Annotated in this window: 40 protein-coding genes and 1 pseudogene; 11 read left to right on the plus strand and 30 right to left on the minus strand. The window is 69.7% G+C overall.

Annotated features, from left to right (window positions below):
- A pseudogene (locus tag AOZ53_RS34735) lies at positions 1–264 on the minus strand (integrase); the annotation flags it as partial.
- A 100-nt stretch (positions 265–364) separates the two neighbouring features.
- Between AOZ53_RS34735 and AOZ53_RS16645 the strand changes: the two are divergent.
- Positions 365–1393: a LysR family transcriptional regulator gene (locus tag AOZ53_RS16645; RefSeq protein WP_054430361.1), complete on the plus strand. Its 1029-nt coding sequence runs from the start codon at positions 365–367 to the stop codon at positions 1391–1393.
- Here AOZ53_RS16645 and AOZ53_RS16650 read toward each other — a convergent pair.
- The 3 genes from AOZ53_RS16650 to AOZ53_RS16660 form a co-directional block, all read right to left on the minus strand.
- Positions 1282–2382, minus strand: a complete 1101-nt coding sequence (locus tag AOZ53_RS16650; RefSeq protein ID WP_054430362.1) for an NAD/NADP octopine/nopaline dehydrogenase family protein — start codon at positions 2380–2382, stop codon at positions 1282–1284. The two genes, AOZ53_RS16645 and AOZ53_RS16650, sit on opposite strands and share 112 nt — an antisense overlap.
- 1 nt (position 2383) lies before the next feature.
- Positions 2384–3382, minus strand: coding sequence for a Bug family tripartite tricarboxylate transporter substrate binding protein (locus AOZ53_RS16655; RefSeq protein ID WP_054430363.1), 999 nt, complete (start codon positions 3380–3382; stop codon positions 2384–2386).
- A 107-nt stretch (positions 3383–3489) separates the two neighbouring features.
- Positions 3490–4422 (minus strand): 2-hydroxyacid dehydrogenase, encoded by a 933-nt coding sequence (locus AOZ53_RS16660; RefSeq protein WP_054430364.1) that lies wholly within the window; start codon positions 4420–4422, stop codon positions 3490–3492.
- A 129-nt stretch (positions 4423–4551) separates the two neighbouring features.
- On the opposite strand from AOZ53_RS16660, the gene AOZ53_RS16665 reads away from it, so the two are divergent.
- Together AOZ53_RS16665 and AOZ53_RS16670 are read left to right on the plus strand one after the other, a co-directional pair.
- Complete coding sequence (locus AOZ53_RS16665) at positions 4552–5454, plus strand: LysR family transcriptional regulator (RefSeq protein WP_054430365.1); 903 nt, start codon at positions 4552–4554, stop codon at positions 5452–5454.
- 146 nt (positions 5455–5600) lie between these two features.
- Positions 5601–6251, plus strand: a complete 651-nt coding sequence (locus tag AOZ53_RS16670; RefSeq protein ID WP_156333409.1) for a TetR/AcrR family transcriptional regulator — start codon at positions 5601–5603, stop codon at positions 6249–6251.
- On the opposite strand, the gene AOZ53_RS16675 is transcribed toward AOZ53_RS16670, so the two are convergent.
- From AOZ53_RS16675 to AOZ53_RS16700, 6 genes are read right to left on the minus strand one after another with little or no spacing between them, the layout of a single operon-like run.
- Positions 6226–7605: an MmgE/PrpD family protein gene (locus tag AOZ53_RS16675; RefSeq protein ID WP_054430367.1), complete on the minus strand. Its 1380-nt coding sequence runs from the start codon at positions 7603–7605 to the stop codon at positions 6226–6228. The two genes, AOZ53_RS16670 and AOZ53_RS16675, sit on opposite strands and share 26 nt — an antisense overlap.
- Positions 7606–7619: 14 nt before the next feature.
- On the minus strand, positions 7620–8702 hold the full coding sequence (locus AOZ53_RS16680; protein WP_054474293.1) for a hypothetical protein: 1083 nt from the start codon (positions 8700–8702) through the stop codon (positions 7620–7622).
- Positions 8699–9502, minus strand: coding sequence for an ABC transporter ATP-binding protein (locus AOZ53_RS16685; RefSeq protein ID WP_054430369.1), 804 nt, complete (start codon positions 9500–9502; stop codon positions 8699–8701). The genes AOZ53_RS16680 and AOZ53_RS16685 overlap by 4 nt, the downstream gene beginning before the upstream one ends.
- Positions 9499–10587: a FecCD family ABC transporter permease gene (locus tag AOZ53_RS16690; protein ID WP_054474294.1), complete on the minus strand. Its 1089-nt coding sequence runs from the start codon at positions 10585–10587 to the stop codon at positions 9499–9501. The genes AOZ53_RS16685 and AOZ53_RS16690 overlap by 4 nt, the downstream gene beginning before the upstream one ends.
- A complete protein-coding gene (locus tag AOZ53_RS16695; protein ID WP_231690625.1) occupies positions 10584–11732 on the minus strand; it encodes an ABC transporter substrate-binding protein in 1149 nt (382 codons plus the stop codon). Before AOZ53_RS16695 ends, AOZ53_RS16690 begins: the two co-directional genes overlap by 4 nt.
- 10 nt (positions 11733–11742) lie before the next feature.
- Entirely contained in the window at positions 11743–14013 is a 2271-nt protein-coding gene (locus AOZ53_RS16700) for a TonB-dependent siderophore receptor (RefSeq protein ID WP_082385663.1), read from the minus strand.
- A gap of 294 nt (positions 14014–14307) precedes the next feature.
- On the opposite strand from AOZ53_RS16700, the gene AOZ53_RS16705 reads away from it, so the two are divergent.
- From AOZ53_RS16705 to AOZ53_RS16730, 6 genes are all read left to right on the plus strand, one after another.
- Entirely contained in the window at positions 14308–15363 is a 1056-nt protein-coding gene (locus AOZ53_RS16705; RefSeq protein WP_054488556.1) for a DNA-binding protein, read from the plus strand.
- 73 nt (positions 15364–15436) lie between these two features.
- Entirely contained in the window at positions 15437–16543 is a 1107-nt protein-coding gene (gene ydiK / locus AOZ53_RS16710) for an AI-2E family transporter YdiK (protein ID WP_082385656.1), read from the plus strand.
- 156 nt (positions 16544–16699) lie between these two features.
- Positions 16700–17878 (plus strand): cystathionine beta-lyase, encoded by a 1179-nt coding sequence (locus AOZ53_RS16715; RefSeq protein ID WP_082385657.1) that lies wholly within the window; start codon positions 16700–16702, stop codon positions 17876–17878.
- Between the two features lie 245 nt (positions 17879–18123).
- On the plus strand, positions 18124–18849 hold the full coding sequence (locus AOZ53_RS16720; RefSeq protein ID WP_054488558.1) for an RNA pseudouridine synthase: 726 nt from the start codon (positions 18124–18126) through the stop codon (positions 18847–18849).
- A gap of 401 nt (positions 18850–19250) precedes the next feature.
- A complete protein-coding gene (locus tag AOZ53_RS16725) occupies positions 19251–20204 on the plus strand; it encodes a S66 peptidase family protein (protein WP_054430659.1) in 954 nt (317 codons plus the stop codon).
- A 16-nt stretch (positions 20205–20220) separates the two neighbouring features.
- Positions 20221–21369 carry a zinc-binding metallopeptidase family protein gene (locus AOZ53_RS16730; RefSeq protein WP_054488560.1) on the plus strand — a complete coding sequence of 383 codons (1149 nt, stop codon included), beginning with the start codon at positions 20221–20223 and terminating at the stop codon, positions 21367–21369.
- Between the two features lie 30 nt (positions 21370–21399).
- On the opposite strand, the gene AOZ53_RS16735 is transcribed toward AOZ53_RS16730, so the two are convergent.
- The 12 genes from AOZ53_RS16735 to AOZ53_RS16790 form a co-directional block, all read right to left on the minus strand.
- On the minus strand, positions 21400–22263 hold the full coding sequence (locus AOZ53_RS16735; RefSeq protein WP_082385658.1) for an SAM-dependent methyltransferase: 864 nt from the start codon (positions 22261–22263) through the stop codon (positions 21400–21402).
- A 40-nt stretch (positions 22264–22303) separates the two neighbouring features.
- The gene (locus tag AOZ53_RS16740; protein WP_054488562.1) at positions 22304–23611 is read right to left on the minus strand and encodes an APC family permease; all 1308 of its coding nucleotides are present in this window, start codon (positions 23609–23611) and stop codon (positions 22304–22306) included.
- 284 nt (positions 23612–23895) lie between these two features.
- Positions 23896–24540 (minus strand): helix-turn-helix domain-containing protein, encoded by a 645-nt coding sequence (locus AOZ53_RS16745; protein WP_054430376.1) that lies wholly within the window; start codon positions 24538–24540, stop codon positions 23896–23898.
- Positions 24541–24634: 94 nt separating this feature from the next.
- Positions 24635–26089, minus strand: a complete 1455-nt coding sequence (locus tag AOZ53_RS16750) for an N-acyl-D-amino-acid deacylase family protein (protein WP_054488564.1) — start codon at positions 26087–26089, stop codon at positions 24635–24637.
- A gap of 27 nt (positions 26090–26116) precedes the next feature.
- A complete protein-coding gene (locus AOZ53_RS16755; RefSeq protein ID WP_054488565.1) occupies positions 26117–27109 on the minus strand; it encodes an ABC transporter ATP-binding protein in 993 nt (330 codons plus the stop codon).
- On the minus strand, positions 27106–28119 hold the full coding sequence (locus tag AOZ53_RS16760; protein WP_054430379.1) for an ABC transporter ATP-binding protein: 1014 nt from the start codon (positions 28117–28119) through the stop codon (positions 27106–27108). The genes AOZ53_RS16755 and AOZ53_RS16760 overlap by 4 nt, the downstream gene beginning before the upstream one ends.
- A gap of 8 nt (positions 28120–28127) precedes the next feature.
- Positions 28128–29003, minus strand: a complete 876-nt coding sequence (locus tag AOZ53_RS16765; RefSeq protein ID WP_054430380.1) for an ABC transporter permease — start codon at positions 29001–29003, stop codon at positions 28128–28130.
- A gap of 13 nt (positions 29004–29016) precedes the next feature.
- On the minus strand, positions 29017–29952 hold the full coding sequence (locus AOZ53_RS16770; protein WP_156333410.1) for an ABC transporter permease: 936 nt from the start codon (positions 29950–29952) through the stop codon (positions 29017–29019).
- Positions 29953–30058: 106 nt separating this feature from the next.
- Positions 30059–31636, minus strand: coding sequence for an ABC transporter substrate-binding protein (locus AOZ53_RS16775; RefSeq protein ID WP_180188910.1), 1578 nt, complete (start codon positions 31634–31636; stop codon positions 30059–30061).
- A 49-nt stretch (positions 31637–31685) separates the two neighbouring features.
- The gene (locus tag AOZ53_RS16780) at positions 31686–33131 is read right to left on the minus strand and encodes a M81 family metallopeptidase (protein WP_054430381.1); all 1446 of its coding nucleotides are present in this window, start codon (positions 33129–33131) and stop codon (positions 31686–31688) included.
- A gap of 39 nt (positions 33132–33170) precedes the next feature.
- Positions 33171–33548, minus strand: coding sequence for a RidA family protein (locus AOZ53_RS16785; protein WP_054430382.1), 378 nt, complete (start codon positions 33546–33548; stop codon positions 33171–33173).
- A 14-nt stretch (positions 33549–33562) separates the two neighbouring features.
- Positions 33563–34705 carry an NAD(P)/FAD-dependent oxidoreductase gene (locus AOZ53_RS16790; RefSeq protein ID WP_054430383.1) on the minus strand — a complete coding sequence of 381 codons (1143 nt, stop codon included), beginning with the start codon at positions 34703–34705 and terminating at the stop codon, positions 33563–33565.
- A 119-nt stretch (positions 34706–34824) separates the two neighbouring features.
- Here AOZ53_RS16790 and AOZ53_RS16795 point away from each other — a divergent pair, with 119 nt between their 5' ends.
- Positions 34825–35172: a hypothetical protein gene (locus AOZ53_RS16795; protein ID WP_054430385.1), complete on the plus strand. Its 348-nt coding sequence runs from the start codon at positions 34825–34827 to the stop codon at positions 35170–35172.
- A 128-nt stretch (positions 35173–35300) separates the two neighbouring features.
- On the opposite strand, the gene AOZ53_RS16800 is transcribed toward AOZ53_RS16795, so the two are convergent.
- From AOZ53_RS16800 to AOZ53_RS16810, 3 genes are all read right to left on the minus strand, one after another.
- Positions 35301–35774: a DUF2269 family protein gene (locus AOZ53_RS16800; protein WP_054488567.1), complete on the minus strand. Its 474-nt coding sequence runs from the start codon at positions 35772–35774 to the stop codon at positions 35301–35303.
- Positions 35771–37027 (minus strand): SDR family oxidoreductase, encoded by a 1257-nt coding sequence (locus AOZ53_RS16805; RefSeq protein ID WP_054488569.1) that lies wholly within the window; start codon positions 37025–37027, stop codon positions 35771–35773. Before AOZ53_RS16805 ends, AOZ53_RS16800 begins: the two co-directional genes overlap by 4 nt.
- 109 nt (positions 37028–37136) lie before the next feature.
- A complete protein-coding gene (locus AOZ53_RS16810) occupies positions 37137–37667 on the minus strand; it encodes a GbsR/MarR family transcriptional regulator (protein WP_054430399.1) in 531 nt (176 codons plus the stop codon).
- 78 nt (positions 37668–37745) lie between these two features.
- Between AOZ53_RS16810 and AOZ53_RS16815 the strand changes: the two genes are divergently transcribed.
- Positions 37746–38204, plus strand: coding sequence for a DUF6389 family protein (locus AOZ53_RS16815; RefSeq protein WP_054488571.1), 459 nt, complete (start codon positions 37746–37748; stop codon positions 38202–38204).
- A gap of 3 nt (positions 38205–38207) precedes the next feature.
- On the opposite strand, the gene AOZ53_RS16820 is transcribed toward AOZ53_RS16815, so the two are convergent.
- The 5 genes from AOZ53_RS16820 to AOZ53_RS16840 form a co-directional block, all read right to left on the minus strand.
- On the minus strand, positions 38208–38831 hold the full coding sequence (locus AOZ53_RS16820) for a glutathione S-transferase family protein (protein ID WP_054430401.1): 624 nt from the start codon (positions 38829–38831) through the stop codon (positions 38208–38210).
- Positions 38832–38940: 109 nt separating this feature from the next.
- Positions 38941–39912 carry a LysR family transcriptional regulator gene (locus AOZ53_RS16825; RefSeq protein ID WP_054488573.1) on the minus strand — a complete coding sequence of 324 codons (972 nt, stop codon included), beginning with the start codon at positions 39910–39912 and terminating at the stop codon, positions 38941–38943.
- A 67-nt stretch (positions 39913–39979) separates the two neighbouring features.
- On the minus strand, positions 39980–40999 hold the full coding sequence (locus AOZ53_RS16830) for a histone deacetylase family protein (RefSeq protein ID WP_054460618.1): 1020 nt from the start codon (positions 40997–40999) through the stop codon (positions 39980–39982).
- Positions 40996–42321 carry an MFS transporter gene (locus AOZ53_RS16835; protein WP_054430403.1) on the minus strand — a complete coding sequence of 442 codons (1326 nt, stop codon included), beginning with the start codon at positions 42319–42321 and terminating at the stop codon, positions 40996–40998. Before AOZ53_RS16835 ends, AOZ53_RS16830 begins: the two co-directional genes overlap by 4 nt.
- Positions 42322–42482: 161 nt before the next feature.
- Positions 42483–43442: a hypothetical protein gene (locus tag AOZ53_RS16840; RefSeq protein ID WP_054488575.1), complete on the minus strand. Its 960-nt coding sequence runs from the start codon at positions 43440–43442 to the stop codon at positions 42483–42485.
- Positions 43443–43555 lie beyond the last annotated feature (113 nt).

Here is a 43555-nt window from a genome sequence, read left to right on the forward strand (position 1 = left end):
TTCCGAGGTCAGCCCGTCGGCGCCGGTGCGCTGGGCGTGGTCCACCACGAACTGGATCACCGCCGCCTCGGACAGGGGCAGGGCCAGCGGCTGGCCATAGCGCAGGCCGAACCAGGCCGACCAGTAGCGGATCGCGGCGCGATAGCTGGCGGCCGTATTGGGCGAACTGCCTTCGCGCAGCAGGTCGCGCATGGCGGCGTCGGCCTGGCGGTCGAGCGCGCGGGGGTCCAGCAGGGGCAGCGGGGCCGGGGAGGAGGGCAGCATGCGGGGCGGGAAATGACCGGGATCGGCGAGCCTGGCGTGGCAACGCCCGTGGATACTATCATTCCGCTACGTCGCTACCCGCCCCGAAGGTGCTGCCCGGATGCATGATTCCACCTACCGCATGATCGCCGCGCTGCGGATGCGCCAGTTCGAATTGCTGACGGTGCTGGCGGACACCGGCAGCATGCGCGCCGCGGGCGAGAAGCTCTGCGTGAGCACCGCCGCGGTCAGCAAGGGCCTGGGAGAAATCGAGACGCTGCTGGGCATCACCGTGTTCGAGCGCCATGGCCGCGGCGTGAGCCTGACGCGCGACGGCGACATCCTGGTGCACCGCGCCCGCCTGCTGCTGTCCGAGGTGGCCAATCTGGCCGATGACCTGCGCGACCGCAAGCTGGGACACGATGCGGTCCTGCGCATCGGCGCGCCGCCCTTCATCGCCTGGTCGCTGCTGCCCGACGTGCTGCGCGGCATGGCGGGCGACGCGGGATTGCCGCCGGTGCAGATCGTCGAAGGCCGCCTGGACGACACGCAGCGCAAGCTAGAAAGCGGCGAGATCGACGTCCTGCTGACCATGAACACCTCGTCCGAGCTGGGCGGGTTGTGCCAGGAGGGGCTGATGATCCGGCCGGTGGGCCGGGAACAGTGGATCGTGGTGTGCGCCGGCGATCACCCGCTGGCCCTGGCGCCGCGCGCGGCGCCGTGGACCTGGCGCGAGCTGAAACAGCAGGCCTGGGTATTGCCGGCCCGGCCGACGCAGGCCCGGCTGATGATCGAGCAGTTGCTGCTGGACCACAACCTGCCGCCCATCGCGCCCGCCATCGAGTCCATGAACGCCATCACCAATCTCAAGCTGGTCGAACGCCGGCTGGGCCTGAGCCTGCTGGCCCGGCGCACGGTGGAGGAGCGCCTGGCCCGCGGCAGCCTGGTGGCGCTACCGGTCGAGGCGCTGCCGGAGCCGATCCCGATCGTGATGGTGTACCGGACGCCGTGGCACCAGGACGACATCATCGAGCGCTTTCACGATGCCGCGCACGCGCTCCTGCAGGCCGCCACCAGCGCCTCGGCCGACATGCCGTCGGGCAGCAGCGCGGCCAGCAGGTCATTGCGGTCGCGGAACGATTCGGCGTAGACCGCCTCCAGCAGGGTGATGCAGGCGGACAGCAGCGGGCAATCGATGCCCAAGAGGCGCGCCAGCCGTTCCTGGAACACCAGGCCGAACGGCACGTCCTCCAGCACGTAGCGATGCGCCAGCCGGGCCGGGCCGAGCGGGCCGGCGCCGCGGGCGTCGATGGCCCGCGCGATGTCCTCCAACGGGCCCAGCGGCACGTGGTACGAGCGCGAGTAATGCTGCGCCAGGGTCGGCAGCGTGAATCCCAGCGCCCCGGCCAGCGCCAGCCGTTCCCCATCCAGCGCCTGCGCCATGTTGGCGACCACGCCGGTGAAGTGGCCGAACAGCGGCCAGGCCTCGCCGCGGTCCATCCGGGTGAGGTTGGGGATCACCTCCGCCGCATGCGCGATCGGGTTGATGTTGGCCAGGGTGCTGGCCAGCAGGTTGTCGACCGGCGTGAACCGGTCGCCGAACAGGGTCCGGCAATCGGCCAGCGCGTCGCCGCCGCCCTCGGACGGGGCCAGCCAGGCCATGCCGATCTGGCCGCGCGGCGCGTTCAGGTGCAGGCGGCCGTCAGGCAGGAAGTGGGCGGTGGTGAGGGTCGTGCTCCAGCCGACCGCGGTGACGTCGGCGCCATGCGCCGCCGCCGTCCGCCGCAGCCACAGAGGCAGCAGCGACAGGGCGCCGCTGACGATCAGGGTCTGGCCGTCGCGCCAGTAGGGCGCCGCGTCTTGCAGGACCTGCCGGTACTGGGACGCGGGCAGGCAGATGAAGACATGGCTGTAGTCCGACAGGTCGGCCAGCCGCGCCAGCCGTTCCACCGCCACGGCGCCCTCCAGCGCGCCGACGCAGTCGAAGCGCGCCCGGCCGGGCTCGGCATGCGGCCGCAGGCGCCGCCCGGTGGGCGACCACATCGCCACCGGCAGGCCGCTGGCCCGCAGATAGGCCGCCGTGGCGCAGCCGATGCCGCCGGCCCCGACGATCGCGATACGGAAATCGTTGCGCGGCATGTCATTTCACCGAGATGTGGCGGTCGCTGATGATCTTGCCCCAGCGCTGGTTTTCACGCGTGGTGTAGTCGCGCAGCTCGGCCGGACTGGTGCCCATCACGATCACGCCCTGGTGGATCAGCTTCTGCCGCAGGTCGGCGTCGCCGAGCGCCTTGACCAGGGCGCCGTGGAGCCGGTCGATCACCGGGGCGGGAGTGCGCGCCGGCACGAACAGGGCGAAGGCGGTGGCGATCTCGAAGTCCTTGACGCCGGATTCGGCCACGGTCGGCGCCTCGGGCAGCAATGGCGAGCGCTGATCGCTGGAGACGGCCAGGGGCAGCAGCCGGCCCGACTTCAGGAACGGCAGCGAGACGCCCAGGTCCAGGAAGGCCATGTCGACTTCGCCGCTCATCACCGCCGTGGCGGCCGGCCCGCCGCCCTGGTAGGGAATGTGGGTCATCTCGATGCCGGTCAGGGCCATCAGCTGTTCGGCCGCCAGGTGGCTGGTGGACCCCTGGCCGCCCGAGGCGAAGGTCAGCCGGCCCGGCTTTTCGCGCGCCAGCGCCAGCAGTTGCGCCAGGGTCTTGACCTTCAGCGCGGGGTTGACGGTCAGCACCAGCGGGCTGGCGCCCAGCAGCGACACCGGCGCCAGGTCTCGTTCATGCTGGTACGGCAACTGCTTGTACAGGTGCGGGCCGATCACGAAGGTGCTGTTGGTGGCCAGCAGGGTGGTGTAGCCGTCCGGCGCCGCGCGCACCGCCTGGGCGTGGCCGATCGAGCCGTTGGCGCCCGATTTGTTCTCGATCACGATGGGCTGGCCCAGCTCCTTGGCCAGGACGGTGCCCAGCTGGCGCGCCAGCAGATCCACCGCGCCGCCCGGCGGCCACGGCACGATCAGGTTGACGGGCCGTTGCGGGTAGGCGCCCGCGGCCGTGGCGGACTGGGCGCCGGCGTTGCCGCCCCATAGCAGGCAGAACGGAAGCAGCAAGGTTGCCAGGCGGATACTGCGCGGGAGGATCATGGCCATCTCCAGGGATTGACGGCCACAGTGTAGGAAGGCGGCGCGGGGCCGGCCATCGACAAATGGTCAACGCGCCTTAACGGGACGTTGAGCGTGCGGCGACGACGCTATACCGGGGTGACCGGCCCCCGTCCGAAGAACACGCCCTCCAGATTCAGCATGAAGATCCCGAACTGGGCGTCGATCGCCTCCGGCGACCAGCCGCCCACGTGCGGGGTCAGCAGCAGGCGGTCCTGCGCGATCAGTGCCGGGGGCGGGGCGGGTTCGCTTTCATAGACATCCAGCGCCGCCCCGGCGATGCCGCCGGACGCCAGCGCGGCGGCCAGGGCCTGCGTATCCACGATGCTGCCCCGGCCGACATTGACCAGATAGCCGCCCGGGCCGAGCTCCCGCAGCACGGCCGCATTGACCATGTGCCGCGTCGCCGCGCCGCCGGGCATGGCGCAGACCAGCACGTCGCACCAGTGCGCCAGCGCCAGCGCGTCATCGAAGTACTGATAGTCGAATTCCCGCCGCGCGCGGCGGTTGTGGTAGCCGACCGCCATCCTGAAAGCCTGGGCGCGGCCGGCGATGCGTTCGCCCACCGAGCCCAGGCCCAGGATGCCGAGGCGCTTGCCCGAGACGTTGGTGGGCAGGGCGATGGCCGTGCGCCAGACGCCTGCGCGGCACAGCCGGTCCAGGGTGCGGAAATCGCGCATCGCCGCGATTACCATGCCCATGGCGTGGTCCGCGACGCATTCGTCGTTGGCGCCGCGCCCGTTGGTCACCCAGATGCCGCGGGCCTGGGCCGCCGCCACATCGATGTTCTCGTAGCCGGCGCCCATGCTGGCGACCAGCCTGAGGCGGGGCAGCCGGTCCATTTCATCGGCGCGCAGCCCCAGCAGGCCGATGGTCAGCACCGCCTCGAATTCGGCGCCGCGGGTCTGCACGACGCGGGCCCGCTCTTCGGGCGTCAGCGCGAAGGTGGGTTGATGGCGCTGCCGCAGGGCCGCCTCTTGCGCGGGACCCAGCTCGCAGAGCACCAGAACGGAAATGCTCATAGACGGATTGCTCTCTCTGAAACTGCCACGATCTGCTCCTTGCTGTGCGTGTCGGGGTGCGACTGTAGTGGCCCGCTCAATGAAGAACAATCGCTAAAATCAACCGGAATTATTCAAAAAAACTGATCAATGACTTCCGACATCAATTTCAATCTGCTCCGCGCCTTTCTCCTGATCGCGGAGACCAGGAGCTTTCGCGGCGCGTCGGAACAGGCGCATCGCTCGCAGTCGGCGATCAGCGCGCAGATCAAATTGCTCGAGGCGCAGGTGGGCGCCGAGCTGTTCCACCGCACCACGCGCAGCGTCCAGCTGACGGCGGCCGGCAAGCAGCTGTTCGACGCCGCCCGGCGCGGCGTGCGCGAGGTCGAGGCGGGGGTGAGGGAGGTGCGGGAGACGCTGGCCCTGCAGGCCGGCCACGTGGCGGTCGCGGCCACGCCGATTGCCGCCGCCGCGTTGCTGCCGCCCGTGCTGGCCCGCTTCGAGACCCTGTATCCCGGCGTCCGGATGTCGGTGCGCGAGCGGCAGTCGGCGGACGTGCAGGCCCAGGTGCTGCAGGGCGAGGTGGATTTCGGCGTGGTGCCCGGTCCGATGGGCGCCGAATGCGAGTTCGAGCCGCTGGTGACCGAAGAGATCTGCGCGCTGATGGCGCCCCGTCTGTGCCCGGACGCGGCGGACCCGATGCCGTTGAAGGACGTCGCCCGCTTGCCCTTGCTGCTGCTCAGCGACGCCACGTCGCTGCGCATCCTGCTGGACCAGGCGGCGGCGCGGGCGCGCATCCGCCTGACGCCGAAGTACGAATGCATACAGGCCCATACCTTGATCGCGATGGCCGCGGCCGGGCTGGGCGTGGCCATTCTTCCGCGGCTGGCTTTGCCCGCCAGGCCCCCCAAGGGGCTGCGGATCTGCCGGTTGTCGCCATCGCTGACGCGCCAGATGGGGCTCCTGACCCTGCGGGGGCGCCGGCTGGCGCCCGCCGCCGACAAGCTGGCCGCCCTGGTTCGGGAGGCCGCGGCGAAGGTGGTCGCGCGCTAGGGTTGCCGCCGGGTCGTCGCCGCGCCGCGATGCTCGTCTCGCAACCGATGATTGCTTCCCCAAGGCCGCCATCGTCGCATCGTGGGGCGGCGGCAACGGATCGCCTTTAAACTGTGTCTCTTTGCCAGATGCCGGAATCGTTGCCCATGAAAGTCCCCCGAGTCGATGACAAGCCGCCGCGCCCGCCGCGTACCAAACCCGCGGAGGTCCGGCTGGAGGAATTGATGGCCGCCGCCGAAAAGCTGTTCCTGGCCAACGGGGTCGAAGCCACCACCATCAATGCGATCGTGGAAGAGGCCCAGGTCGCCAAGGGCACGTTCTACCACTACTTCTCCGCCAAGACCGACATGCTGGCGGCGTTGGCCCAGCGTTACACGCGCCAGTACCTGGAAGCGCTCGAACGCGCCGTCGATGCCTGTGCCGCGGATGACTGGGTGGGCAAACTGGGGGCGTGGGTGCATGCCAGCGTCCAGACCTACGCCGACACCTACCGCACGCACGACATCGTCTACAGCAATCACCACCACCACGACCGCCAGAACCGCGACAAGAATGCCATCCTGGACCAGCTGCTCGGCATCCTGGAAGGGGGCAGGGCCGCCGGGGTGTGGGCGCTGCCCCGACCCCGGATCACGGCGCTGCTGATCTATTCGGGCGTGCATGGCGTGACGGACGACGCCATCGCGGCACGCCTGGAGGATTGCTCGGAATTCGCCCGTGACGTTGCCGCGGACTGCCTGTGCATGCTGGGCGTGCCGCCGCCAGCCATGTCTATGCGCTCCCCGCCAGCGCGTTGACCAGCGGGGCGACGCAGGGCGCCTGCGCCAGATCGTTGATCCGCGCGGCGACAAGGGGGGCGGCGCGGCGCATGGCGGCGCTGGCGGACAGGCTGCAGCACAGCATGAATTTGCGTTCGAGCGCGGCCTGGTCGAGCGGGTTTTCCGGCCATCCCCGTCCATACGCGGCCGCCACCACGACCGGCGCGGCATCGGCAGGCCGGATCTCCAGGCGGCAGGCATCGAAGCGCGCCAGCGAGGGATCTTCGATGATCTCCACCCGTTGCGCCAACGCCTGCACGGCCGGTTCCCGGGCCGCCCTGGCGGTGAACTGCGCCGGGGTGGCGGCGCCGCGCAGCAGGGCATTGGCCACGATATAGCGGGCGCTGAACTGCGCATCGATTTCGGCGGTTTCCGCCGGGGCATAGGGCGCGCCGCACACCATGCGCATGGTGGGCGACACATGCAGCCGCAAGGTGCTGCCAGCCAGCCGCGGTCGCGGCAGTTCATGGCGACGCGCCAGCAATGCGTCCGTCAGCGCCAGCAGGATGCTGCAATGCGGGTAGGGCTTGAAGCAAGTCGCCTCGCGCCCCAGGTAGCGGTGCCCCAGATCGGCCGTCAAGGCGCTCAAGTCCGGCTCACCCGGCGCGTAGAGCCGGAAAAAGCCATTTTCGCCGCCCAGGATGCGGCGGGGGCCGGTCAGGCCGGCCTGCGCCATTTGCGCGGCTTCGATCGCGTGGCGCGCCACCATGGCCTGGCCGATGCGGACCGCAAGGACCTTGTCCTGATAGTGCTGGAAGGTGCCGATGCCGGAATCGAACGCCAGCCCCACCGCCGACGTGAAGGATTCGCGCGGCAGGCGCAAAAGCCTGGCCGCGATGACGGCGCCGGAGAACAGTCCCAGGACATTGGAATCGAAGCCGCGGTAGAAGAAACCGTGGGCCTGCGCGGCCAGATTGATACGCTGGCCGACATCCTGGCCGATGGCCAGCGCCGCGAGCAATTCGCGCCCGGAGGCGCCGCAGTGCTCCGCCATGGCCAGCGCGACCGGAATATCCGAGGAGCTTGGATGCCAGCCCGGAGAGATCACGTCGCAGAAATCCAGCGCCCGCGCGCGCACGGCATTGACGAAGGCCGCCTGGCCCGCGGCCAGGCGGGTGTCGGTGCCCAGCACGGTGGCTTCCTCGGCGCCGCTCCAGCGCCGCGCCAGCGACAGGGCGGCGTCGACCCCGGAGGCGTCGTAACCCGCGGCCAGGCAGGCCAGGTGGTCGAGCAGGCGCAGACGCTGGAACGCCAGGGTGGCAGGCGGGATATGGTCGCTGTGGACCGCGTGGGCGGCGTCGAGCAAGGGTGAGATCGGATCCTGGGCGTACATGGGGTTCTCCCGGTTCAAGGCATGAAGGCTGGGCGCGCGCCGACGGTGGCGCTGGCGTGGTCGCGGGCATGGCTCAGGCACAACGCATTCAGTCCGGCGTCCAGGCCCGAGTACCAGGCGCCGCCCGCCAGCATCATGCGTTCGCCGTAGTTGCGCAGATAGGCCTGCGCGCGCTCGGCGGCATGGCCAACGGGATAAAGCGCCAAGGTCTTGAGCAAGGCCGGCGCCTGGACGCCGGCCGCCGGGCGGATGGCGCCGAACGGCGCGTCCATGAGCCCGGCCGTGTTGGCGTTGCTGCCCGCCTGGCCGGCAAAGCAGTGGATGACCGCGCAGAGCAGCGGCGCGCCCGCGTTACCCTCGGGCGCGTGGCGCGGGCAATCGAACTTGGCCGTCCCGGCGGCGCCCGGCGGCACCAGCGCCCCGTCCGCCAGCCGGATCGCCCGCCAGGCGCCGGCGCGCGCGGACAGGTCGGCCTGCACGGCGTCGTTGTCGGGGATGATCTGGATTTCACCGTCCAGCAGCCGCAGGCCGGCGGTCCATTCCCACAGGTTGCCGCACAGGTCGGCAATGCCGTGCGCCGTGCCGTCGTGCCGCCAGCGGTCGGGCCCGGAGCCGGTCAGGGTGGCGGGGTTGCCCTGGGCGCAGCCGGGCGCGCGGCCATCGACCCGCACGCCATGCTGCCCGGGCGCCACGGCGTCCCGGCCTTGGTCGGTATTGCCGCGCGGGAGGTGGCCGCGTTCGCGGCACCATTGCGCCAGCGCGGCCCGTTCGGCATTGGTGGCCAGGTGCCAGCCGGGGCCGCAGGCCCGCGCGGCCCGATGGGCTTGATCGAAATCCATGCCGCTGCCGGGCGCCTGGCCGGGCAGGCTGAGCAGTTCGCCGGCGCGTATCACGCCGCCATAGGTGCCGTAGAAGAACACCTGCTGCTGCCGTCCGGCCAGAACGAATGCGGGGTGTTCGCCGCCGGGAAAATCCTGCCGCAGGATCAGGTTCATGTAGCTGGCCTGTCCGCGGCGGGTATACAGCACGGTGCGCCGTCCGCCCGAGGCGCGTTCCACGCGGGCGCGCAGCGCGTCCTGTTTCCAGTAGGTGATCATGGCGATGGCTCCGGTGAATTCTGGCGTAGCGAACCGTCGACAATGACCTGCCAGTGCCCTTGGGAGCAGGGCTCGACCCGCGCGTCGACGCCATAGACCCGCGCGAGCAAGGCCGGGGTGATGACCTGTCGCGGCGCGCCCTGGGCGAACACGCCTGTCTGGTGCAGCACCACGGCATGGTCGGCAAAGCGCAGCGCGTGATTGAGGTCATGGATCGCCATGACGATGCATAGCGACCGCTGGCGCGACAGCCCGCGCAGCAGGGCCAGCACCTCGTATTGGCGTTGCAGGTCGAGCGCGCTGGTGGGCTCGTCCAGCAGCAGGATGCGGGGCGATCGGATCAACGCCTGGGCGATCGACACCAGCTGGCGCTGCCCGCCGCTCAACGCCGCCAGTTCACGCCCGGCCAGGTCGCCGATCCGCAGGGCTTTCAGCAGATGCGTCACGGCGTCGAGTTCGGTCTCATCGACCGACCAGCCCGCCCCTTGCTTGGCCGCGAGCAGTACGGCCTCGAACACCCGCAGCGACGATCCGCTGGAGATGTCCTGCGGCACGTGGGCGGGGCGATTGGGGTGCTGCGGCGGCCACGACACGACCGACCGGCCCGCCACCGCGACCGCCCCCGGACCGGACAACTCCCCCGCGATGCGGCGCAACAGCGTCGACTTGCCCGCCGCGTTCGACCCCAGCAAGGCGGTCACGCTGCCCGGCATCAACCCGGGCAGGTCGATCCCGTGCAGCACGCGTCGGGCGCCGTATGACGCGCCCACGCCGCGCACGTCGAGCAGGGGCGCGCTCATGGCCGCCTCCGGCGCAGGATCAGGGTGAAGAACAGCGGCACTCCCACCAGCGAGGTGACAATGCCGATCGGCAAGGTCTGGCCGGGCAGCACCGACTTGCTGAGCACCGAGGCGGCGGACAGCAGCAGCGCGCCGCACAGCGCGGCGGCCGGCAGCAGGAAGCGCTGGTCTTCGCCCACCACCATCCGCGCGATATGCGGTCCCACCAGCCCGATGAACCCGATGGTGCCGACAAACGACACGCAGACCGAGGCCAGCAGGCTGCCCAGCAGGATGCTGCTCAGGCGCAGCCGGGCGACGGGAATGCCCAGGCTGGCCGCGCGCGCCTCGCCCAGCCGCAGCGCCGTCAGGGCCCATGCCTGGCGCGCAAAGACCAGCCAGACCCCGGCAAGCACGCCGCCCATGATGGCCAGCTTGAGCCAGTTCGCGCGCGACAGGCTGCCCATGGTCCAGAACACGACGGCCGATAACGCCTGGTCCGGCGCGACATACTGCAGGGCTTCGAGCAGGGCGGTAAACGAGAACACGAGTGTCGTGCCCAGCAGCACGATCATCTCGCTGCTGATGCCCGGTTTGCGGCTCAGGCGGTGGATGAACAGCGCGGCGCCCATGGAAACGAGAAAGGCATTGGCCGGGATGGCATACGCCACGGCCGCAGCGGGCAACAGCGTCACGCCCAGCACCAGGCCGATGGCGGCGCCGAAACTGGCGGCGGCGGACAGGCCCAGCGTAAAGGGGCTGGCCAGCGGATTGTTCAGCACGGTCTGCATCTGCACGCCGGCCACCGCCAGGCTGGCGCCGACCACCAGCGCGGACAGGGCGACCGGCAGGCGCAATTCCCAGAAAATGACCTGCACCGCCAGGGGCGCATCCGGCCGCCACAAGGCGGCCAGGACTTGCCCGGGCGGATAGACCGCCTGGCCGGTCGAGAGATCCAGGCCCAGGCAAGCCAGCGTCAACAGGGCGATGCCGAGCAGGATCAGGCGCCGGCGCCGGACCAGTCGCCGGTAGGCCCGCCGGCCTTGTTCGCGTTCGGCCGGCGAGGCGGGGTGCGGGGCGGACAGCGCAGAGCGTTCGTGTGTCATGAGTCGGTGTTCAGGCTGAGCCAGTAGCCCGGTTGATAGGCAACGGGCAGGAATCGCGCATGCAGTTCGCGAAAGGTGGCGTCGGGATCGAGCGTGGCGAAACGCTCGGGATGCAGCCACTTGGCGACCTTCTGCAAGGCGACGAAGTAGTAGGGGTTGTCATAGAAGGGGTGCCAGATGGCGTGTACCCGCCCCCGCCGCACGGCGGCGAGCGTGCGATAGGCCGGCCGCTGCATCAGGCGCCGCAGGCGCGCATGGCCTTCGGACGGATCGGCGCCCGGGCCGAGATTGACCCAGTCGCCCGTCGGCGAATACAGTCTCCAGTCGGCCCCGGTCACCAGAATGACTTCCGGATCGGCGGCGATCACCTGCTCGGGGTGCAACGTGCCAAAGGTGCCGTGCAACCAGTGCGATCCCAGGTTGTCGCCGCCGGCGGCCGTGACCAGTTCGCCGAAATTGCCATCGCCATAGGAAAGGCAGCAATCGTCATACAGGCCGGCCGCCCGCTCGACCATGACGCTGGGGCGATGGCCGAGGTCCCGCAACGGCGCCATGACACGGTCGATCTGTCGCTGGCGAAACCGCAGGAAGGACTGGGCGCGGACAGGCTCGCCCAGCACCTCGCCCATGATTTCGATGCTGCGTCGGGTGTTCTCGAACATGCGCGTGCGGAAGTCGACGTAGGCCAGGGGCACGCCGGCCCGCGCCAGGCGCGCCGCCAGGCCGGACGATTCGGCGGCGGCGCGCGAGCTCAGGTTCAACACCACCACGTCCGGTTCCAGCGAAATCGCCAGTTCGATGTCGATGGCGCCCACATTGGAGCCGCGAAACGTGGGAATGCGGTCGATCGTGGGAAAACGCTGGCGATAAGCCTGGTAGCCCCCCAGGTCGGCGGAACGGAAGTTGTCGCCCCAGCCCACGATGGGCGTGAATGGATCGTCCGGACGCAGTAGCGCGACCACGTAGGCCAGCGGGCCGTCGCCCAGCACGATACGGCGGGCCGGCAGGCGCGCCCGCACCGGGCGGCCGGCGATATCGGTCAGCGTGGCGGTGCCCTGCGCGGTGGCGCCCGCCGTGGCCAGAGGCAGCAGCGCGGCGCCGGCCATGCCGCGCAGGATCGCCCGGCGGGGGCGGGAGGGTGTCACGGGCACGGCGTCACCAGCGGTAGCTCAGGGTCGCGACGGCGCTGCGGTCCTGGCCAATGAAGCAGTACATCGCCGATACGCAACTGGCGACGTAATGCTTGTTGGTCAGGTTGCTGACGTTCAGCCCCAGGCTGGCGCCGCGCAGGCCGGGCGAGAGCCGGGCCAGGTCATAGCTGACGGCCATATCCAGCAGCGTGACGGCGGGCACCTTGAAGGTGTTGGCCGGGTCGCCGTAGGTCGAGCCCAGGTAGCGCACGCCGACGCCAGCCAGCAGGCCCGCCAGCGGGCCGCCGCCGACGCGGTAGTCCACCCAGGCCGAGGCGCTGTGGCGCGGGGTCTGGGCCAGGCTCTTGCCGCGATACGCCGCATCCTTGACCAATTGATTGTCCAGGTAGGCATAGCTGGCGATCAGGTTCAGGCCGGGAGCCAGCCGGGTGTTGGCCTGCAGTTCGACGCCTCGCGAGCGCACTTCGCCCGATTGCGTCCAATAGCCCAGATGCCGGGTATCCGATGTCTTGACGTTGGTCTGGTTCAGCTGGAACACGGCCGCGCTCAGCATCGTGCTCGAATTCGCGGGTTGGAACTTCACGCCCGCTTCGTACTGGGTCGCCTCGGTCGGCTTGAAGGCGCTGCCGCCGTAATCGTTGCCCAACACCGGGTCGAACGAGGTGGCATAGCTGAAGTAGGGCGAGAGGCCGTTATCGAAGACATAGCCCAGGCCCGCGCGCGTGCTCCATTTGCGGTCTTTCTGTTCGCTGCGCTTCCAGACGGGCGAATAGCTGCGCGATTCATCCTCGGTTCTGGAGGAGTCGTGCCGCGCGCTCAACGTCAGGCGCCAGCCTGCGTAGGCCACCTGGTCCTGGGCGTAGACGCCCACGCGGTCAAAGCGCTGGCGCACGTTGTAGGGCCAACGGGTCCTGCTGTCGGTGAAATCCGGTGTGGCGACAGGGCGATAGTGGTCGGGATCGTAAGGGTCGAACGCCACCGGATCCATGCGATACGAGTCGTTGCGCAACGTGCCCTTGGCGTAGTCAACGCCCAGCAGAAGGGTGTGCCGGGTCGGGCCGAGGTCGAAGCTGCCAGTGAGGTTGTTGTCGGCCGAGAAGGTGTTGGAACTGGCCGGGGCCAGGCCGTAGGTGCCTTCGAGCCACAGGTGGCCGGCCCGGTTCTGATAGCCGTAGATCGAGGTGCGCTTGATGTCGGAGTCGACGTACATGTAGCGCATGTTGCTGTTGAAGGACCAGCCATTGCCGAAATCATGGCTGAACAACGAGCTGATCGAATCCTGCTTGCGGCTCGATCCCTGGAAATCCATGTCGGTGTAATTGCGTCGGCGGTCCACCCGCGGATACGGGCTGCCATTCAGGCCCAGGGCGACCGCCGGCAGGCTGTTGTAGTCGGGAATCTCGGGTTCGCGCGAATGCGTGGCCAGCAACGTCCACGAAGTCGAGGCCGTGGGCCGCCAGGTCAGGGCGGGCGCCAGATAGACGCGCTGGTGCCTGACGTCCTCGACCTGGCCCTTGGCGTCCAGGCCGATCGCGGTCAGCCGATAGAGCCATTGGCCGTCCTGGTCGAGCGGGCCGGTGGTGTCGATCGCGATCTGCCGGCGGCCGAAATTGCCCATCTGCAGATTGATCTCGTGGGCGGATTCCGCCTGCGGCCGGCGGCTGACCTGGTTGACGATGCCGCCGCCCGTGCCCTGGCCGTACACCGCCGAAGCCGGCCCCCGCAGCACTTCCACGCGCTCCAACGCGAACGGATCCACCTGCGTGGTCCAGGTCGATACGTTGGTGATCATGCGCAGGCCGTCCAGGTAGTAGTCCGCGTCCACGCCCCGGATCCGGGTCAGGTCCAGCTGGCCGCCGAATCCGCCGTACTTCTCGCTGTAGGCGCCAGCGGTATAGCGCAACGCCTGGCTGGCGCTGGCCGGCTGCTGCACGTCCATCTGCCCGCGCGTGATGACGGAGATCGACTGCGGCGTCTCCAGGATGGGGGTTGCGGTCTTGGTGCCGGCGCGGGATTGCTCCGCCACGTATCCGTGGACCGGCCCTTCGGCGCCCGCGTCGCTGTCGCCGCTGACCGTGACGCCGGCAAGGGTGGGTACTTCGGCGGCGGCGTCGCCAGGGTTGCCTTGCGGGGGCGCGGCCAGGCCGGGCGAGGGCAGGGCCAGCAGGGACGCCAGCAGCAGCCCGGCGCGGGCGGCAACGCCGCGAATTGCCTGGGCAGGGGGCGCGCAAAGGGGGCAAGCAGAGGCGGGGCGAGCCTCGAATCGGCAGGTCATCGTGTACATCCGTGTGGGCAGAAAGCGGTGCAGTATATTCATCGACCGACCGTCGGTCAATGTAAATAAATCGCATTTGCGCTTCGATGGGCGATGCCGCAGGAACGGGGCGAGCGGGTGGAGGAGGGGCGGATTTCGTGTACGAGAGGCAAATTCCCTCGAATACCGCCTCTGTCATGCTGAATATATAAAATCATACATATGCTGTATGATATAAAACGTATATATGAAATTAATCACGATAAGATTCCATTATCGTGAGTAAATAACCGACTTGAACCGGGAAATCGAGCCATGGCCACGGGAATTACGGAATTGGATGTCTGGCGCGCCTCCGACGCCTTGCTGCTGGAGGGCGCGCGGCCCACCATCGAGCGGGTGCGCCAGAAGATCGGGCGTGGCTCGCCCAATACGGTCAGTCCGCACCTGGAATCCTGGTTCCGATCGCTGGGCGCGCGCATCCAGGATCCGGGCGCGTTCGCGGCGCCCGCCGCGGTGCCCGAGCCGGTGGCCCAGGCCGCCGCGCATTTCTGGGAATCGGCGCTGGCCGCCGCCCGCGCCGAGCAGGCCGAGGCCAACCGACAGCGCTGGGCGGAACTACATGAAGAGGGCGAGCGGCTGGATGCGCTCACCGAACAGCTGCGCCAGCGCGAAGCCAATCTGGAACACCGCGAACGCGACCTGGAGGCCGGCCTGAAGGTCGCCACCGGCCAACTGGCCGCCACCGAGGAACGCCTGCGGGCGGCCGAGGCCCAGTTGCGCCAGCGCGACGAAGCCGTGGCGGTCGAGCAACGGCAGTTGGCGGACGCCCGCGGCGCCTTGCTGGCTCACGTGGCCGATGCCGAGCGCGCCCGGGGCGAGCAGGCCGAGGCCCTGGCCGCCACCCAGGAGCGTCATGCCGCCCATGAGCGCCGCTGGCTCAACGAGCTGGACGCCGAGCGCGGCCAGGTCAAGCGCCTGCAGGCCCGGCTGGACGAATTGCAGGCCGCCCAGCAGCAACAGGCCGAACAATCGCGCCAGGCCCTGGCGCAGGCGGCCGAGCGCCAGCGCGGCGCCGAGTCAGAGGCCGCCGAGCGCCTGCGGGCGGCCCAGGCCGAGGTCCTGGCCGCGCGCGGGGAAGCCCAGGCGCAGCTGAGCCGGCAACTGGCCGATGTGGCCGTCGCGCAGGAAGCGCTGCAGGCCTCGCGCCGCCGCGAGCAGGACCTGACCCAGCGCCTGGCGGCCAGCGATGCCCAGCAGGCGGACCTGCTGGGCCAGTTGCGGACCCGCGACGGGCAGTTGCTGGAACTGACGCGGCACCTGATTGCCGCCCGGGTCGCCATGCGGCCCACGCCGGGCGGGACGAAATAGGGGGTACCGGCGGGGTTTTCGGATAAATTCGTACACGGCCCGATCCTTGCGCGGCCGTTGCCTGGAGCACCGCTTGAACCCGAACCCACGCCCGAACGCGGACCTTGCCCGCAACCTGCTCGTCATCGTCATCCTGTCGGCCTTGATGATCGGCAGCCTGTATGTGCTGAAACCCTTCCTGTTCGGGCTGATCTGGGCCACCACCATCGTGGTGGCGACCTGGCCGGTGATGCTGGCGGTGCAGAAGCGCTGCGGCGGCCGGCGCTGGATGGCGACGGTGGCCATGTTGATCGTGCTGCTGGTGGTGATCGTGCTGCCGCTGTACCAGGCCATCTCCACCCTGGCGCTGCATGGCGGCGCCATCATGACCGCCATCAAGAGCTTGCCCGACTACGCCCTGATGGCGCCGCCGGGCTGGGTGCAGGGCATCCCGCTGGGCGGGCCGCGCATCGCCCAGGAATGGCAGGCGCTGGCCGATGCCGGCGCGGGCGGACTGCTGGCGCGCCTGGAGCCCTATGTGACCATGGCGGCCAAGTGGCTGCTGAGCAATGCGGCCATCGTCGGCGTGTTCGTGATGCACATGCTGATCACCATCGTCATCGCCGGCATTCTCTATAGCCAGGGCGATGTCGCCGCCAATTTCGTGCAGCGCTTCGCCAATCGCCTGGCTGGCCATCGCGGCGTGTCGGCGATCCGCCTGGCGGGCCTGTCGATCCGCGCGGTGGCGCTGGGCATCGTGGTGACGGCGGTGGTGCAGTCGGCGCTGGGCGGGCTGGGCCTGTGGATCGCCGGGGTGCCGGCGGCCGGGATCATCACCGCACTGATGCTGATGCTGTGCCTGGCCCAGCTGGGGCCGTTCCTGCCGTTGCTGGGCGGCGTGGTCTGGCTGTTCCAGAACGACATGAAGGTGGCCGCGGTCCTGCTGCTGGTGTGGGCGGTGCTGGTGACCATGCTCGACAACCTGCTGCGGCCGATGCTGATCAAGCGCGGCGTGAATCTGTCGATGCTGCTGATCCTGGCGGGAGTGCTGGGCGGCATGTTCGCCTTCGGCATCGTCGGCCTGTTCATCGGCCCGGTGATCCTGGCGGTGACCTCGACGCTGCTCAAGGCCTGGGTCGACGAGGTGCCGCCGCCCGAGGCCAACGCGCCGGCCGTGGCCCGTCAGCCCACCGATCTCTGAGGCGTCGCGGGCCGGGCATCGGCCCGCGCCTGCCTGGCCGCCTAGGCGTCCGGCGAGACCGCAAGCTGGTGCAATTTTTATTGCCGCCAGGTCCGTATCCTTGGCGGGTGCGCCGCGATCCGCGGCGCGTCGCCCGCCCGCAACCAGGAGACCTCCGTGACGACCGACTCCCCGCAACCCTTCGATTGGCGCCTCGCCGTGGTCGATCCGACGCCACGGGCGCCCGCGGGCTTCCGCTCGCTGGTCACGCCGACCAGTCGCGGCTCGACCACGCTGTTCGAGCGCGCCGCCGACCTGCGCGACGATTGGGACGCGGAAAAGGCGCCGTATACCTATGGCCTGCACGGCACCCCCACCGTGCTGGAGCTGGGCGCGCGCATCGCGCAGCTGGAGCAGGGGCGCCACTGCTTCATCACGCCGGGCGGGCAGGCCGCCATCGCCTTGATCTACCTGGCTTTCTGCGGCGCCGGCGACCACGCGCTGCTGCCGGATACCGCCTACGGTCCCAACCAGGGGCTGGCCGGCGGCCTGCTCAAGCGGCTGGGCATCGAGGTGCAGACCTACGATCCGCTGATCGGCGCGGGCATCGCCGCGCTGCTGCGGCCCAATACCCGGCTGGTCTGGTGCGAGAGCCCGGGCTCGGCCACCATGGAAATCCAGGACGTGCCGGCGATCGCGGCGGCCGCGCACCGGGCCGGCGCGGTGGTGGCGCTGGACAATACCTACGCCGCCGGCGTGCTGTTCGATGCCTTCGCCCACGGCGCGGACGTCACCATGCAGGCGCTGACCAAGTACATCGGCGGCCACAGCGACCTGTTGCTGGGCTCGGTGACCTGCCGCGACGAGGCGCACTACCGGGCGCTGGGCGAGGCGCGCAATTTCCTCGGCATGGCGGCCTCGCCGGACGATTGCAGCCTGGCGCTGCGCGGACTGCAGACCCTGGGGGTGCGGCTGGCGCAACTGGAGCGCGGCACGCTGGAGGTGGCGCAATGGCTGGCGCGCCGGCCCGAGGTGCGGACGGTGCTGCACCCGGCCTTGCCATCGTGCCCGGGCCACGAGATCTGGAGGCGCGATTTCACCGGCTCGGCCAGCGTGTTTTCGATCGTGCTGCGGGACGGCCCCAGCCGTGCGCAAATCGAGGCCTTCGTCGACCGGCTGGCGCTGTTCAAGATCGGCTACAGCTGGGGCGGCGTGACCAGCCTGGCGGCGCCATACTTCAACCTGCGCCGCACGCTGCGTCCGTATGGCGACCGGCTGGTGCGCCTGAATGTGGGGCTGGAGCCGCCCGCCGCGCTGATCGCGGACCTGGAACAGGCGTTCGCGGCGCTGGCCTAGAGCCTGTTCACGCGACCAGGAGCCGTGCACTGACCCAGGCGCGGGAACGGCCGTCGCGGCGCCCGCTCGCGGCGGCGGCCGCCGGAAAGGGCGTAACATCTCGAGCCAGGCGCTGCCGCCGCGTTCGCGCGCTGCCTCGCGGCGCCGGCCTTTCCCGTTTTTGACGCAGTTTCCAAGATGACGACGTACCCGCCGATTGCTTTTCCTTCCCGTTCCCAGGCCTCCCTCCGACAGGCGGGCCGGCCATGAGCGACAGCGTCCGCCTTGCCAAGCGCCTGGCCACCGAACAATCCTGTTCGCGCGGCGACGCCGAACGCTATATCGAGGGCGGCTGGGTCGCCGTGGACGGCAAGGTGGTCGAGGAACCCGGCTACCGCGTCCAGCCCGGCCAGGCCGTCAGCCTGTTGCCCGGCGCCCGCCTCGAAGAGATGCGCCCGGTCAGCGTGCTGGTGCACAAGCCGGCCGGCCTGTCGGCCTCGGATCCGGCCGAATCGGCGCTGGACCTGGTCATGCCCGCCAACCTGATGCCGGGCGACCGCTCGGGCCAGCGCTATCTCAAGCGCATGTTCAATGGCCTGAAGCTGGCCACGCCGCTGGAACGCGCGGCCAGCGGGCTGGTGGTCTACACCCAGGAATTCGCGGTGGCGCGCAAGCTCATCGAAGAGGGGCGCCACGTCGAGCAGGAATACATCGCGCAGGTGCGCGGCACGCTCGATGCGGCCGCGCTGACGCGCCTGCAGCGCGGCCTGGCCTATGAGGGCCGGCCGGCCACGCCGATGAAGGTCAGCTGGCAGAATGAGAGCCACCTGCGCTTCGCGCTGAAGACGCCCGCCCTGGGATTCATCGAGTACGCCTGCGACAGCGTCGGGCTGCAACTGCAAGCCCTGCGCCGCATCCGTATCGGCCGTCTGCCGATGGCCGGACTGGCCGCGGGGCAGTGGCGCTACCGGCTGGAATACGAGCGCTTCTAGCGCCGCGGCGCGGGCGTGGCCACGGGACGGGGCGTTCGAGACGGCATTCGCCCGCCGCATGCGCTGTTACGGACTTAAAGTAGATTCTGGAATAAGTTGAAGTGGATTCTGGAATCATGCGATTCCAGACTTCATCCTGATTCTCCGTTTGTTATTTAATTTATTGATAAATAAGAATAATAAAAATGATCTGAAAAGGATGGCATATGCCGGCAAGGCAGCACGAGCGACACGCTCCGCAGGATCCGGCACGGCGCGGCCTGCTCAAGGCCGCCGGCGCGCTGGGCCTGTCCAGCCTGGCGCTGGCCGGTTGCGCGAGCCGCGTGGCCGCGCCGGCGGACCGTGGCGAGGCGGCGCCATCTTCCGGGCCGTCTTCGGCGGCGCCGCGGCGCGATGCGCCCGTGCCGGCCTTGCGTCCGGGCGGCCGTGTCGCCATCGTGGCGCCGGCCTCGGCGGCCGATGGCGCGGCCTTCGAGGCGGCGGAATGGCTGCAGGCGCGCGGTTACGACCCGCGCATCATGCCGGCCGCGCTGACGCGCAGCGATCCGCCCTATGACTACCTGGCCGGTGACGACGACGCCCGGCTGAACGACCTGCACGCGGCCTTTGCCGACCCGGCCATCGACGCCATTTGGTGCCTGCAAGGCGGTTTCGGCTCGTGGCGGCTGGCGGACCGGCTCGACATCGGCCTGCTGCGCCAGCACCCCAAGCCCTTCATCGGCTACAGCGACATCACCGCGCTGCACCTGGCGATCCAGCGCCATGCCGGCTTCGTGACGTTCCACGGGCCGATGCTGGCGCAGGACCTGGTGGCGGGCAAGCAGGAGCCCACCGCCAGCCACGTGCTGGCGATGGTCGGCGGCCAGTTCGGGCAGGGCGCCTGGATCGACGCCCCGCCGGAATCCAACCCGGTGGTGCTGGCGCCCGGCGTGGCCAGCGGCCGGCTGGTGGGCGGCAACCTGGCGCTGATCGCCGCCATGATCGGCTCGCGCCACGAGATCGCCACGCGCGACGCCATCCTGTTCATCGAGGACGTCAACGAGGCGCTGCCGCGCATCGACCGCTTGCTGTCGCAATTGCGCGCGGCCGGCAAGTTCGATCGCATCAAGGGCGTGCTGGCCGGCAATTTCACCCGCCTGGGGCTACCGGGGGGTGACGCGGTCGGCCAGAGCCTGTTGTTCCCGCTGCTGCTGGAGCAATTCCAGGCGCGCGGCATCCCGGTGCTGGCGGCCTGGCCCAGCGGCCATGGCGACCCCAACCTGACGCTGCCGCTCGGCGCCCTGGTGACGCTGGACACCCAGCGACGCGGCCTGCGGCTGGAACAGGCCGTGGCGGTCCAGGCCGCGCCGCTGTAGCCCGGAGACCCGCCGCATGAATCCTTTCTTCGATACCCTGAGCCGCCGGTTGAACGCGCCCGAACGCCAGCGCCCGCGGCAGCGGCATGCCCGCGCCAAGGCGTTCCATTGCGTTTGCGGCCAGCGGGTGTTCTTCAACAACACCGAATGCCTGAACTGCCATCGGCAACTGGGCTTCGATCCGCGCCACGGCCACATCGTGGCGCTGGACCCGGGCAAGACAGATGGTTGCTGGATCGAGGCCGGGCGGGTGCGCGGCAGGACCTTCAAGCGCTGCGTCAATTTCTCGTCGCCGGCCGCCTGCAATTGGCTGCTGCCGGCCGCGCGCGCGGATCATCTCTGCATCGCCTGCAGCCTCAATCGCACCATCCCCGACCTGTCGGTGCCGGGCAATGGCGCGCTGTGGCGCAAGGTCGAGAGCGCCAAGCGCCAGTTGATCGCCCAGTTGCTGACGCTGGGGCTGCCGATTCCGCGGGCGCGCACGCCGGGCGACGGCGGGCTGGCGTTCGACCTGCTGGCGCCCTCTGACGACGGCGCGCCGCTCCTGACCGGCCATGGCCATGGGCTGATCACGCTCAATATCCACGAGGCCGACGACGCCTACCGGGTCCAGGTGCGCGAGGCGATGCACGAGCCGTACCGCACCCTGGTGGGCCATTTCCGCCATGAGATCGGCCATTTCTATTGGGACCGGCTGGTGGCCGGCAGCTCCTGGCTGGCGCCATTCCGTCAGGTGTTCGGCGATGAGCGCGAAGACTACGCGCAGGCGTTGCGACGCCATTACGAGCAGGGCGCGCCGGCCGACTGGGCGCAACGCTTCATCAGCGCCTACGCCTCGTCGCATCCCTGGGAAGACTGGGCCGAGACCTGGGCCCATTACCTGCACATGATGGACGCGCTGGACACCGCTTTCAGCTTTGGCGTGGCGCGGGTGCCGCTAGAGCAGGCCAGCGATCCCTTCACCCGGGCGTCGCTGTACGACCCGGACGATCCCGAGGGCCAGGGCTTTCTCGACCTGGTCAATGGCTGGGTGGCGCTGACCGGCGTGCTCAACGAGCTGTCACGCAGCATGGGTCAGCGCGACTTCTATCCCTTCGTGCTGCCCGCCGCGGTGGTGGGCAAGCTGCAGTTCGTGCATCGGGTGATCCGGGCCGCGGCGCGCTGATGCCGCGGCCGGTTGCGGCGCGGTGCGCGCTCAGATGCGCCGCGCCGACCATTCGCCCTTGCCGGCGGCGCTGCCCTGGATGGTGGTGCCGTTGACTTCCCCGGTGTAGCGCACGCCGTCGGCGGTGAACGAGATGGTGCGGCCGTCCATGCGCGCGTCCGAGATCTCGCTGGAGCCGAGCTTGCCCGACAGCATCTGGTACTGCTGTTCCAGTTGCAGCGTGCGGCCGCCCACCTGCCAGCGGCCGTCGACCTTGGCCGGCACCACCCACAACAGCGCGTTGCAGTAGGTCTGGCAGGCCTCGGTCACGGTCTCGGAGGCATCCGGCTCCCAGTCGCCCATGCGGAAGGTGTTGGACACGATGCGGGTGCCCGGCGGCAATTCCAGCAGCTTGGGCCGCAGCTTCTCGTTGATGGTCGACAGCAGGAACATGGTGATCACATCGGCCTGCGACAGGTCGGTCTCGAACAGGTCCGCGACCTCGAACGTGGCGCGGCGGGACATGCCGGCCTTGGCCGCGTTGCTGCGCGACAGCGCCACCAGGTCGGGGTTGTACTCGATGCCCTTGGCGGTCAGGCCGCGCTGGGCGGCGGTGATGACGGTGCGGCCGTCGCCCGAGCCCAGGTCCATCAGCCGGTCCTGCGGCGTGACCTGGGCCATGTCGAGCATCTTGTCCACCAGCGTCTGCGGGGTCGGCACCCAGATGACGTCCTTGCCGTCCTGGCCGACGTCGGGCACGTAGCCTTCGGCCGCGGCGGCCTGGGGTGCGGCGGGAGTGCCTGCGCCGGCGGCGCGGGCCTCGGCCAGGATCGACAGGGACAAGGCCAGCGCCAGCGCCGATGCCATGATGGTCCAGCGGCGGGCGGGCGAGAGGGACGAATGGGCACGTTGCATGATGAAGACTCCTAGGGCGAAGAAAAGCGGGATGGGCGGCTCATTGCGGGTCGCGCCTGTCCGGGGCGCGCGTCTCGGCGGGGCGCAGCAGCCGCAGCATCGGCACCCCCAGCACCAGCACGCCCAGGCCGATCAGGGCCCCGGCGCCAGCGTAGGCGGCGCTGGAATAGACCAGGCCGGCGCAGGTCAGCGCCAGCAGGGCCGGGGTCAGCGGATACAGGGGCACGCGGAACGGCCGCGGGCGCGCCGGGTCACGCTGGCGCAGGCGCCATACCGACGCGGCCACCAGCAGCATGAACAGCCAGAACACCGGCGCGGTGTAGGCCACCATGGTCTGCACCGCGTTGTGGCTGAAGGCGCCCACCGCCAGCAGGGCCAGGGTGATGACGCCCTGCGCCAGCAAGGCGCTGACCGGAGTCTCCTTGCGTTCGTTCCAGCCGGCCAGCGCACGCAGCCGCGGCACGTCGCGGCCCAGCGCGTAATAGACGCGGGCGCCGGTGATGATGGTGCCGTTGATGGTGCTGAGCGCGGTGGCGCAGATCACCAGGCTCAGCAGGGCGGCGGCATAGGGGCCGGCGGCCAGCTGCATCACCGCCGCGCCCAGCGCCGGCGTGTCGCGCAGGCCCTGCAGGCCGAACAGTTCCAGCAGGGCGAGATTGGTCAGGAGATAGGCGCCGGTCACCACCACGGTGCCGATCAGCAGCACCCGCGCCATGTTGCGGCCGGGATTGCGCAGCTCGCCGCTGAGATAGGCGGCCTCGTTCCAGCCGCCGTAGGTCAGCAGCACGAACACCATGCCCATGCCCATCAGTCCGGCCGGGTTGCCGCCCAGCGGCGCCGGCGCGGGCGCGGCGGGCGAGGCGGTGAACAGGGCGGCGCCCAGCACCGCCGTCAGCGCCACCAGCGTCAGGATCGTGAACAGCCATTGCAGGCGCTTGGAGTGGCGGGTGCCGGCCACGTTCAGCGCGGTCAGGCCGATCACCGACAGCGCCGCGTGCACGGTGGCCCCATGCGTGCCGAGCGGCAGCAACTGCTGCGCGTAGTCGCCATAGATGAAGGCCACCACGGCGATCGCGCCGGTCTGGATCACGGTGCAGCGCGCCCAGGCGAACAGCAGGCCGACCCGCGGCCCCCAGGCGCGCGACAGATACAGGTATTCCCCGCCAGCGCCGGGATAGGCCGCGCCCAGCTCGGCATAGCAGAGCGCGCCCACCAGCATCACCAGCCCGCCCGCGGCCCAGTAGGCCAGGTACATCGCCTCGGACGTGGCGTGCTGCGCCACCAGCGGTGGGAAGCCGAAGATGCCGATGCCGATCACCACGCCCACCAGCACCACGGTCGCATCCATCACCGACAGACCGGGCGGGCCGAGCGCGTGCGCGCCCGCGCCGCTCCCCGCGCCGGCTGCACTGGGGCTGGGGCGCAAGGAAGGGGGCAAAGGCGGCATCGAAGTCTCCCGGGGATCGCCAGCGCACGGGCGTGCGGCGTGCCAGGCGTTCATCCTGACAATAGGCTGAATAAAGAGTGACCCCGGGCGGGGAAGGAAAGTTTCTACGGGATTTCCCGTAGCCGATGCGGGCCGCGGTCAGGCGCGGGACGAGCCCCCGCCGGGAGGCGGGCCCGCGAAAGGGCTTACTGCTTGGGCGAAACCGGCTTCAGGCGCGACGGCACTTCGTCCAGATCGCTGCAGACGGCCAGCACTTCGGCCGGCTTCTTGCTCAGCGACAGGTAGACGTGGCCGATGCCGCTGTCGAAATAGGCGGACTCCAGCCGGTTGAGCACCACGCTGTCGCCGTTCTCGAACTGGATGCGCACCTTGCCCGACAGCACCAGCGCGAACTCCTGGCCGGGGTGGCGGATGTAATCCTCGAACTCGACCACCTTGCGCGAATCGATCAGCGCCAGCATGGGCATCATCTTCTTGCCCGGGTATTCGCCCATCAACAGCCGGTAGTGGTAGTTGTCGGTGGCGTAGTCGCGGGCGTCGCTGAGCTTGTTCTTGACGTAGGTGGGCGCGACCTCGGCCTGGGGCGCGTCGCCCAGCATGAACATGCGCGTCATGTCGATGTCCAGCGCCCGGGCCAGCGCGGCGAACTTCTCGTAGCTCAGGGCGATCTGGCCCAGTTCGGCCTTGGACAGCGTCGATACCGCGATGCCGCTGGCCTGCGACAGTGCCTGCAGCGTCATTTTCCGGGCCTTGCGCTCGGCGCGCAGGCGGGCGCCCATTACTTCCTTGCCCACGATGTCGGGTGGGGCCGTCTTGCGGGTAGGGGCCATGTAGCGGTCTGGGCGTCTAGGGGTTTGGGAGGGAAAGCGGACGGGGCCCGCAAGCCCCGCCGCGCATACGCCGGATTGTATAAGGGGGCGCCGGTCAGGCGGGCGTGCGCGCCAGCACCCGGCCGGCATGCTCGCCGGTGAAGGCCTGCTCGCGCCAGACGGGCACGCCGTTGACATAGACCGAATGGATGCCGGCGGCGCGTTCGGTCGGCCGCTCGAAGGTGGCGGTGTCGGCCACGGTGGCCGGATCGAACACCACCAGGTCGGCGAAGTAGCCCGGCCGCAGCTGCCCGCGCTCGGCCAGGCCGAAGCGCTGGGCGGTCAGGCCGGTCATCTTCCAGACCGCCGTTTCCAGCGGGAACAGGCCCAGGTCGCGGGCGTAGTGGCCCAGCACCCGCGGGAAGGTGCCCCACAGCCGCGGATGGGGGCGTTCGTCGTGCGGCAGGCCGTCCGAGCCGATCATGGTGGGGCCGAACGCCAGGATGCGCTGCACGTCGGGCTCGTCCATCATGAAATAGATCGCGCCGGCCGGCTGCAGCTCGGGCACCACGTCGTACTTGGACTTGCCGCGCTCGGCCGCGACCTCGTCCAGGTCGCGCCCGCTCAGTTCGGGGAAGGGCTTGCACCAGGTGATGATGGTGCGGCCGGCCAGCAGCACGCGGTCCTGCTTGAGCATGGTGGAGCCGGCCACGTAGGGATAGGCGTCCAGCGACACGTCCTGGCGCGCCATGGCCGCTTCGATCAGCGGCAGGGTTTCGCGCGAACGGCCGAAGTTGGGCTGGCCCATGACCTTGTGGTGCGAGATCACCACCGGCACGTCCAGCTCGCGGCCGATGCGGAAGGTTTCCTCCAGCGCCGCCACGATGTGCTCGCCCTCGTCGCGCATGTGGGTGGCATAGATGCCGCCATGCGTGCTCAGGGGGCGGCAGACCTCGATGATCTCCTCGGTGGTGGCGCGCGCCGCGGGCGGGTAGAAGGCGCCGGTCGAAATGCCGATGGCGCCGCTGGCCATGGCTTCCTCGGCCAGCGCGCGCATGGCGTCGATCTCGGCGTCGGTGGCTTCGCGCTGCAGGTCGGGCATGACGGCGGCGCGCAGCGTCGAGTGGCCCACCATGCAGGCGGCATTGACCGCCGCGGGCGTGGCGCGCAGGGCGTCCAGGTAGTCGGCGAAGCGGGCGAATTGATAGGAGCCGCCTTCGTCCAGCAGGTCCAGCGGCGCCGGCGGGTTGGCGTGCGCCAGCGGCGCCAGGCTGATGCCGCAGTTGCCCGTGACCACCGTGGTGACGCCCTGCGAGATCTTGGGCGTCATGTCGCGGCGCTTGAGCAGGTAGTTGTCGTCGTGGGTGTGCGAGTCGATGAAGCCCGGCGCCAGCACCTGGCCGGCGACGTCGATCCGGTGGCGCGCGGGGGCGTCCGACAGGTCGCCGATGGCGGCAATGCGGTCGCCGCGCACGCCGACGTCGGCGCGCTGTCCGGGGGTGTTGGCGCCGTCGATGACGGTGCCGCCGACGAACAGGTAGTCAAAGGGCTGCGATTCGGATGAAGTCATGGGATCTCCGGTGAATGTCGAGGCGGCTCAGGCGAAATGGCAGGCGACCAGCTGGCCGGCGCCGACCGGGCGCGCCACGGGCGTTTCCTGGGCGCAACGCGCCTGGGCCTGCGGACAGCGGGTGCGGAAGGCGCAGCCGGACGGCGGCGCCAGCGGGCTGGGAATCTCGCCCTTGAGCACCGCCACCGGGGCGCGTTCGCCGCGGCGGGCCGAGGGCACCGCGGCCAGCAGGGCGCGGGTGTAGGGGTGGGCCGGGTGGTTGAAGACCGCGTCGCGGGTGCCGGTCTCGACGATCCTGCCCAGGTACATCACCGCCACGTGGTGGCTGATGTGGCGCACCACGCTCAGGTCGTGCGAGATGAACACATAGGTCAGGCCCAGGTCGCGCTGCAGGTCCATCAGTAGATTGATGACCTGTGCCTGCACCGACACGTCCAGCGCCGAGACCGGTTCGTCGCAGACGATCAGGCCCGGCTCCGGCGCCAGGGCGCGCGCGATGACGATGCGCTGGCGCTGGCCGCCGGAGAATTCGTGCGGATAGCGGTCGGCCGCGTCCGGCCGCAGGCTGACCCGCGCCAGCAGTTGCGCCACGCGCTCGCGGATGGCCTCGCGGCCATAGCCGAAATTGCGCAGCGGTTCGCCGATGATGTCGCGCACCCGCATGCGCGGGTTCATCGACGAAAACGGGTCCTGGAAGATGAACTGCATCCGGCGCCGCATGGCGCGCAGCTGGCTGCTGTTCATGCCCGCCAGGTCGGCGCCTTCGAGCAGGATGCGGCCCTCGGTGGGGTCGGTCAGCCGGACCAGGCATTTGCCGGTGGTCGACTTGCCGCAGCCAGACTCGCCCACCAGGCTCAGGGTCTGGCCGCGCGCGACCGACAGCGACACGCCGTCGACCGCGCGCAGCACCTTGCCGCCGTCCACGGGGAAATGCTTTTTCAGGCCGACCACCTCCAGCAGGGGGGCGGACGGGGCGGATGCCGCGGCGGCGGCGGGGAAAGGCGCATCGTGCAGGTTCATCGCGGGGCTTGCTCCATCGTGGCGGCCGGCGCGGCCTGGCGCGCCCAGCACCAGACGCGGTGGCGGTCGCCGCTGGCGACCTCGGGCGGCGTCTCGTCGGCGCAGCGCGGCAGGGCCTCGCGACAGCGCGCGGCGAAGGCGCAGCCGCGCGATTCGGGCGTCACCACCGGCACGATGCCGGGCAGCTCGGCCAGGCGGGCGGTATGGTCCTGGCCGTCGACGAAGTCGGGCAGCGAGCGGATCAGCGCCTGGGTATAGGGATGGGCGGCATGGTCCAGCACGTCGTCGACGCTGCCTTCCTCGACCTTGCGGCCGGCGTACATGACGATGACCCGCTGGCACATCTGCGCCACCACGCCCAGATCGTGGGTGATCAGCACGATGGCGGTGCCCAGCCGCGCCTGGATGTCGCGCAGCAGGTGCAGGATCTGCGCCTGGATGGTGACGTCCAGCGCGGTGGTCGGCTCGTCGGCGATCAGCACCTTGGGCTGGCACGCCAGCGCCATGGCGATCATGGCGCGCTGGCGCATGCCGCCGGACAGCTGGTAGGGGTATTCGTGCACGCGCCGCGCCGGGTCGGAGATCTGCACCAGTTCCAGCAGTGCCTCGGCCTGCTTCATGGCCTCGCGCCGCGACAGGCCCTGGTGCAGCATCAGCGGCTCGCTGATCTGGCGGCCGATCGTGAACACCGGGTTGAGCGAGGTCATCGGCTCCTGGAAGATCATCGACAGCTGGTTGCCGCGCACGGCCCGCATGGCCTTCTCGGGCAGGGCCAGCAGGTCGCGGCCGTCGAATTCGACGCTGCCGCGCGCCACGCGCCCGGGCGTGCGCAGCAGCCGCATGATGGACAGCGACGTGACGCTCTTGCCGCAGCCGGATTCGCCGACCAGGCCGAGGGTCTCGCCCGGCATCAGGTCGAACGACAGGCCGTCCACGGCCAGCACCGTGGTCTCGTCGCCGTCGAAACAGGTGGTCAGGTCATTCACTTGCAGGACAGGTTGGGATGGCATGCGCGCTCCTACAGCTTTTTCGCCAGGCGCGGATCGAGCATGTCGCGCAGCCCGTCGCCCACCAGATTGACGGCCAGCACGGCCACGCCCAGGAACAGGCCCGGATACAGGATGATGTGGAACGCCACCGCGACGAAGTTGCGGCCCTCGGCCATGATGTTGCCCCAACTCGGGGTCTGCGGCGGGATGCCCACGCCCAGGAAGCTCAGCACGGCCTCGGTCAGGATGGCCGAGGCGGCGATGAAGGTGGCCTGCACCATCAGCGGCGCGAACAGGTTGGGCAGGATGTGGCGCAGCAGGATGGCCGGCACGCGGGTGCCGGCGGCCACGGCCGCCTCGATATAGGGCTGTTCGCGGATGGTCAGCACCAGGGCGCGCACCAGCCGCACCACGCGCGGCACCTCGGGCACCACGATGGCCACGATCACGGTGCCCAGGCCGCCCTTGAGCGTGGCCATCAGCGCGATCGCCAGCAGCACGCCGGGAATCGCCATCAGGCCGTCCATGATGCGCATGATCAGGGCATCCAGGCGGCGGAAGTAGCCGGCCAGCATGCCCAGCAGGACGCCGCCCGCGGTCGACACCAGCGCGACCACGACGCCGACCAGCAGCGACACCCGCGCGCCCCACAGGGTGCGCGCATAGACGTCGCGGCCCAGCGCGTCGGTGCCGAAGAAGTGTTCGGCCGACGGCGGCTTCATGCGCGCCATCGGGTTGATGTCCTGCGGATCGACCGCGGTCAGCCAGGGCGCGGCCAGCGCGATCACCGCGAGCGCCAGCAGGATGGCGCAGCCGATGTACAGCATCGGATGGCGCCGCAGCGAGCGGGCGGCGCGGCGCCAGCGCGGGCGCGGCACGGCCAGGGGCAGGGTGGTGGTGGTCATGGATCGCCCCTCTTCAATAGCGGATGCGCGGGTCGAACAGGCGGTAGCTCAGGTCGACCAGCAGGTTGATCAGCACGTAGATGCCCGAGGCCACCAGCAGCACGCCCTGGATCACGGGGTAGTCGTGGCGCAGCACGGCGTCGATGGTCAGGCGGCCCAGGCCGGGAATGGCGAACACGGTTTCGGTGACCACCACGCCGCCGATCAGCAGCGCCACGCCCACGCCGATGGTGGTGACGATGGGATTGGCGGCGTTCTTGAGCGCGTGCCAGACGATCGGGCCGGCCGCCAGGCCCTTGGCGCGGGCGGTGCGGATGTAGTCTTCCGACAGCGCCTCCAGCATGGTGGCGCGGGTCATGCGGGTCAGCAGGGCCATGTACACCAGCCCCAGCGACAGACAGGGCAGCACCAGGTGCCGCAGATACGGCGCCAGGCCGTCGGCCAGCGGCTTGTAGCCCTGCACCGGCAGCCAGCCCAGCTTGATGGAAAAGCCGTACACCAGGCTGTAGCCGATCAGGAACACCGGCACCGAGAACGCGCAGACCGCGCCGACCATCACCAGCCGGTCGAGCCACTTGCCGGCGTTCCAGGCCGCCAGCACGCCCAGCGGCAGCGCCGCCAGCACCGCGAACAGCATGGTGAAGATGGCGATCGACAGCGTCGGGCCCATGCGCTGGCCGATCAGTTGCGCCACCGGCATCTGGGTGGCGATCGAGGTGCCCAGGTCGCCCGTGGCGAGATGGCCGACCCAGATGCCGAACTGCAGCAGCAGCGGCTTGTCCAGGCCCAGGTTCTGGCGGATTTTCTCGACGTCCTCGGTGGTGGCGTTGTCGCCCGCGATCACCGCCGCCGGGTCGCCCGGCGACAGGTGGATCAAGAGGAACACCACGACCGCGACCACGGCCATGACGGGTATGACGGCCGCGATGCGGCGCAGAATGGTTTTCACGCTGGGTTTCCCCCCGGCCTGACGCGGCGCGCACGGGGCGCTGGGCGGCGGCCTGATTGTCCAGGGGCGGGGCGCGCGTGGCGATCACGCGCGGCCCCGCGCCGCGTTATGGTTTTTCCACGTTCCACATCACGGGGATGCCGGTCTTCATCAGCTCCGTGTGCGACAGCCCGCGGATCGCCGACACCGGCTTGAATTCGCCCCACATGACGTACGGCACCGACTCGTAGGCGCGCGCCTGCAGCCTGGCCGCGATGTCCTTGCGCCTGGCGGCGTCGGGTTCCTGGATCCACTGCGTGCGCAGCGCGTCCAGTTCCTTGTCGCAGGGCCAGCCCGGCAGGCTGTTGCCGCAGGCGGCCGACAGCCAGGGGTTGGTCAGCGGCGTGCTGGCGTCGTAGTAGCCGCCCCAGGTCAGGAACAGGCTCCAGCCGCCTTGCTCGGGCGGGTCCTTCTTCAGGCGGCGCGCCGCCAGCGAGGCCCAGTCCATGGATTGCAGGTCGACCTTGAGGCCGGCCTTCTTCATGTTCTGCGTCAGCACCATGACGGCGGGCGCGCTGATGTGGTCGGTCGGGTACAGCACCACGATCTTCTCGCCTTTGTAGCCGGCCTCCTGCAGCAGCTGCTTGGCGCGCGCCAGGTCGGGCTTGGCATAGGGCGCGGCGCCGGCGTCGGTGGCCAGCGGCGAGCCGCAGATGTAGAGCGTGGCGCAATAGTCGACGCGGTACTTCTCCGGGTAGCCGATGGCCGCCAGCATTTCCTTCTGGCTGAACAGGTAATACAGGGCCTGGCGCGCCTGCGGCTTGTCGAACGGCGGATGCAGCGCGTTGACGATGGCCATGCCCTGGGTGGCGACGGATGTGTTCAGGGTGATGGCGGGGTTGGTCTCCAGCACCGGCAGGAAGTCGGGCGTGGTCTGCTCGATCATGTCGACTTCGCCGTTCATCAGCGCGGCGGTGGCGGTATTGCCGTCGGGGATGTAGATCCACTCGATGCGGTCGACCTTGGCGACCTTGCCGCCGGCCAGGCCGTCGGCCGGTTCGTTGCGCGGCACGTAGGCCGGGTTCTTGACGTAGACCACCTTGTTGCCCGGCACCCACTCATCGCGCTTGAACAGGAACGGGCCGGAGCCGACCATTTCCGTCACGGGCGTGTTCGGGTCGGTCTGCGCCAGGCGCTTGGGCATGATGAACGGCGGCATGCCCGACGGCTTGGCGAGCGCGTCCAGCACCAGGCCGAACGGCTGCTTGAGCGTCAGCGAGAAGCTGTCGGGGCCGGTGGCTGCCATTTCGGCGCCCGCGGCCATCAGGGCCTGGCCCATCGTGTCCTTCTTGGCCCAGCGCTGCAGCGAGGCGATGCAGTCCTCGGCGGTCACCGGGGTGCCGTCGTTGAACTTCAGCCCCGGGCGCAGCTTGAAGGTCCAGGCCTTGCCGTCGGGCGAGGCGGTCCAGCTTTCCACCATCTGCGGCTTGGGCTGGCCCTGGCTGTCCTGCGCGAACAGCGTGTCGAACACCATGTAGCCGTGGTTGCGGGTGATATAGGCGGTATTGAACAGCGGGTCCAGCGTCTTCAGGTCCGCGTGCGGCACCATCCGCAGCGTCTTGGTCTGGGCCTGGGCCGGCTGGCCCGCGGCCAGGCCGCAGGCCAGCAGGGCGGCGGCGCCCAGCAGGCTGAATCGTTTCATCATGGTCATCCCCTTGTTTTGTCCGGTTGCCTGCGTGGGCAATGGTTGGATATCAGCCCTTGAAGGGCCATTTCGGCAACTTGCGCTTGGTGAACGGCAGCGCGTTGTAGTCCTGCGTGATGGCGCCGGGCGTCTCGACGTAGATGACGTGGCGGCCGAGCTTCGAGTACGAGGCGTAGAAGTGCTGCGACGACTTCGGGATGACCAGCTTCATCGCGCCCAGATCGACGCCGAACTGCGTGAACAGGTCGGTGTCCATGGCCTGGGTGCGGTTGGTGGTCATGACGATGGTCACGCCCTGGCTGCGCACCACGGCCACGTCGCCCAGCAGCGCGGGCGTGCCGGCCAGCCCGGTCATGATGGCGTCGCGCTTGAGCGCGACGATCTCACAGGCCAGGTCCAGCGGCTGGCCCGACACCGGCGCCACCTTGCCGCCGATGCGCAGCGAGATCTGCGCGCCGTCGCCGGCCTCGAAACAGAGCTGCACCGCCACCGGGTCCCAGAACGGGCCGGTCGCCACGTCCTGGATGCCGCGCGCCAGCACGCGTTCCAGGATGAAGGTGGCGTCGCTGGGCGCGCCGCCGCCGGCGTTGTCGGCCGAGTCGGCCAGCACCACGGGGAAATCGGCCAGCGCCAGCGCCTGGTCCAGCGCGTCGTCGGCGCCGGGGTAGGGCGGCGCCAGCTGGTCGCGGAAACCGATGATCTCCTCGCCCAGCGCGCGCGCCAGCCGCTCGGCCTGGCCGGCGTCGCCGTCGGTGTAGACCAGCACCTTGGAGCCCATGTCGGGCGTGTCGCCCCACGGGAAGCCGTGCGCGATCGACACCGACAGCACGCCTTCCTTGCCTTCCATCGCCAGCAGGCGGTCGACGAAGCCGCGCATCGGCTCGCGGCTGGTGTGCATGATGGAGATCATTTCGCAGTCATAGACCGCGCGGGCCGGCTTGATGCGGCCCTCGGCGCGCGCCACGCACAGGTCGACCAGGTCGTAGGCACGGTCGAGGATGTCGGTGTGCGGATATTCCTTGAAGCACACCAGGAAATCGGCGCTGTTCACCATGGCGTCGGTCAGGTGGCAGTGCGGATCCAGCTCGGCGCCGATCACCGTGTCCGGGCCGACGATCTCGCGCGCCCGCCGCAGCAGGTCGCCTTCGCAATCGTCATAGCCGTCGGCCACCATGGCGCCATGCAGGCCGAACAGCGCGATGTCGACCTTGCCGGCGCGGCGCAGGTCTTCCAGCAGTTCGTCGCGCAGGGTTTCGTAGGCGTGGCGGGTGGTCAGGCCGGCCGGGGTCGCGCCCGCCGTCATGCCCTCGATCAGCGTCCAGTCCTTGCCCTGGGCGCGCTGGCGCGCGGCCCACAGGGGACCGGAGAACATCTGCATGCGGTCCGGGTGCTGGCCGGCCGGGTAGTAGCCGCGCGACCGATAGGCCGACAGGCCGGTCGGAATGGGGGAGAAGGTGTTGGTCTCGGTCGCCAGGGACCCGGAAAAAATCTTCATGCGATCGCTCCGTTCTGGATGGTTGTCGGTCTGTACGCTTCAGTCCTGCCCGATATACGCCTGCACTTCGATTTCCACGTCGACGTTCAGGGCCAGCGCCGACGCCACCGTCGAACGCACCGGCAGCGCCGCGCCGAAGAATTCCTTGTAGACCTCGTTGAAGCCCGCGAAATGGCCCATGTCCGACAGCCACACGGTGGCCTTGACCACCTGGTCCAGGCGCGCGCCGCCGGCCGCCAGGCTTTCGACGATGCGCTCGCAGGCGGCGCGGGTCTGGGTCTGGATGTCGCCGCGCACCACCTCGCCGGCGGCGCTCATCGGCACCTGGCCGGACAGGAACAGGAAGCCGCCGGCCTTCACGGCCCGCGAGAACGGGAAGGGCAGGCTGCTGGGCAGGCGCTGGATGGCTTGGCTCATGGAACGGGCTCCTATCAGGATGGGGAAAAACGGGCCGGCGACAGGCGCGCGGGGTCGACGCCCTGCGCGGTCAGGCTGGCATTCAAGGGCAGGTCGAGCAGCAGGTCGGCGGCCAGGCGCGAGACGCCGGCGGCGGACTGGATGCCGTAGCCGCCCTGGGCCGCCAGCCAGAAGAAGGCGGGCGTGGCGCTGTCCCAGCCGATCACGAAATCGCCGTCGGCCACGAACGAGCGCAGGCCGGCCCAGGTGTGGCGCGGGCGGCGGATGGTCAGCGAGGTGGCCGATTCGATGCGGTAGATGCCCGTGGCCACGTCCAGTTCCTCGGGCACCACGTCGTGCGCCGGCACCGGATCGGCATTGGCGGGCGAGCCCAGCAGCTGGCCGGCGTCGGGCTTGAAATAGAAGCTCTCGTCCACGCCGACCACCGCCGGCCAGTGCGCGAAGTCGACATCGTCCGGCCCGGTGAAGGTGAAGGCGGTGCGGCGGCACGGCTGCAGGCCCACCGGCCGCACGCCGCACAGCGTGGCGGCATGGTCGGCCCAGGCGCCGGCCGCGTTCACCAGCACCCGCGCCCGCAGCGATTCGCCGCCCGCCAGCGTCAGGGTCCAGGCGCCGTCCGCGTAAGCGGCCGCCATCAGTTCGGCGTGGTTGCGCAGCACCGCGCCCTGGCGCGTCATGCCGCGCAGGAAGCCCTGGTGCAGCGCATGCACGTCGATGTCGCGGGCGTCCGGTTCCTCGATGGCGCCGCACAGCTGGTCCGGGCGCAGGCACGGCACCCGCGCCATGGCCTGTTCGGCGTCGATCAGCGTGACGTTGGGCGACTGACTGCGGAAATCGTCGTAGACCTCCTGCAGCAGGTCCTGCTGGCCGGGCGCGGCGATGTACAGCACGCCGCGCGGGCTCAGCAGGGGATGCTCGCAGAAACCCTGCGGCGGATGTTCGTAGAAATCGCGGCTGGCGCGCGTCAGCGCCTTGATCTGGGCGGTGCCGTAGGTCTCCATGAACATGGCGGCCGAACGGCCGGTGGAGTGGTAGCCGGGCTGCGCCTCGCGCTCCAGCACCACCACGGAGGCGGCCGCGCTCAGGCGGTAGGCCACGGAGGCGCCGGCGATGCCGGCGCCGATGACGGCGTAATCGTAGGTTGTGTCTGCGGCCATTTTGTCGGAAGCGAGAATTCTCTTATTTGATAATTCTCGAATACGATAGTTGGTCGGGATGAGGCGGGTAATTGGGGTTGTCCCGAGGACGGATCGCCGGGCCGCGTAAAATCGCGGGCATGCTTCCCACTCAAGTCATCGTTGCGCTGCTCGTGCTGCAGCTTGCCCTGGTCGTTCCGCTGGTCGCCGTCGTGATCCAGCTGCTGCGTTGGTGTCACTGGTATTTCCGGGCCGATCCGCAGACCCGCGGCGAACGCCCGCATTTCACCGGCCCGGCGCTGGCGCTGCTGTTCAGCGCGCTGGCCGCCAGCGACTTCATCGGCTACGAGCCGTTCCCGACGCTGTCACGCTTGAATCCGGTGCCGCTCGAGGCGCGCGCCTATTTCACGGTGGCGATGCTGGCGCTGGCGGTGTGGTGCTGGGCCTATGCCGGCGCCATTCGCGAGCGCGTGCGCCGCTGGTTCTGACCGTCACGCAACCCGGCGGGCAGGAGGTGAAGACCGCCGGCGCGGCGGTCGACTGACCGGCGCGGCGTTGCTGGCGGTCCGGGCCGGCCGGGGCCGGGAGGACCGCGCCAGCGTCGCGGTCCTGGCCGCTACAGCGCTGGCTTGACCACCATCAGGAAGTACACCGCGACCATCGCGATGAACGCCGGATAGCCCAGCCATTCCCACCAGCGCGCGAATCGCCAGTAGCGCGGCGGCAGCGCCGTGGCGCCGTCGGCCTGGGCGCTGGCGGCCATCCTGGCCATCTCGTACTGCAGCCACACCACCGGCAGCCAGCAGGCGCCCGCCAGCAGATACAGGCCGATCGACAGGCCGATCCACGGCGTGCTCCAGTGCCAGCCGGCGGCATGCGCCAGCCACAATCCGGACAGCGGCTGGACCACCACGGCCGGCGTGGTGAACCACAGGTCGGCCCGCACCACCAGCTTCGAGACCGCCGCGATGGCCGGCACCGAGCCGGTGCGGTTGGCGAAGAACAGGTAGAACGCCGTGCCGAAGCCGGTTCCCACCAGCAGGACGGACGACAGGATGTGCAGGGTCTTGATCGTGAGATAGGTATTCATGGCTGGGTTTCCTCGCAGAGCAGGATGAACAGGAGCGCGATGACGGCGGCGTTTTTCAGCAGCGGGCCGAAGGGATGCCACAGGAATTCCGGCAGCGCGATGGCGATCACCGCGGAATACGCCAGCACCAGCGCGAGTTGCGCGGCCCATAGCCGCCGCCCCGGCCGCCACAGCGTGGCCAGGCCCAGCGCGGCGTCCAGCGCCGCGGCCAGGTAGAGGGCCGCCAGGGCCGCCGATCCGTGCAGGCCGACCGGCGCCAGCAGCGCCAGGCTGCCCGCGACCGGATAGACGAAGGCGCTGCACACGGCGGTCCAGAGCCAGATCAGCGCCAGCGCGCCGCGCAGCAGCGCGGGCCGCCAGGCCGCCAGGGCCTGCTGGCGCAACGCGGGCGCCTCGGCGGCGGGGATGAAGGTCTCCAGCCCCGCCGGCATCCGCCCCAGCGCCCGCGCCGTGGCGGACGGGTCGGCGCTGTTGCCCGCGCGCAGCATGCGCCAGGTGTCGCGCGTCAGCAGCGAACCGGGCACGCGATCGAGCAGCACGGCGCCGGCGCTGATCAGCGCGCCGGGCACGGCGAGGGTCCACGCGGCGGGGAACCCCAGCAATTGCCGGTAGGTCGCCAGCATGCGCTTGAAGCTGACTTCGGCGCCGCCCACCAGGTCCAGCACCGCCGGGGCGTCCGCCGCGCCGCGCACCAGCCGGACAACGACCTCGGCCAGTTCGTCGACGTGGATCGGCCGCAGCGCCTGCCGTCCGCCGGCGGGCAGCAGATGCAGCGGCAACGACGCCACGGCGCGGAAAAAGCGCGCCGACGAGCCGTGCGCGCCATAGACCAGCGCCGGCCGCAGGATGTGGTGCGCGATCGGCAAGGCGCGCAGATGGTCGTCGGCCGCGCGCTTGCTCTGGAAGTAGGGGGTATCGCCGCGCTGCGCGCCCAGCGCCGACAGTTGCAGCACCTGCCTGACGCCGGCCTGCGCCGCGGCGTCGAACAGCGCGATCGGCGCGCGGCGGTGGATGCGGTCGAAATCGCGGCCGCCGCTTTCGACCAGGATGCCGACCGCGTTGATGACGACGTGGATGCCGCGCAGGCGGTCCATCCAGTCGGCGGGGGCCGTGTCCGCCAGATAATCCACCGCGATCTCGTCCTGCCGCCGGGGCTGGCGCACGCCCCTGAGCACCCGGTGGCCATCGCGCGCCAGGGCCTCGCACAACGCCCGGCCGATGAAGCCGTTCGCGCCGCATACCAGGATGTTCATGGATTCCGCCCTCCGTGAGTCTGCATCATCGATTCTTTAGTTTCTGATATTTCTGTAAAGACAGAAATATGTGGACAAAAAAAAGCGGGATCGAGGTCCCGCCATGTCGTCAGCCCTTGGTGCGGCGCATCGTCTTGCTGATCTTCGCGCCCATGCCGAGCGTCTTCATCAGGGTGTCGGGCTTCATGCGCAGCATCTCGTCCGACCAGGTGGTGAGGATCTCGAGGAAATCCAGTGTCTCGCGCACGCGCTGCGCCGTGAGCGGGGTTTCGTCGGCCATCTCGGGGCTGGCCAGCGTATCGCGCAGCATGGTCAGCGTGGGATCGATCTCGCGTTGGCGCCGGCCCTCGACGATCAGCTTGAACAGCTCCCAGATGTCGGTGGAGGTTTCGAAGTGGTCGCGCCGGTCGTCCATGACGTGCACCACCTTGGCCAGGCGCCAGGCCTGCAATTCCTTGAGGCTGTTGCTGACGTTCGAGCGCGCCACGCCCAGGGTCTCGGCGATTTCCTCTGCCGGCGCGGGGCGGCCCAGCAGGTAGAGCAGGGCGTGGATCTGCGCCACGGTGCGGTTCACGCCCCAGCGCGAGCCCATTTCGCCCCAGTGCAGGATGAAGCGTTCGGCGATCGGTGTCAGTGTCATGCGGCCACTGTAGGTATTTCTGTTATTTCTGTCAAGACAGAAATAACAGAAATGAATTCGATCCGCTAAGCTGGCGCCATGAACCAACAAGACTACCAGGCAGCGCTGCGGCGCGTGCTCGATGCCCACTCCGACCGCGCGCTGCGCACCCTTCAAGGCCTGTTTCCGCGCCTGCCCGAGAAGGCGCGCGAGATCCAGTTCGGCATCTTTCCGGACCAGGACGGCGAAGGGACTTTCTCCATCGTCATCGGCCTGGATGGCCCCGACCTGTACGTGCTGAACAAGGCCATCGAAGGCCATCGGCACCTGTTCGACGTGGTGCACAAGGCAAGCGGCGTATCGCCCAAGGTGCCGCTGTTCGCGCGCGAGCCGGGCTTCTGCGTGCAGGACGCCATCGCCGACACCGCGGCCGATTGGCTCGAAGCGCTGTGGGAGCAGGGCGGCCGCGCCGTGTCGCCGCTGCCGGCCTGCATCTATGCGGACGAGGATTACGGCGCCACCACGCCGCGCAGCCTGGCGGCGGACGCGGCGCGCTGAACCTTACTGGCTGGCGTCGGCCAGCGCGCGCTGCACCGCCGGCCGCGCCGCGACCCGCGCCAGGTAGGCGCCCAGCTTGGGGAACCGCGCCAGGTCGACGCCGTCGCCTTCCAGCCAGCTGCCGATGGTGTAGAGATAGGCGTCGGCCACGCTGAACTGTTCGCCCAGCGCCCACGGGCCGGCGATCTGCGATTCCAGGTAGGCGGCGCAGGCCGTCATGGTCTCGGGCACCTTGGCGCGCATGGCTTCGTGCGCGGCCGGGTCGTCGGCCCAGCGCGCGCCGCGCCGCTTGTGCGCGTGCGCCACGTGGGCGGTGGAGGCCAGATAGCTGTTCAGTTCCTGCAGGCGCGCGAAGGCGTAGGCGTCGCCCAGCGGCGCCAGGCTCGCCTGGGGAAAGGACTGCGCGACGAAGGCCAGCAGGGCCGGCGTCTCGGTCAGGACGCCATGCTCGGTGGCCAGCGCCGGCACCCGGCCCTTGGGATTGACGCGCAGGTATTCGGGGCTTTGCTGCTGTCCGGCGCTGAAGTCCAGCTTGACGACCTCGAAGTCGGCGCCGGCTTCATGCAGGGCGATATGGGTGGCCAGGGCGCAGGTGCCCGGCGCGGTGTAGAAGGTCCAGCGAGACATGGGTGTCCTCAGGTGGCGAAGCGAAAGGGGAACAGCCATTATCGCCAGAACCGGCGCCGTTGGGCGGCGTTATCTTGCCGGCGGCCGGCCGGCCCGAGGCGCGGCGGCCTCAGCGCGCGCGAGCGGCCAGCGGCGTGCGCGCCAGGAAACGCTCGAACGCGGCCAGGTAGGCCATTTCGACCGCGCTCAGCTTGCGCTGCCGGTGCCAGGCCAGGAACACGTCGATCTCGGCCACGCTCTCGTTGGGCGGCAGGCGCCGCAGCTCGCCGTTGACCACGTCCTGCACGATCAGGTGCTCGGGCAGGAAGCTCAGGCCGATGCCGGCCACCACCATGCGCCGCACTTCCTCGATATGCGGCGAGGTGCCGACGATGCGCCCGGTGAAGCCCTGCTGGTCGCGGAAGATGGTCAGCGGCGACAGCGTGTCGCCGATCTGGTCGCTGGCGAAACAGACGAAATTCTGGTCCATCAGGTCTTCGATGCCGACGCGCGGCCGCGAGAACAGCGGATGACGGCGGCCGCACACCACCGCGTAGTGGTGGCGCAGGAACAGCCGGCGCTCCAGCGCCTCGACCGGCTTGCGGCACAGGCACAGCCCCAGGGCCGGCACGCGCTTGGAGAGCGCGTCGAGGATGTCGGCGCTGGGCAGCACCTCGATATGGAACTCGATCTTGGGATGGCGCTGGTGGAAGTCCGCCAGGAAATCGTCGTAGGCCGCGCTCTGGATGCGGCTCATGACCAGCAGCCGCAGCGTGCCCGCGACCTCGTCGCGTTCCTGCGAGGCGGCGGTCTCGATGCGCGCCATGGTGCCGTACATGTCGCGGGCGACGGCGTAGATCTCTTCGCCCAGGCCGGTCAGGCGGAATTCGCCGTTGCGGCGATGCAGCAGCATGCCGCCGACCGCGTCCTCGAGCCGCTTGAGCGCCTGGCTGACCGCCGGCTGGCTCAGGTGCAGGGCCTGCGCCGCCCGGCCCACGCCGCGCGCCTGCACCACGAACATGAAGGTGCGCAGCAGGTTCCAGTCCATGCGCTCGGGCGCGAGCGAGAGGGTATTGGCGGGTCGGGCGGGGGCAGAGGACATGGGTGGCCGGGGCGATGGCTGCGAAAGGGGCGGGCCGGCGCCCGCCGCCGCGGCCCCGCGCCTGGATTCAGGCGCCGGCCAGCCCCGCGAAGAAACGCGCTGCGTTGGATTCCAAGCCCTCGATATAGTAGCCGCCTTCCTGCACGATCAAGGTCGGCAGCTTCAGGCCGGCGACCTCGCGGCCGAGCCGCTCGAAGCCGTCTTCCGTGACCGCCACCATGGCCTGCGGGTCCTTCTCGAAGATGTCGAAGCCGAGCGACAGCACCAGCGCATCAGGCTGGAATTGCTCGATCGCGGCGCGCGCCTCGCGCAGGCGGTCGAAGAACACCGACTCGGGCGAACCGTGCGGCATCGGCAGGTTGAGGTTGTAGCCGTAGCCTTCGCCCGCGCCGCGCTCGTCCTCGAAACCGGCCACCACGGGATAGAAATTCTCGGGGTCGCCGTGGATCGACACATACAGCACGTCGCTGCGCTCGTAGAAGATGTCCTGGATGCCCTGGCCGTGGTGCATGTCGGTGTCCAGGATGGCGACGCGGCCGAAAGTGTCGCGCAGGCGTTGCGCGGCGATGGCGGCATTGTTCAGGTAACAGAAGCCGCCGGCCGCGTCGCGGCGCGCATGGTGGCCGGGCGGGCGGCAGATGGCGTAGGCGTGGCGGTCGCCGGCCGCGATGCGGTCGGCGCCGGCGATGGCGCACTGCGCCGACCAGTAGGCCGAGTGCCAGGTGTGCGGCCCCACCGGGCAGCTGCCGTCGGCCAGGTAGCGCGCGGCCTGCGCCAGCACGCCGCGCAGCGCGTTGGGTTCGCGCACGAAGACGTTGGAGACGACCTCGTCGCCCCAATCCTCGGGCAGCTTCTTCCAGTCGGCGTGGGCGTTCTGCAGGAAGCGCAGGTAGGCGGGCGTGTGCACCGCCTCGAGCGCGGCGCTGCCGTGGTCGGCCGGCGCCTGCACGTCGAAGCCCAGGGCGCGCGCGGCATGCGCCAGCGCGTCCAGGCGCGACGGCACTTCCTGCGGCGTGCGCATCTTGCCGCGCGAGAAGTAGGTCTGCGGATGGTGCAGTTTCTGGTCGTCGTGGAAGTACGCCTTCATGCTTGTTGAACCTCGGGTTGGAGTTGGACATGGCGCTGGCGATAGGCGCCCAGCGACAGCACGGATACCAGCGACAGCAGCGAGATCGCCGAGAACAGCAGCGCCAGCGGCCACCACTGGCCCTTGAAATTCTCGGCCAGCACCGTGCCCAGCATCGGCGTCAGGCCGCCGAAGATGGCGCCCGACAGCTGGTACGCCATGGAGATCCCGGTGTAGCGGATCGCCGTGGGGAAGCTGTCGCTGACGAAGCCGGCGATCACCGCATAATAGGCGCCCATGAACAGCACCGCCACGCCGATGCCCAGCGTGATCGCGCCGAGCGAGCCCAGGTCCACCAGGTTGAACATGGCGTAGGGCGTGAAGACCGAGATCAGCGCCGTGGCGCCCAGGAAGCGCAGGTTGCCGACGCGGCTGGCGATATACGCCGCCAGCGGCGTAATGAAGAACTGCATGATCGACACCACCAGCAGGCAGTCCAGGATGACCGCGCGGTTCAGGCCCACGTATTGGGTGGTGTAGGCGATCATGAAGGTGCTGGTGAAATAGAACCCGGCGATGCCCAGCACGTTGGCGCCCACGGCCAGCGCCAGCAGGCGCGGCGCGCCCGTCAGCACTTGCGCCAGCGGCGCCCGCGCCGGCTTGGCGCGCTTGGCCTGGGCCTGCTTTTCCTCCAGGAAGTCGGGCGACTCGTTGACGCTCAGGCGGATCACGAAACCCACCAGCAGCAGCACCGCCGAGAACAGGAACGGCACGCGCCAGCCCCAGCTGAGGAAGGCGGCGTCGTCCAGGCCGGTCACCAGCTTGAACATCAGCATCGACAGGATCAGGCCCGCCGGACTGCCGAGCTGCGCGAACGAGGCGAAGAAGGTGCGTTTGCTCTTGTCGGGCGAATGCTCGCCCGCCATCAGCACCGCGCCGCCCCATTCGCCGCCCACCGCCACGCCCTGCACGATGCGCAACAGCACCAGCAGCACCGGCGCCCAGACGCCGATCGAGGCATAGGTCGGCAGCAGGCCGATCAGCACCGTCACGGTGCCCATCATCAACAGCGTGATGACCAGCGATTTCTTGCGGCCGATGCGGTCGCCGATGTGGCCGAACAGGGCGCCGCCCAGCGGCCGCGCGAAGAAGCCCACGGCGAAGGTGCCGAAGGCGGCCAGCGTGCCGTAGAAGCCGGTGGCCGACGGGAAGAACAGTTTGCCGAACACCAGCGCGGCGGCGGTGGCGTAGATATAAAAGTCGTACCACTCGATCATCGTACCGATGAATGCGGCGGTCGACGCGCGCACCGGCTGGTGGCCCGTCTTGGTATTTCCCCTCATGAATTTTCTCTCTGTAGATGGATTGAGGTTGCTGCGTAGATCGTTATACGCGCGTCCCTGCCATAAGAAAAATTCTGAATTCTTATCCGCGAAATTCAGCGAATTTATGAGTGGAAACCCTAGTGTTGAGCGACGATGCGCGCACGGGGCCGTGCAGCGCGTCAGCGCGCCGGCCGCCAATCCGGCTGGCAGTTGGCCGCCGGGCGCAGCTCGTTGGCTGCCGCCAGGCGCAACGACGGCTTGGCGCCGGCCGCATAGACCAGATTGCGCGCCCGCCACACGGCCAGTTCGGTGTAGGGCACCTGCGCCGACGAGGCGCCGCCGGTGCCCCAGAAGTCCATGCCGGGCGCGTCGAGGCAGACGTCGCGCGCGGCCACGCTGGCCAGTTCGCGGCCCGTGGCCAGGTCCACCGCGCGAAAGCGCAGCGCCGTGGGCCGCGCGCGCAGCTCGGCGGCGATCACCACCGGCGTGCCGTTGGCCGTCTGGCCCATGCTGGCCGGCTTGACCGTCTGCACCTCCTGGCCGCGCGGCACCAGCAGGAAGGCCACGCCGTTGTCGATATCCAGGAGGCGGCCAGGGCCCAGCTTGACGACCTGGAAGGGCTCGTGGCGGATCAGGGTGGTTTCATACCAGGCGCTTTCGTAGCGGGTCCAGCCGGGCTCGCCGGCGTCCAGGAACACCAGGCCGCCCATGCTGTCGCCTTCCTTCTGCACCGGGATGTCGCGGATGCGCAGCTCGCCGCCGCCGACGTCCAGGTACAGCAGGTTGCCGTGGCCGGCGGTGCGGGTGACGAAGGCCAGCACGCCATTGGGATTGATGGCCTTGGCGGGGCCGCAGAAATAGTCGCGCGCGCGGCGCGGATCGTCAGCGGGCAGGAAGCGTTCGCCCAGCTTGACGCCCTTGCCGCAAAGCGGCTGGCGCTGGTAGGTCAGGGTGTATTGGCTGGCGTTGCGCCGTCTGCCTTCCTGGTAGTCCTGGAAGCCGATGTCGGTTTCCTCGACGCGCAGCCCTTTGTCGTTGTAAATGGTGCGGGCCTGCAGCGGCCCGGCCATGGCGGCCAGGGCCAGCGACAACAGGGCGGGGGCCAGGAACCACCGCGGGCGAGCCAGGGGATTGCGCATGTTTCTTGTCATCATCCTATAGCCGATGGGGCACCTTAGCACAATGACGGAGGCGGCCGACCCGCGCCGGAAAGCGCGCGGCCGGGCGGCGGCGGGTGCGACCGCACCGGCCG

It is taken from the genome of Achromobacter sp. 2789STDY5608621 (assembly GCF_001299375.1).
Classification (GTDB): domain Bacteria; phylum Pseudomonadota; class Gammaproteobacteria; order Burkholderiales; family Burkholderiaceae_B; genus Achromobacter; species Achromobacter insuavis.

Excerpts from the sequence above, each read along its gene's own strand:
- AOZ53_RS16780 (WP_054430381.1), bottom strand. The coding sequence starts at position 33,131 with ATGAAGATTTTTTCCGGGTCCCTGGCGACCGAGACCAACACCTTCTCC.
- AOZ53_RS16750 (WP_054488564.1), bottom strand. The coding sequence starts at position 26,089 with ATGACTTCATCCGAATCGCAGCCCTTTGACTACCTGTTCGTCGGCGGC.
- AOZ53_RS16685 (WP_054430369.1), bottom strand. The coding sequence starts at position 9,502 with ATGAGCGCGCCCCTGCTCGACGTGCGCGGCGTGGGCGCGTCATACGGC.
- AOZ53_RS16650 (WP_054430362.1), bottom strand. The coding sequence starts at position 2,382 with ATGCCGCGCAACGATTTCCGTATCGCGATCGTCGGGGCCGGCGGCATC.
- AOZ53_RS16720 (WP_054488558.1), top strand. The coding sequence starts at position 18,124 with ATGAGCGACAGCGTCCGCCTTGCCAAGCGCCTGGCCACCGAACAATCC.
- AOZ53_RS16680 (WP_054474293.1), bottom strand. The coding sequence starts at position 8,702 with ATGATCACCTACTGGAAACAGGACGCGCTGCGCGCCCGCGTGGAACGC.
- AOZ53_RS16735 (WP_082385658.1), bottom strand. The coding sequence starts at position 22,263 with ATGCAACGTGCCCATTCGTCCCTCTCGCCCGCCCGCCGCTGGACCATC.
- AOZ53_RS16790 (WP_054430383.1), bottom strand. The coding sequence starts at position 34,705 with ATGGCCGCAGACACAACCTACGATTACGCCGTCATCGGCGCCGGCATC.
- AOZ53_RS16765 (WP_054430380.1), bottom strand. The coding sequence starts at position 29,003 with ATGACCACCACCACCCTGCCCCTGGCCGTGCCGCGCCCGCGCTGGCGC.
- AOZ53_RS16645 (WP_054430361.1), top strand. The coding sequence starts at position 365 with ATGCATGATTCCACCTACCGCATGATCGCCGCGCTGCGGATGCGCCAG.
- AOZ53_RS16840 (WP_054488575.1), bottom strand. The coding sequence starts at position 43,442 with ATGCGCAATCCCCTGGCTCGCCCGCGGTGGTTCCTGGCCCCCGCCCTG.
- AOZ53_RS16820 (WP_054430401.1), bottom strand. The coding sequence starts at position 38,831 with ATGTCTCGCTGGACCTTCTACACCGCGCCGGGCACCTGCGCCCTGGCC.
- AOZ53_RS16675 (WP_054430367.1), bottom strand. The coding sequence starts at position 7,605 with ATGTACGCCCAGGATCCGATCTCACCCTTGCTCGACGCCGCCCACGCG.
- AOZ53_RS16815 (WP_054488571.1), top strand. The coding sequence starts at position 37,746 with ATGAACCAACAAGACTACCAGGCAGCGCTGCGGCGCGTGCTCGATGCC.
- AOZ53_RS16705 (WP_054488556.1), top strand. The coding sequence starts at position 14,308 with ATGGCCACGGGAATTACGGAATTGGATGTCTGGCGCGCCTCCGACGCC.
- AOZ53_RS16775 (WP_180188910.1), bottom strand. The coding sequence starts at position 31,636 with ATGATGAAACGATTCAGCCTGCTGGGCGCCGCCGCCCTGCTGGCCTGC.
- AOZ53_RS16755 (WP_054488565.1), bottom strand. The coding sequence starts at position 27,109 with ATGAACCTGCACGATGCGCCTTTCCCCGCCGCCGCCGCGGCATCCGCC.
- AOZ53_RS16690 (WP_054474294.1), bottom strand. The coding sequence starts at position 10,587 with ATGACACACGAACGCTCTGCGCTGTCCGCCCCGCACCCCGCCTCGCCG.
- AOZ53_RS16740 (WP_054488562.1), bottom strand. The coding sequence starts at position 23,611 with ATGGATGCGACCGTGGTGCTGGTGGGCGTGGTGATCGGCATCGGCATC.
- AOZ53_RS16825 (WP_054488573.1), bottom strand. The coding sequence starts at position 39,912 with ATGTCCTCTGCCCCCGCCCGACCCGCCAATACCCTCTCGCTCGCGCCC.
- AOZ53_RS16795 (WP_054430385.1), top strand. The coding sequence starts at position 34,825 with ATGCTTCCCACTCAAGTCATCGTTGCGCTGCTCGTGCTGCAGCTTGCC.
- AOZ53_RS16665 (WP_054430365.1), top strand. The coding sequence starts at position 4,552 with ATGACTTCCGACATCAATTTCAATCTGCTCCGCGCCTTTCTCCTGATC.
- AOZ53_RS16655 (WP_054430363.1), bottom strand. The coding sequence starts at position 3,382 with ATGATCCTCCCGCGCAGTATCCGCCTGGCAACCTTGCTGCTTCCGTTC.
- AOZ53_RS16800 (WP_054488567.1), bottom strand. The coding sequence starts at position 35,774 with ATGAATACCTATCTCACGATCAAGACCCTGCACATCCTGTCGTCCGTC.
- AOZ53_RS16745 (WP_054430376.1), bottom strand. The coding sequence starts at position 24,540 with ATGGCCCCTACCCGCAAGACGGCCCCACCCGACATCGTGGGCAAGGAA.
- AOZ53_RS16660 (WP_054430364.1), bottom strand. The coding sequence starts at position 4,422 with ATGAGCATTTCCGTTCTGGTGCTCTGCGAGCTGGGTCCCGCGCAAGAG.
- AOZ53_RS16805 (WP_054488569.1), bottom strand. The coding sequence starts at position 37,027 with ATGAACATCCTGGTATGCGGCGCGAACGGCTTCATCGGCCGGGCGTTG.
- AOZ53_RS16830 (WP_054460618.1), bottom strand. The coding sequence starts at position 40,999 with ATGAAGGCGTACTTCCACGACGACCAGAAACTGCACCATCCGCAGACC.
- AOZ53_RS16835 (WP_054430403.1), bottom strand. The coding sequence starts at position 42,321 with ATGAGGGGAAATACCAAGACGGGCCACCAGCCGGTGCGCGCGTCGACC.
- AOZ53_RS16760 (WP_054430379.1), bottom strand. The coding sequence starts at position 28,119 with ATGCCATCCCAACCTGTCCTGCAAGTGAATGACCTGACCACCTGTTTC.
- AOZ53_RS16670 (WP_156333409.1), top strand. The coding sequence starts at position 5,601 with ATGAAAGTCCCCCGAGTCGATGACAAGCCGCCGCGCCCGCCGCGTACC.
- AOZ53_RS16810 (WP_054430399.1), bottom strand. The coding sequence starts at position 37,667 with ATGACACTGACACCGATCGCCGAACGCTTCATCCTGCACTGGGGCGAA.
- AOZ53_RS16785 (WP_054430382.1), bottom strand. The coding sequence starts at position 33,548 with ATGAGCCAAGCCATCCAGCGCCTGCCCAGCAGCCTGCCCTTCCCGTTC.
- AOZ53_RS16700 (WP_082385663.1), bottom strand. The coding sequence starts at position 14,013 with ATGACCTGCCGATTCGAGGCTCGCCCCGCCTCTGCTTGCCCCCTTTGC.
- AOZ53_RS16730 (WP_054488560.1), top strand. The coding sequence starts at position 20,221 with ATGAATCCTTTCTTCGATACCCTGAGCCGCCGGTTGAACGCGCCCGAA.